The 57,671-nt window shown below is 72.4% G+C and carries 48 protein-coding genes (2 of these 48 only partly in view); 32 read left to right on the top strand and 16 right to left on the bottom strand.

What is annotated here, in order from left to right; genetic code table 11:
- The 3 genes in view from H7344_RS07180 to H7344_RS07170 are tightly spaced (each overlapping or abutting the next) and all read right to left on the bottom strand, a layout consistent with a single transcriptional unit that may run on beyond the window.
- Positions 1-293 carry the 5' portion of an enoyl-CoA hydratase/isomerase family protein gene (locus H7344_RS07180; RefSeq protein ID WP_186345329.1) on the bottom strand. It extends 472 nt beyond the left edge of the window, so 293 of the gene's 765 nt are visible here — the first part of the coding sequence; the start codon lies at positions 291-293; the stop codon falls past the left edge of the window.
- A complete protein-coding gene (locus H7344_RS07175) occupies positions 293-1,306 on the bottom strand; it encodes an NADPH:quinone oxidoreductase family protein (RefSeq protein WP_186345328.1) in 1,014 nt (337 codons plus the stop codon). Before H7344_RS07175 ends, H7344_RS07180 begins: the two co-directional genes overlap by 1 nt.
- Positions 1,303-2,955: an AMP-binding protein gene (locus tag H7344_RS07170; protein ID WP_186345327.1), complete on the bottom strand. Its 1,653-nt coding sequence runs from the start codon at positions 2,953-2,955 to the stop codon at positions 1,303-1,305. The genes H7344_RS07175 and H7344_RS07170 overlap by 4 nt, the downstream gene beginning before the upstream one ends.
- Before the next feature lie 78 nt (positions 2,956-3,033).
- On the opposite strand from H7344_RS07170, the gene H7344_RS07165 reads away from it, so the two are divergent.
- Genes H7344_RS07165 through H7344_RS07130 form a run of 8 tightly spaced genes read left to right on the top strand, consistent with a single transcriptional unit; the run spans position 3,034 to position 11,997 of the window.
- Entirely contained in the window at positions 3,034-4,563 is a 1,530-nt protein-coding gene (locus H7344_RS07165) for a class I adenylate-forming enzyme family protein (RefSeq protein WP_186345326.1), read from the top strand.
- Positions 4,560-5,678 carry a CaiB/BaiF CoA transferase family protein gene (locus tag H7344_RS07160; protein WP_186345325.1) on the top strand — a complete coding sequence of 373 codons (1,119 nt, stop codon included), beginning with the start codon at positions 4,560-4,562 and terminating at the stop codon, positions 5,676-5,678. The genes H7344_RS07165 and H7344_RS07160 overlap by 4 nt, the downstream gene beginning before the upstream one ends.
- Positions 5,666-6,550, top strand: coding sequence for an enoyl-CoA hydratase/isomerase family protein (locus tag H7344_RS07155; RefSeq protein WP_186345324.1), 885 nt, complete (start codon positions 5,666-5,668; stop codon positions 6,548-6,550). Before H7344_RS07160 ends, H7344_RS07155 begins: the two co-directional genes overlap by 13 nt.
- A complete protein-coding gene (locus tag H7344_RS07150) occupies positions 6,547-7,593 on the top strand; it encodes an LLM class flavin-dependent oxidoreductase (RefSeq protein WP_186345323.1) in 1,047 nt (348 codons plus the stop codon). The genes H7344_RS07155 and H7344_RS07150 overlap by 4 nt, the downstream gene beginning before the upstream one ends.
- A 59-nt stretch (positions 7,594-7,652) precedes the next feature.
- Positions 7,653-8,831, top strand: coding sequence for an acyl-CoA dehydrogenase family protein (locus H7344_RS07145; protein ID WP_186345322.1), 1,179 nt, complete (start codon positions 7,653-7,655; stop codon positions 8,829-8,831).
- Positions 8,832-8,856: 25 nt separating this feature from the next.
- Positions 8,857-9,981, top strand: a complete 1,125-nt coding sequence (locus H7344_RS07140) for an acyl-CoA dehydrogenase family protein (RefSeq protein ID WP_186345321.1) — start codon at positions 8,857-8,859, stop codon at positions 9,979-9,981.
- A 15-nt stretch (positions 9,982-9,996) separates the two neighbouring features.
- A complete protein-coding gene (locus H7344_RS07135) occupies positions 9,997-10,926 on the top strand; it encodes an enoyl-CoA hydratase-related protein (RefSeq protein ID WP_186345320.1) in 930 nt (309 codons plus the stop codon).
- 57 nt (positions 10,927-10,983) lie between these two features.
- The gene (locus H7344_RS07130) at positions 10,984-11,997 is read left to right on the top strand and encodes an LLM class flavin-dependent oxidoreductase (RefSeq protein ID WP_186345319.1); all 1,014 of its coding nucleotides are present in this window, start codon (positions 10,984-10,986) and stop codon (positions 11,995-11,997) included.
- Positions 11,998-12,207: 210 nt separating this feature from the next.
- Here H7344_RS07130 and H7344_RS07125 read toward each other — a convergent pair whose 3' ends face one another.
- Both H7344_RS07125 and H7344_RS07120 read right to left on the bottom strand, forming a co-directional pair.
- Entirely contained in the window at positions 12,208-14,145 is a 1,938-nt protein-coding gene (locus H7344_RS07125; protein ID WP_186345318.1) for an oxidoreductase, read from the bottom strand.
- Entirely contained in the window at positions 14,142-14,774 is a 633-nt protein-coding gene (locus tag H7344_RS07120; protein ID WP_186345317.1) for a TetR/AcrR family transcriptional regulator, read from the bottom strand. Before H7344_RS07120 ends, H7344_RS07125 begins: the two co-directional genes overlap by 4 nt.
- Positions 14,775-14,901: 127 nt before the next feature.
- On the opposite strand from H7344_RS07120, the gene H7344_RS07115 reads away from it, so the two are divergent.
- Entirely contained in the window at positions 14,902-17,016 is a 2,115-nt protein-coding gene (locus H7344_RS07115) for an acyl-CoA dehydrogenase (RefSeq protein WP_186345316.1), read from the top strand.
- Positions 17,017-17,025: 9 nt separating this feature from the next.
- A complete protein-coding gene (locus tag H7344_RS07110; protein ID WP_186345315.1) occupies positions 17,026-18,147 on the top strand; it encodes an NAD(P)H-dependent flavin oxidoreductase in 1,122 nt (373 codons plus the stop codon).
- 49 nt (positions 18,148-18,196) lie between these two features.
- On the opposite strand, the gene dctP (H7344_RS07105) is transcribed toward H7344_RS07110, so the two are convergent.
- Complete coding sequence (gene dctP / locus H7344_RS07105; RefSeq protein ID WP_222130342.1) at positions 18,197-19,441, bottom strand: TRAP transporter substrate-binding protein DctP; 1,245 nt, start codon at positions 19,439-19,441, stop codon at positions 18,197-18,199.
- Between the two features lie 188 nt (positions 19,442-19,629).
- Between dctP (H7344_RS07105) and H7344_RS21100 the strand changes: the two genes are divergently transcribed.
- Positions 19,630-20,802: a cytochrome P450 gene (locus H7344_RS21100; RefSeq protein WP_222130341.1), complete on the top strand. Its 1,173-nt coding sequence runs from the start codon at positions 19,630-19,632 to the stop codon at positions 20,800-20,802.
- 27 nt (positions 20,803-20,829) lie between these two features.
- Here the strand turns inward: H7344_RS21100 and H7344_RS07095 are convergent, their stop codons facing one another.
- Together H7344_RS07095 and H7344_RS07090 are read right to left on the bottom strand one after the other, a co-directional pair.
- On the bottom strand, positions 20,830-21,312 hold the full coding sequence (locus H7344_RS07095) for a nuclear transport factor 2 family protein (RefSeq protein ID WP_186345312.1): 483 nt from the start codon (positions 21,310-21,312) through the stop codon (positions 20,830-20,832).
- Entirely contained in the window at positions 21,309-22,547 is a 1,239-nt protein-coding gene (locus H7344_RS07090; RefSeq protein WP_222130340.1) for an NAD(P)/FAD-dependent oxidoreductase, read from the bottom strand. Before H7344_RS07090 ends, H7344_RS07095 begins: the two co-directional genes overlap by 4 nt.
- Before the next feature lie 166 nt (positions 22,548-22,713).
- On the opposite strand from H7344_RS07090, the gene H7344_RS07085 reads away from it, so the two are divergent.
- From H7344_RS07085 to H7344_RS07025, 13 genes are all read left to right on the top strand, one after another.
- Positions 22,714-24,156: an aldehyde dehydrogenase gene (locus tag H7344_RS07085; RefSeq protein WP_186345310.1), complete on the top strand. Its 1,443-nt coding sequence runs from the start codon at positions 22,714-22,716 to the stop codon at positions 24,154-24,156.
- 1 nt (position 24,157) lies between these two features.
- Positions 24,158-26,293, top strand: coding sequence for an acetate--CoA ligase family protein (locus tag H7344_RS07080; protein ID WP_186345309.1), 2,136 nt, complete (start codon positions 24,158-24,160; stop codon positions 26,291-26,293).
- A gap of 102 nt (positions 26,294-26,395) precedes the next feature.
- The gene (gene dctP, locus H7344_RS07075) at positions 26,396-27,688 is read left to right on the top strand and encodes a TRAP transporter substrate-binding protein DctP (RefSeq protein WP_186345308.1); all 1,293 of its coding nucleotides are present in this window, start codon (positions 26,396-26,398) and stop codon (positions 27,686-27,688) included.
- 74 nt (positions 27,689-27,762) lie between these two features.
- Positions 27,763-28,383, top strand: coding sequence for a TRAP transporter small permease (locus H7344_RS07070; protein WP_186345307.1), 621 nt, complete (start codon positions 27,763-27,765; stop codon positions 28,381-28,383).
- On the top strand, positions 28,380-29,948 hold the full coding sequence (locus H7344_RS07065) for a TRAP transporter large permease (RefSeq protein WP_186345306.1): 1,569 nt from the start codon (positions 28,380-28,382) through the stop codon (positions 29,946-29,948). Before H7344_RS07070 ends, H7344_RS07065 begins: the two co-directional genes overlap by 4 nt.
- 43 nt (positions 29,949-29,991) lie before the next feature.
- Entirely contained in the window at positions 29,992-31,233 is a 1,242-nt protein-coding gene (locus H7344_RS07060; protein WP_186345305.1) for a cytochrome P450, read from the top strand.
- A gap of 1 nt (position 31,234) precedes the next feature.
- Entirely contained in the window at positions 31,235-31,444 is a 210-nt protein-coding gene (locus H7344_RS07055) for a ferredoxin (protein ID WP_186345304.1), read from the top strand.
- A 74-nt stretch (positions 31,445-31,518) separates the two neighbouring features.
- Positions 31,519-34,083: a CaiB/BaiF CoA-transferase family protein gene (locus H7344_RS07050; RefSeq protein ID WP_186345303.1), complete on the top strand. Its 2,565-nt coding sequence runs from the start codon at positions 31,519-31,521 to the stop codon at positions 34,081-34,083.
- Complete coding sequence (locus H7344_RS07045) at positions 34,080-34,706, top strand: FAS1-like dehydratase domain-containing protein (protein WP_186345302.1); 627 nt, start codon at positions 34,080-34,082, stop codon at positions 34,704-34,706. The genes H7344_RS07050 and H7344_RS07045 overlap by 4 nt, the downstream gene beginning before the upstream one ends.
- Positions 34,703-35,140, top strand: coding sequence for a hotdog family protein (locus H7344_RS07040; RefSeq protein ID WP_186345301.1), 438 nt, complete (start codon positions 34,703-34,705; stop codon positions 35,138-35,140). Before H7344_RS07045 ends, H7344_RS07040 begins: the two co-directional genes overlap by 4 nt.
- Positions 35,140-36,324: a thiolase C-terminal domain-containing protein gene (locus H7344_RS07035; protein ID WP_186345300.1), complete on the top strand. Its 1,185-nt coding sequence runs from the start codon at positions 35,140-35,142 to the stop codon at positions 36,322-36,324. The genes H7344_RS07040 and H7344_RS07035 overlap by 1 nt, the downstream gene beginning before the upstream one ends.
- Positions 36,325-36,334: 10 nt before the next feature.
- Entirely contained in the window at positions 36,335-36,736 is a 402-nt protein-coding gene (locus H7344_RS21095) for a Zn-ribbon domain-containing OB-fold protein (RefSeq protein ID WP_186345299.1), read from the top strand.
- Between the two features lie 67 nt (positions 36,737-36,803).
- Positions 36,804-38,123, top strand: a complete 1,320-nt coding sequence (locus H7344_RS07025; protein WP_186345298.1) for an MFS transporter — start codon at positions 36,804-36,806, stop codon at positions 38,121-38,123.
- Positions 38,124-38,729: 606 nt separating this feature from the next.
- Here the strand turns inward: H7344_RS07025 and H7344_RS07020 are convergent.
- Positions 38,730-39,809 (bottom strand): Zn-dependent alcohol dehydrogenase, encoded by a 1,080-nt coding sequence (locus H7344_RS07020; RefSeq protein ID WP_186345297.1) that lies wholly within the window; start codon positions 39,807-39,809, stop codon positions 38,730-38,732.
- A gap of 194 nt (positions 39,810-40,003) precedes the next feature.
- Here H7344_RS07020 and H7344_RS07015 point away from each other — a divergent pair, with 194 nt between their 5' ends.
- From H7344_RS07015 to dctP (H7344_RS06980), 8 genes are all read left to right on the top strand, one after another.
- Entirely contained in the window at positions 40,004-41,659 is a 1,656-nt protein-coding gene (locus H7344_RS07015) for an AMP-binding protein (protein ID WP_186345296.1), read from the top strand.
- A gap of 51 nt (positions 41,660-41,710) precedes the next feature.
- Positions 41,711-42,598: an HpcH/HpaI aldolase/citrate lyase family protein gene (locus H7344_RS07010; RefSeq protein WP_186345295.1), complete on the top strand. Its 888-nt coding sequence runs from the start codon at positions 41,711-41,713 to the stop codon at positions 42,596-42,598.
- A gap of 103 nt (positions 42,599-42,701) precedes the next feature.
- Positions 42,702-43,868, top strand: coding sequence for an acyl-CoA dehydrogenase family protein (locus H7344_RS07005; RefSeq protein ID WP_222130339.1), 1,167 nt, complete (start codon positions 42,702-42,704; stop codon positions 43,866-43,868).
- Positions 43,868-44,353: a MaoC family dehydratase gene (locus H7344_RS07000; protein WP_186345293.1), complete on the top strand. Its 486-nt coding sequence runs from the start codon at positions 43,868-43,870 to the stop codon at positions 44,351-44,353. The genes H7344_RS07005 and H7344_RS07000 overlap by 1 nt, the downstream gene beginning before the upstream one ends.
- Positions 44,350-46,320, top strand: coding sequence for an oxidoreductase (locus H7344_RS06995; RefSeq protein WP_186345292.1), 1,971 nt, complete (start codon positions 44,350-44,352; stop codon positions 46,318-46,320). Before H7344_RS07000 ends, H7344_RS06995 begins: the two co-directional genes overlap by 4 nt.
- A 19-nt stretch (positions 46,321-46,339) precedes the next feature.
- Positions 46,340-47,395, top strand: coding sequence for an NAD(P)-dependent alcohol dehydrogenase (locus tag H7344_RS06990; protein WP_186345291.1), 1,056 nt, complete (start codon positions 46,340-46,342; stop codon positions 47,393-47,395).
- Positions 47,392-48,168, top strand: a complete 777-nt coding sequence (locus H7344_RS06985) for an SDR family NAD(P)-dependent oxidoreductase (protein ID WP_186345290.1) — start codon at positions 47,392-47,394, stop codon at positions 48,166-48,168. Before H7344_RS06990 ends, H7344_RS06985 begins: the two co-directional genes overlap by 4 nt.
- Before the next feature lie 77 nt (positions 48,169-48,245).
- A complete protein-coding gene (gene dctP / locus H7344_RS06980) occupies positions 48,246-49,529 on the top strand; it encodes a TRAP transporter substrate-binding protein DctP (protein ID WP_186345289.1) in 1,284 nt (427 codons plus the stop codon).
- A gap of 737 nt (positions 49,530-50,266) precedes the next feature.
- On the opposite strand, the gene H7344_RS06975 is transcribed toward dctP (H7344_RS06980), so the two are convergent.
- The 7 genes from H7344_RS06975 to H7344_RS06945 form a co-directional block, all read right to left on the bottom strand.
- Positions 50,267-51,253, bottom strand: a complete 987-nt coding sequence (locus H7344_RS06975) for a zinc-binding dehydrogenase (protein ID WP_222130338.1) — start codon at positions 51,251-51,253, stop codon at positions 50,267-50,269.
- A 15-nt stretch (positions 51,254-51,268) separates the two neighbouring features.
- Entirely contained in the window at positions 51,269-52,213 is a 945-nt protein-coding gene (locus H7344_RS06970) for a zinc-binding dehydrogenase (protein WP_186345288.1), read from the bottom strand.
- Positions 52,210-53,679 (bottom strand): DUF1254 domain-containing protein, encoded by a 1,470-nt coding sequence (locus H7344_RS06965; RefSeq protein ID WP_186345287.1) that lies wholly within the window; start codon positions 53,677-53,679, stop codon positions 52,210-52,212. The genes H7344_RS06970 and H7344_RS06965 overlap by 4 nt, the downstream gene beginning before the upstream one ends.
- The gene (locus H7344_RS06960) at positions 53,676-54,929 is read right to left on the bottom strand and encodes a DUF1254 domain-containing protein (protein WP_186345286.1); all 1,254 of its coding nucleotides are present in this window, start codon (positions 54,927-54,929) and stop codon (positions 53,676-53,678) included. Before H7344_RS06960 ends, H7344_RS06965 begins: the two co-directional genes overlap by 4 nt.
- 80 nt (positions 54,930-55,009) lie before the next feature.
- Complete coding sequence (locus tag H7344_RS06955) at positions 55,010-55,777, bottom strand: crotonase/enoyl-CoA hydratase family protein (RefSeq protein WP_186345285.1); 768 nt, start codon at positions 55,775-55,777, stop codon at positions 55,010-55,012.
- 86 nt (positions 55,778-55,863) lie between these two features.
- Entirely contained in the window at positions 55,864-56,622 is a 759-nt protein-coding gene (locus H7344_RS06950; protein ID WP_186345284.1) for an SDR family NAD(P)-dependent oxidoreductase, read from the bottom strand.
- Positions 56,623-56,671: 49 nt separating this feature from the next.
- Positions 56,672-57,671, bottom strand: the 3' portion of a protein-coding gene (locus H7344_RS06945) for a thiolase family protein (protein ID WP_186345283.1). It continues 227 nt past the right edge of the window; 1,000 of the gene's 1,227 nt are visible here — the last part of the coding sequence; its start codon lies beyond the right edge, outside the window — the gene reads right to left on this strand; its stop codon occupies positions 56,672-56,674.

Genomic DNA, 57,671 nt, shown 5'->3' with positions numbered 1-57,671 from the left:
ACCGCGGCGATCACCGGTCGCGGGCACTGGCGTACGGCGTCGAAGAGGCGCAGCGAGCCCCGGTAGAGGCCGCGCATGTCGGTCATCGAAGGAGTGCCGAGCATGTTGAGCGCGCCGCCGGCGCAGAAGCCGCCGGGGGCGCCGGTGATCACGACCGCCCGGGAGGAGGTGCTCGCCTCGATCGCCTCCACCGCGGCCGCCGACATCTCGGGATCGAATGCGTTGCGTCGCTCCGGTGCGTCGAAGGTGATCCAGGTGGCGTCGCCACGCTGCTCGACGTGGACCTGTCCCATCAGCTGTTCCTCTCGTCGGCCGGCCCGAGGGCCAGCGTGATCTTCCCAAGTCCCCGGCGCGAGTCCAGCTCGCGCAGGGCGTCGCCCGCCTCGGCCAGCGCGAAGCTGCGGCCGTCGACGGGACGGATGAAGCCGGCGGCGTGCCACTCCATCAGGTCGGCCCACTGCCGCGCGGGGTAGTCGGGCTCGTCCTCGATCAGCCTGCCCCAGGCGACGCCGCGCAGGTCGACGTTCCTGAGCAGCAGTCGGTTGGCCGCGATGCTCGGGATCGTCCCCGAGGCGAAGCCCAGGACCAGCACGCGTCCCTCCTTGGAGAGGCAGCGGACCGAGTCCAGGAGCGCGTCGCCGCCGACGGTGTCGGCGACCACGTCGACGCCGCCCGGCCCGAGCAGCTCGTGGGCGGCGGCGAGCCAGCCCGCGGTCGGCACGGTGTCGTCGGCGCCGCACTCCCGCGCCAGGTCGGCCTTCTCCCGGGTCGAGGTCACGGCGACCACGCGGGCGCCGAGGGCCTTGCCGGCCTGCACCAGCGCCGTCCCGAGGCCGCCGGCCGCGCCGTGCACGAGGAGCACGTCGCCTGAGGTCAGCCCGCCGCGCCGGGTCAGCGCGAGGTGGGCGGTGAGGTAGTTCATCGGCAGCCCGGCACCGCTGCGCAGCGAGACCTCGTCCGGCAGAGGGAAGACCAGGCCTGGGGCGGCGACCACGACCTCGGCCCAGCCGCCCACCCGCACGAACGCCGCGACCCGGTCGCCGGCGCGCACGTGCGCGCCGGCCGGGGCCGCGCGGACCACGCCCGCGACCTCGACGCCGGGGCTGAACGGCACCGGGGGCTTGCGCTGGTACTCCCCGCGGCTCATCAGCAGGTCGGGGAAGGCGACGCCCGCGTGGTGGACCTCGATCAGCACGCCGTCCCCGGCCTCGAGGTCGGGCCTCTCGACGAGGCGCAGCCCATCGGGCCCGGTGAGCTCGACGACCTGGACGGCGCGGTGGGTACGACGCTGGCCGGCACCGCTCACGCGGTCACCGTCGCGGCCTCGCGGTCGCGGACGCCGGGCGCGGTCGCGGCCTCCTCGCGCAGCACGTTGCGCCGGATCTTCTCCGACGGGGTGAGGGGCAGCTCCTCGCGGAACCAGACGTAGCGGGGGATTGCGAACTCCGGCACCCGGCCGCGGCAGAACTCCCAGACCTCCTCGGCGGTGACATCGCCGTCGGGGACGATCACGGCCATCACCTCGTCCTCGCCGGCCTGCTGGTCGGCCGGGACGCCGATCACGCCGCACTCTGAGATGGCGGGGTGGGCGAGCAGCGCCTGCTCGACCTCGTAGGAGCTGATGTTCTCGCCGCGGCGGCGGATCGCGTCCTTGATCCGGTCGACGAAGTAGTACCACCCGTCCTCGTCGACCTTGACCGCGTCACCGGTGTGGAACCACAGGTTGCGCCAGACCTCGGTGGTCTTGTCGGGCATGTTGAAGTAGCCCAGCGAGCTGATCCACGGGTGCCTGGGCCGCACGCAGAACTCGCCGACCTCGCCGACGGGCACCTCCACGTCGGTCTCCGGGTCGACGACCACGACGTCGTACCACTTCGAGGCGTTGAGCCCGGCTGCGCCGGCCGGGCGGTCCTCGCCGTACGGCGACAGGATCGGGGTGGTCGTCTCGGTGGTGCCGTAGACCTCCACGAACGCGTCGATCCCGAAGCGCGCCTTGAACTGCTCGAGGATCGCCGAGGCGGTGGGGGCGGCGAAGACGCAGCGCAGCGGCTGGTCGGCGTCGTCGGGGCGCTCGGGCTGCTTCCAGACGAAGTCCATCATCACGCCGAGGAAGTTGGTCACCGTGACGTCGTGCTCGCGCAGCTGGTCGACCCAGCGGCTGGCACTGAACCGGGAGCGGATGACGGCGCGGCCGCCGGCGATCAGCGCCGGGTAGACCGCCATGTACTGCGCGTTGCCGTGGAACAGGGGGGTGACCGAGAGCCAGGTGTCGTCCTCGGTGAACCGGGTCAGGCACCGGGTGATCTCGGAGAAGAAGTTCATCTGGGCGTTGGGCATCGAGACGCCCTTGGAGAGCCCGGTGGTGCCCGAGGTGAAGAAGACCGCGGTGAGGTCACGGGCGTCGGGCTCAGGGCCGTCGAGCCGCTCGGAGGTGGGCAGCGCGTCCCACGGCTCGGCGCGCCAGCCGGCGGCGCGGAGCCGCTCGACCGCGCTGGCGACGTCGCCGACGCTGTCGATCACCCAGAAGCCCTCGACGTCGGTGAGGGAGTCGCGCAACGCCACGAAGCGGTCGGCGAACTCGTCGTCGAGGATGACCCAGCGGGCGTCGACCAGCTGGACCTGGTGGCGCAGGAACTCGCCCTCGTACGCCGTGTTGACAGGCGCCTCGACCAGGTCGCCCACCGCGGTGGCGAACCAGGAGACGACGAAGGCCGAGGAGTTGCGGGCCATGATCACGACCCGGTCGCCCGGCGTCGCGCCGGCCTGGCGGAGCCCGCCGGCGGTGCGGTCGGCGAGGTCCTCGACCTGCGCGAAGGTGAGCTCCCGCTCCTCCTCGGGGGCGATCAGGAAGACCTCGTCACCACGCTTCCGGGCCTGGTGCCGGATGACGTGAGCCCCGGTCCAGCGCGTCCAGTCAGGGTCGGTGGGCTCGAGGTCGTCGTAGGTCCGGGGCATGCGCGGCGGTGCCTCCCTGTTCGCTGGGGTCGTTTCCCGCCAACCATAGCCAAAATCATTGATTATGAATAGGATTGATTGCGAGCAAACGTCCGCCAGGGCGTCGTCGAGCAGCGGAGGTGTGTCGTGGAGGGTGTCGACTCCTGGGTCCGGAAGTGGGCCACGATCAACGCGGGCGGAGCGGCGGTCTCCCACCGCGACGAGCGGCTCACCTGGGCCGACCTGGACCGGCGCGTCGACGTGCTCGCCGACCGGCTTCGCGGCCTCGGCGTCGCCCCGGGTGACCGGGTCGGCTGCCTGATGAACAACTGCGTGCAGTTCGTCGAGACGCTGCACGCGGTCTCGCGGATCGGCGGGATCTTCGTCCCGGTCAACGTCCGATACGCCCCGCCCGAGCTGGCGTTCGCCGCCGAGCACGTTGGCATGAGCATCCTGGTCACCGAGGCGCACTTCGACTCGCTCGTCGAGCGCTCAGGGGTCGACCTGCCGACCCTGCACAAGGAGGAGTGGCCGGCCGACGACGGCACAGCGGCGTGCATCGAGCCGGCGGCCCGCTGGACCGACGACGGCTTCCTGCTCTTCACCTCGGGCACCACCGGCACTCCGCGCGCGGTGCAGCACGCCCACGAGGCGTTCCTGTGGGGCTCGATGGACGCCATCCTGATCCACGCCTACAGCAACGAGGACCGGCTCGTGACCCCGCTGCCCCTCTGCTACACGGGCGGCATGAACGTGGCCACCAGCGCGGCCCACTCCGGCGCCGAGCTGGTGCTGGCGGAGTCCGCGGACCCCGGCCACCTGCTGGAGCTGATCACCAGCCGCCGCGCCACTCTCTTCCATGGCGTGCCGACCATGTGCCAGCGGCTCGCCGACCACCCCGACTGGCCCGCCGCCGACCTCACGTCGCTGCGGCTCGCCCGCACCGGCGGCGCCCCGGTGCCGGCCGCGCTGATGGAGGCGTACGCCGCCCGCGACGTCGCCCTGACCCAGGGCTACGGGCTGAGCGAGTCGGGCGGGACAGGCCTCACCCTCGCGCCGCAGGAGTCGCACGAGTTCGGCAAGGCCGGCCGGCCGTCGTTCTACCTGGAGGCCAAGGTCGTCCACCCCGAGACCGGCGAGGACCTGCCCGCCGGCGAGGTGGGTGAGATCCTGCTCCGCGGGCGCCAGCTGATGCGCGGCTACTGGAACGAGCCCGAGGCGACCGCCAAGGCGATCCGCGACGGCTGGCTGTGGACGGGCGACCTCGGGGCGGTCGACGAGAAGGGGCTCTTCTCGATCACCGGCCGCTCCAAGGAGCTGATCGTCACCGGCGGACTCAACGTGTATCCCGCCGAGGTCGAGCACGTGCTGATCGCGGCCGAGGGCGTGCTCGAGGCCGCCGTCATCGGAGCTCCCTCGGAGAAGTGGGGCGAGGAGGTGGTCGCGGTCGTGGTCATCGAGGACGGAGCGGCGCTCGAGGAGGCCGGGCTCATCGCCTTCTGTCGCGAACGGCTCGCGGACTACAAGTGCCCCAAGCGCGTGGTGCTCAGCCGCGAGAACCTGACCCGCACCGCCTCGGGCAAGATCATCAAGCGCGAGGCCGCCAAGCGCCTCGAGCCCGTCGCATGACCGCGCCCGCCCAGGGGGAAGGGCCGCTCGCCGGGCTGCGGGTCGTGGAGCTGGGGGGGATCGGCCCCGGCCCGCACGCCGCGATGGTGCTCGCCGACCTCGGTGCCGAGGTGGTCCGGGTCGATCGGCCGACCGACGAGGCCGGGGCTGCCCGCGGCCGTCGCGACCAGCTCCTCCGCAACCGTCACTCGGTGACCGCCGACCTCAAGGACGCCGGCGACCTCGCGCGGGTCCAGGATCTCGTCGCCCGGGCCGACGTGCTGCTGGAGGGGTTCCGTCCCGGCGTCACGGAGCGGCTAGGCCTGGGTCCCGAGGAGATGCTCGCGCGCAACCCGCGGCTGGTCTACGGCCGGATGACCGGCTGGGGCCAGAGCGGCCCGTTCGCCGACGCCGTGGGCCACGATCTGAACTACATCGGCGTCACCGGGGCGCTCGGGGCCATCGCCCGGTCCGGCCAGCCGCCGACCGTCCCGCTCAACCTCGTGGGGGACTACGGCGGCGGCTCCATGCTGCTGCTCGTGGGCGTGCTCGCCGCCCTGTGGGAGCGCGAGCGCTCCGGGCGCGGCCAGGTGGTCGACGCGGCCATGGTTGACGGCGCCTCCCTGCTGGTCCAGGCCTTCTGGAGTCTCCGCGGGCGCGGCGAGTGGCGGGCCACCCCCGCGAGCAACGTGGTCGACGGCGGCGCCCCCTTCTACGACGTGTACCGCTGCGCCGACCGCCTCGACGTCGCCGTCGGCGCGCTGGAGCCGCAGTTCTACGCCGCGCTCCTGGCCGGGCTGGGGATCGAGTCCGACGAGCTGCCCTCGCAGTACGACCGGGACGGCTGGCCGGCGACCAAGGGCCGGTTCGCTGAGCTCTTTCGTTCCCGTCCGCGCGCGGAGTGGCTGGAGGTGTTCGACGGCACCGATGCCTGCGTGACGCCTGTGCTCGGCTTCGACGAGGCCAAGCAGCACCCGCATCTGGTGGAGCGGGGCACGTTTGTCGAGGTCGACGGCGTGGTCCAGGCCGCGCCGGCGCCGCGGTTCTCCCGGACGCCGGCGAGCACCCCCCGCCCGCCGCGGCCGACCGGTGCGGACAACGCGCGTGTGCTCGAGGAAGGGACGTGGTGGACGTGACCGTCCAGGAGCCGTCGGCGCAGGACGCGAGAGGCGAGCGCCCGTCGCTGCACGAGTGGGCACGCCCCTGGGAGACGCTCGGCGTCTCGGTCGCGGCGGGCGTCGCCGAGGTGCGCCTGGCGCGCGCCGACCGGCTCAACGCGCTGGACTCACGGACGCGCGCCGAGCTGGCCTCGCTCTGGCCGGGGCTGGCCGCCGACCCGTCCGTGCGGGTCGTGATCATGACGGGGGAGGGCCGGGCCTTCTCGGCGGGCGCTGACTTCACAGAGCTCGCCCGGGCCGACCGTGTCCCCGGCGACGGCGCGCGCGACGCGCGCCGCGCGTCGGGCGACTACCTGCCGAGCCCGGTGCTCGAGGTGCCGGTGTTGGTGGCGGTCAACGGCCTCTGCCTCGGCGGGGCGCTGCGCTTCGTCGCCGATGCGGACGTGGTGCTCGCTGCGGAGGACGCGTGGTTCTCCGACCCGCACGTGTCGCTCGGCCAGACGAGCGGCCCGTGCGCGCTTCAGCTCGCCGCGCGCGCCGGATCGGCCGCGGTGGCGCCGCTGGTGCTGGCCGGGGCGGCGTACCGGATGGACGCCCGGCAGGCCCAGGCCGTCGGGTTGGTCAGCGAGGTCGTGCCCGGCGAGCGGCTGCTCGAGCGCGCGCACGACCTGGCCCGCATGATCGCGGCGCAGTCGCCCACCGCCGTCCGCCGCACGCTGGCGCTGCTGCGGCGGCGTACCCGCGCCCAGGTAGAGGACCTGGTGCCCGACGCCTGGGCCGCGATCGACGAGATGTGGGACCACCCCGACGTCGCCGAGGCGTCGGCCGCCCGCGCCGAGGGTCGGTCGCCGATGTGGGCCGACCCCGTCCCCGCCGAGGAGGAAGCATGAGCACGCAGCGCGACCGGGAGATCTCCTTCGGCTTCGGGATGGTGACCGCCCAGCACGACCCCCGCGACCCACGCACCGACGCCGACCTCTACGCCGACGTCCTCGACCTGTGCGTCCTCGCCGAGGAGCTCGGGTTCGACTCCGCCTGGCTCTCGGAGCACCACTTCGTCGACGACGGCTACATGCCCAGCCTGCTCCCGGTCGCCGCGGCGATCGCCGCACGCACCACCACGCTCACGGTCGCCACCGGGATCCTGGTCGCGCCGCTGCACGACCCGGTGCGGCTCGCCGAGGACGCCGCGACGGTGGACCTGCTCTCCCGCGGGCGGCTGCTGCTCGGGATCGGCGCCGGCTACCGCGACGAGGAGTTCGCCGGGCTCGGCCGGAGCAAGGAGGGCCTGGGTGCTGCCATGGACCACACCCTCGCGGTGCTCCGCGGCGCCTGGGGTGGCGGCACCGTCCAGGGAGGCCCGGACGCCGCGCCCGTCTCCGTCCACCCGAAGCCGTTCCGGCCAGGGGGACCGCCCATCTGGATAGGCGCGCGCACCAGGGCCGGCATCCGGCGCACTGCCCGCGCCGCCGACGGCCTGCTCGCCGCGCGCGTCGGTCCCGAGGAGATGGCCGCCCAGGTGTCGACGTTCGTCGACGAGGTGAAGGCGCAGGGGCGCGACCTGTCCGAGGTCAGCGTCGGTGTGCACTGCCCGGTGCTGGCCTGGCCCGGCGACGGCGCCTGGGACGTGGTGGAGCGCCACCTCCACTACTCCGAGTGGAAGTACAAGGACATGGCAGAGCCGTTCGGTGGCCGCGCCGCCGGCCCCGGGGCTCCACCCGAGCCGACCGCCCAGGTCCGCGCCCGGCTGCGCCAGGGCGCCCTGGTAGGGACACCTGAGGAGGTCGCGGCCGGGGTCTCCGCGTACGCCGACGCAGCGCAGGGGTTGGACTTCCACTTCATCCCGCGCCTGTACTGGCCGGGGATGGATCCCGGCGTGCAGCGGGAGGCGATGCGGGTCTTCGCCCACGACGTGATGCCGGCTGTCCATTGACCTCGGATCCAAGTTGGATAATGATAAGCATGAATTGACTCCGGCAGGGAGGACCTGAGGTGCACATCTCGTACACGCCCGCGCAGGAGGAGTTCCGACGCGAGATCCGGGACTACTTCCGTGCGTTCATCACCCCCGAGGTGCGGGCCGCCTTCGACAACTACGAGGACGCCCAGGACTCGGCGTACCGCGACGTGATCCAGCGGCTCGGGCAGGACGGCTGGCTTACGGTCTCGTGGCCCGAGGAGTACGGCGGCCGTGGGCTGTCGCAGGTGGAGAGCTACATCTTCTTCGAGGAGACCCAGCACCTCGGCGTCCCGATGCCGTGGCTGACGCTCAACACCGTGGGGCCCACCCTGATGGCCTTCGGCAGCGACGAGCAGCGCGCCTCCTACCTGCCGAGGATCGCCGCCGGGGAGATCCACTTCTCCGTCGGCTACTCCGAGCCCGGCGCCGGCAGCGACCTCGCCTCGCTCAAGACCCGCGCCGTGCGGGACGGCGACGAGTACGTGATCAACGGTCAGAAGATGTGGACCAGCCTGATCCACCACGCCGACTACGTCTGGCTCGCCACGCGCACCGACCCTGAGGCCTCCAAGCACGCCGGCATCTCGATCATCATCGTGCCGACCGACAGCCCGGGCTTCAGCTGGACCCCGATCCACACCCTGCGCGGCGGCTTCACGAGCGCCGGCTACTACCAGGACGTCCGCGTCCCCGTGACCAACCGAGTGGGGGAGGAGAACGAGGGCTGGCGCCTGATGACCTCCCAGCTCAACGCCGAGCGGGTCGCGATCTCGCCCGTCGGTGCCGTCTCCCGCAAGCTCGAGGCCGTCCGCGAGTGGGCCGCCGGGGTCAAGACCGCTGAGGGGCGGCGCCTCCTCGACGAGGAGTGGGTGCAGCTCAACCTCGCCCGCGTCCACGCCAAGCTCGAGTACCTCCAGCTGATGAACTGGAAAGTCGCTTGGGAGACCGACGGCCACGACGTGCGGCCGGCCGACGCCAGCGCGGTCAAGGTCTTCGGCACCGAGTTCTACGTCGAGGCCTTCCGGCTGCTCATGGAGGTCATGGAGTCCGACGCGCTGTTGGTCAACGGCTCTCCGGGCGCCGAGCTGCGCGAGTCGCTGGAGTCGGCGATGCGCTGGGCCGTCCTGATGACGTTCGGCGGCGGCACCAACGAGGTGCAGCGGGAGATCATCGCGCGCACCGGCCTGTCCCTGCCCAAGCAGCGGCGCTGAGCGCGGACCAGAAGGAGAGAGAGCGATGGACTTCACCCTCAGCCCCGTCACCGAGGCGCTGCGCGACCTGGCCACCGAGATCCTTGAGGACCGGTCGACCCCCGACCGCCTGGGTGCGCTCGCCCGCGAGGGGCGGTGGTGGGACCTCGACACGCACGCCCGGTTGGTCGATGCCGGCGTCGTCGGCGCGGTCGTGCCCGAGGAGCTCGGCGGCGCCGGGCTCGGCTACCTCGACCTGCACCACGTGCTCCTCGCCGTCGGCGCCACCGTCGCGCAGGTGCCGCTGTGGGAGGACGTCGTGCTCGGCGCCCTGCCCCTGGTCCGGCACGGCAGCCCCGAGCAGCAGCAGCGCCTGCTTCCCGACCTGGTCGCCGGGCGCACGCACCTCACCGCCGCGCTGCTCGAGCCGGGCTCGGCCGACCCGCTGCGCCCTGAAACGACCGCCCGTGCGACCGGGGACGGCTGGGAGGTCAGCGGCACCAAGACCCAGGTCACGCTCGCCCCCGAGGCGACCCGGGTGCTCGTCGCGGCCCGCGTCGCCGAGGGACCCGGCACCGTGCTCCTGCTCGTCGACCCGACCGGCTCCGGGGTCAGCCTCGAGACCCAGGAGACGGTCGCCGGGCGGCCCACCAGTCGGATGACGCTCGAGACGGTCGCCGTCGGCGCCGACGACGTGCTCGGTACGGCCGGCAGCGACTCGCCGCTGGAGGACGTCGTCCTGCACGCCTCCGCGGGCCTCGCCTCGATCGCCGCAGGGGTGGCCGGACGCGCGCTGCGTCTCGCGGCGTCGTACACGTCGGGGCGGGATCAGTTCGGCCAGCCGCTCGCCACCTTCCAGGCCGTGCGCCAGCGGCTCGCCGACGCCTACATCGACGTCGAGGCCATGCGACTCACCTCGCTCCAGGCCGCCTGGCGACTCGACGCCGACCTCGACGCCCAGGACGCCGTCCAGGTGGCGAAGTTCTGGGCCGGCGACGCCGGGCACCGGGTCGTGCACACTGCCCAGCACGTGCACGGCGGGATGGGCATCGACCTCGACTACGAGCTGCACCGCTGCTACCGGATGGCCAAGTGGGTCGAGTTCACCCTCGGCGCGGGCAACCAGCAGCTGCGGCACATCGGCCGCCGGCTCGCCGAGCAGACCGCCTGAGGAGGAGAACAACCCATGACCACCACCCAGGGCGCGCCCCGGGACGCGAACGGCGGCGACGCCGGGACGGCGTACGAGACCGTCGAGGTCGACGTCGACGGCGCGGTCGCCACCATCACGCTCAACCGTCCCGACCGGATCAACGCGCTCAGCCCGCAGCTGCGCGCCGACCTCGAGGCGGCACTCGCCGACCTCAAGCCCGGCGACGCGGTGCGGGTGATCCGGATCCGCGGCGCCGGCCGCGGTTTCTGCTCCGGCTACGACATGGACAGCGGCTCGTCGATCTACAAGATGGCCCCCGGGACCGGCGAGCAGGCCGAGCCGCCCGCCCCCGGCACCCGGTCGATGGTGGAGCTCGGTGAGTCCTCCGTGGTCCTGGACCGCGAGCGGATCCGGGAAGGCATCGAGCGGTGGCTGGCGATGATGAGCTACCGCAAGCCGATCGTCTCCCAGGTGCACGGCTACTGCCTCGCCGGCGGTCTCGACCTGATCGGCGTCACCGACGTCGTCTACGCCGCCGAGGACGCGAAGTTCGGCCACCCCGCCGGTCGCGGCCTCGGCATCCCACCGACCCTGGGGCTGCTGCCGCAGAAGATCGGACTGGCCCGCGCCAAGGAGTTCTTCTTCACCGGCGACACCGTCGACGGCGTCGAGGCCGAGCGGCTGGGCATCGTCAACAAGGTCTTTCCCGCCGACCACCTGGACGACGCCACGATGGCACTGTGCCGGCGGATGGCCCAGGTGCCGCTCGACGCGCTCACCCTGCACAAGAGCGTGATCAACCGATGGGGCGAGATCATGGGGATGCGCCTCGGCGCCCTGGAGGGCGCCGAGTTCGACGCCCTCTTCCACGTCACCCCCGCCAGCGTGGAGTTCGGGAAGATCTCGGGCTCCCAGGGCCTGCGCGAGGCGCTCGCCTGGCGCGACGGCCCCTTCCGCAGCTGACCACGCGCGGGCCCGCCGGGTCCGCGCCCCCGCCGTACCGCCACCCCCGGAGGAACCATGGCCCTCAAGTTCGGCCTCGCCCTGCAGAACGACTTCCCGTCGGAGGTCTCGCCCGCGTCGAGGATGGGAGAGCTGCGCGAGCAGGTCCGTGCCGCCAGCGCCTCTGGCATCTCCTCGGTCTGGGTGCTCAACCACTACCTGGGCAACATGCAGACCTTCCAGCCCGTACCGATCCTGGCCGCGCTCGCCGAGCACGCCGGTGACATGCAGCTCGGCACCAACATGTTCATCCTGCCGCTGCACCACCCGGTCGACGTGGCCGAGCAGTTCGCCTCGCTCGACCAGATCAGCAACGGCCACGCCGTCGCTGGCTTCGGGATGGGCTACCGCAGCAACGAGTACGACTCGTTCGGCATCCCCATGGACGACCGGGTCGCCCGCTACGAGGAGGGCGTCGAGCTGATCCGCCGCCTGTGGTCGGGCGAGGAGGTCGACTTCGAGGGCCAGCACTTCACCGTCAAGGGCGAGAGCATCGGCATCCCACCGGTCCGGGCCGGCGGCCCCCCGATCTGGGTCGGCGCGGGCGTGCACAAGGCCGGCGCCCGCCGCGCCGCCAAGCTCGGCGACGCCTGGATCGTGCCCCCGCACGCCGAGCCCGAGAAGCTGCGCACGATCCTCGCCTTCTACCAGGAGGAGCGGGAGCGGCTCGGCCGCGGCCGCGCCCAGGAAGTCGTCGTCCGCCGCGAGCTGGTGCTCGACCCTGATGCCGAGAAGGCACGCGAGGTCGGCCTGACCGCCCGCGGCGCCAACACGGCGGCGTACTCGGCGTTCGAGGCCCCCGACAAGACCGACAGCTACCGCCACCTCAAGGGCAAGGACGGTCTCGAGGACGTCGCCGACAAGTCCTACCTTTTCACCGACCCCGCGACCGCGGTCACCGCGCTCAAGGAGCTGGAGGAGATCGGCATCACCAAGGTGATCCTGCGGATGCAGTGGTACACCCTCGAGACCGACCGCATGCTCGCCACCCTCGAGCAGTTCAAGAACGAGGTGCTCCCCCACTTCCAGTGAGGGCGCCCTGACGCGCCAGGACCCGCGGCCTACCCGGCCCGGGGGTCCTCGCGCGTGTGTCGCGGGTGCGCCTTCGTGGTGGTGGGGACGGCGTTTGGCGTGCCGGTGTGGCGCAGGTGCGTGATTGCGGTCGCAGGGGCCGTCGATCGCTACCGGAGGGGTTCGTGCAGCCGTGGAGCCAATTGGTGACCCCTGGCTGCACGAAGGTGCTCACCAGGTGCCGACGAGCTCGTAGGCCTGGCGGGTCGCCCAGACGAGGCGGCGGGGGGCGTAGGCGTCGCCGAGGACGTGGGACTCCACGCCGGCGGTGAGGAGCTCGTCGTGCAGGTCGGCCACGGGGGTGCCGGAGCAGGAGAGGACGACGGAGTCGATCCCCTCGAGGGTGCGCACCTTGTGGGAGTAGACGTGCCGGACGTCGACCCGGCCTTCCTCGATCCGGCTGACCTGTTCGTTGGCGCGCAGCTCGACCCCGTGGTCGTCGAGGCGGCCCAGCGCCGAGCCGAGCAGGTAGCGGCTGACCAGGGGGGCGGGGGTCGACGTGCCGTGGACCAGGGTGACCCGGTGGCCGCGCTCGCCGAGGAAGTCGGCGACAGCCAGAGGGGCCAGGTGGTCGTCGTGGGCGACGACGAGGACATGCTCGCCGAGCTCCGGGCCCCCGAGGAGGACGTCGACGCCCTGGTGCACGTGCGGCAGCTCTCCGCCGGGGATCCCCGGGGAGCGTGGGGTGGCGCCGGTGGCGACGACGACGGTGTCGGCCCCGTGCTCGCGGACCGCCTCGGCGGTGCCGCGCCGGCCGCGCTCGACCTTCACCCCGACCCGGTCCAGCCGCCGCTCCTGGTAGGCCAGGTAGGCGGCGTAGTCGTCGTACTTCGGCGCACGGGTGGCGACGGCGAGCTGGCCGCCGAGGTGCTCCTGGGCCTCCCAGAGCTCGACCTCGTGGCCGCGCTCGGCGGCCAGGGCGGCGGTCTCCAGGCCGGCGGGCCCGCCGCCGACGACGAGGACGCGACGTCGCCGGGTGACGGGGTCGGGCAGCTGAGTCTCGCGGCCCGCGGTCGGGTTGACCGCGCAGGAGAAGGTGAGCTTCTCCATCAGCAGTCGGCTGATGCACTCGTTGCCGCCGACGCAGGGGCGGATCTCGTCCTCGCGGCCCTCCCGGGCCTTGCGCAGCAGCTCGCCGTCGGCGAGGTGGGCGCGGGCCATCCCGACCAGGTCGGCGTGGCCGGCGGCCAGCACCTGCTCGGCGACCTCGGGCGAGGTCACCCGGCCGGTGTAGACGACCGGCAGCGAGACGGCCTTCTTCACCTCGCCGGCGAGGTGGGCGAAGTCCAAGGCTTTGTGGTGGTGGGACTGGATGTAGCTGGGGTTGCCCCACGGGCTGCCGATCGCGCAGCTGAGGTAGTCGACCACGCCGCTGGCCTCGAGCGCGCGGGCGATCTCGACGCCGCCGGCGACGTCGTACCCGCCGGGCTCCTCCTCGCGCAGGTTGAGGCGTACGCCGACCACCTTGCCGGGGCCGACCGCCTCGCGGACCGCGCGGAGCACCCGCAGCGGGAAACGAAGCCGGTTTTCCAGGGAGCCGCCGTACTCGTCGGTGCGCTGGTTGGTGAGCGGGGAGAGGAAGTACTCCAGCATGTCGTCGTGGTTGAGGTGGATCTCCACCCCGTCAGCGCCGGCGGCGCGGACCTGCTCGGCGCCGTGCCGGTACTCCGCGACGAACCAGTCGATCTCGTCGCGGGTCAGGGGGTGCGGCACGAGGTTGATCACCGGGCCGCTGACCACGGGCGAGGCGCCCTGCGGCATGCCGCCCTGGAGGATCATCTGGACCGTCATCACGGTGCCGTCGGCGTGCAGGGCCTCGGACAGCCGGCCCACCCGGTCGACGAACCAGGGCTGCCGGAAGTGGCCGTGCACCTGGGCGCCGACCCCGGTCGGCTCGAAGCCCGGCGGGATGATGTTGCGGACGTGCGCCGAGACGCCGTCGACCCAGCCGGCGCTGGTCCGGGCGGCCCAGTAGCCGATGTGCCGCTCCGCCTCCTCGTCGCTGCCCCAGAGGGTTGAGACCACGTGGCCGTGCGGCGGCAGGACCACGCGGTTCTTGACCTCGAGCGGGCCGAGGCGGAACGGGGTGAAGAGGTGCTCGTAGGTCATGCGGGGCTCTCCTGTCGGGTGGCGGAGCTGCTGGCCGCACGGGCGGCGGCCAGGACGAAGTCGACGAGGTCGTGGGCGTAGCGGGAGCGGGCGGCGGCGGCGCGGCCGCGGAGCCGCTCGGGGACGGCGACGGGCCGGAGCATCGCGGCGCCGCAGAGGGTGTCGATGACGAGGGTGACCGGGGCGTCCGCGGGAAGCTCGCCCCGCTCGACGGCGCGGCGGACGATCCGGCGGGCGGCCGCGACCTGGGCGGCGCGGACGTCGCGCCAGCGCTCGGCGATGCCGGGCGTCACCTCCGACTCGACGGTCATCCGGCGGGCGGCCAGGCCGTGCCTGCCTTCGTAGAGGTCGAGGAGCAGCTCTGCCAGCGCCAGCAAGTCGTCGCGGACCCGGCCGGTGTCGATCTCGGCGATGGGGGCGAAGGCGTGCGCGACCGCATCGGTGAGCAGCTCCTCCTTGCTGCGCCAGCGCAGGTAGACCGAGGCCTTGCCGACGCCGGCCTCCCGAGCGACCGCCTCGATGCTGAAGCCGGCCCAGCCCTGGCGGGCGAAGACGGCGAGGGCGGCAGCCTCGACCCGCCGGTCGACCTCGGGGTCGCGGGGCCGGCCGCTGCGCTCGGTGCTCGGCATCGGGTCCTCCTGCTCGGACGGTGTTGACAGCGGCGCGTGACGACGCCCACTATCTATGATCATGTACGAGACGCGTTCAGGAAGTCAACGGTCCGGGGGCAGCGGGAACGGCGCCGAGCAGGAGGCCATGCGCGACTTCGCCGCCTCGGTCGCCGGCACGTTGGGCAGCGCCGGTGCGGGGCTGTGGCCCGACGCCGTCGCGGCGCCCACCGGCGACCTCCTGAAGCTGCACGAGGCGGCCGCCGAGCAGGGCTGGTTCGAGCTCGGCCCCGAGGGTGCGCTGGCCTTCCTGGTCGCCGCGTCCCGGGAGCTCGGTCGGCGGGCGTGCCCGCTCCCGCTCGCCGACGCGTACGTCGCCACCCAGGTGCTGCCCGACGAGCTGGCCGCGCAAGTCGGCGAGGGCGGGCTGTGGGTCGTGGTCTCCGAGGTCGGTCCCGATGCGGACGGCGGGCACGGCCCCCTCGAGGGCGCCCAGCACGCCACGCACCTCCTGGTGCTCGACGCCGTGGCCGGCCGCGGCGAGCTGCGCCCGGTCACCGGCACGACCCCCGAGGAGGGGCTCGCCGTCCCGCCCTGGGTCCGGGTCGCCACCGGCGACCCGGTCGCGCAGATCGACGTCGGGCCGGCCCGGCTCCGCGCGCTGCTCGACGCCCAGCGGCTCGCGGTCGCGGCCCGGGCGGTCGCGGCCGGGGCGCGGATGCACGAGCTCGCGGTCGAGCACGCCGTCGTCCGGCACCAGTTCGGGAAGCCGATCGGCGCCTTCGGGGCCGTCCAGCAGCGGACCGCCGCGACCCAGATCGACGTGATGGCTGCGACCGCGCTGGTCGACCAGGCGGTCCAGGTGGCGCTGGCCGCCGGCGCCGGTGCGATCGAGGACGCCGAGGTCGTCGCCGACGCCGCCCTGGCCGCCGACCTGGCGGTCCGGCTGGTCGTCGACACTGCCACCCGCATCGGCTTCGGCGCCCAGCACACCCTGGGCGCGATCGGCTTCTTCGAGGAGCACGAGGCCTCCTCGCTGTTCCGCCGCGTGCACGCTGACAAGCTCCTGCTCGCCGCCGGCGCCCGCGACGGCGTGGCCCGCGCGCTGGTCCACGACGGGCGCGGCCTGCCTCGCCTCGACCTGGGCGAGCGGGCCGAGGCCTTCCGCGCGGAGGTGCACGCGCTGCTCGCCCGGCACATGACCGACGGGGTGACCGACCCCGAGGGGCTGCGCGAGGAGATGAGCCGGCTCGGCTGGTTCGCCCTCGGCTGGCCGGCGGCCGATGGCGGGCTCGGCGCGAGCACCGAGGAGCAGGTGGTCCTGCACGAGGAGCTCAAGTACGCCGGCGGCCCGGTCGACCGCGCGATGAGCGCGACGATGCTGCTGGGCCACTCGCTGCTGCGGCACGGGACGCCGGAGCAGAAGGAGGCGTTCCTGCCGCTGATTCGGGAGGGCCAGATGGCCTTCTGCCTTGGCTACTCCGAGCCCGAGGCCGGCTCCGACCTCGCCTCCCTGCGGACCCGGGCGGTCCGCGACGGCGACGAGTGGGTGATCGACGGCCAGAAGAGCTGGACCACTCGCGCGCAGACCGCCAGCCACGTCTGGCTGGCGGTGCGCACCGACCCGGACGCCAAGCCGCGGCACGCCGGGATCACGATCTTCTTGGTACCGATGGACACCCCGGGGATCGAGGTGCAACAGCACGTCGCGCTCTCCGGCGAGGTCTCGTGCACGGTCTTCTACGACGGCGTCCGGGTCCCCGATTCGGCCCGGGTCGGGGAGGTCGGCGGCGGGTGGCGGGTGATCACCGACGCGCTGGCCGCCGAGCGGGTCGTGATGGGCGGGGTAGCCGCGACCATGCGCCGCAACCTGGACGCGCTGCTCGCGGTGCTGCGCCGAGCCCCCGAGCGGGTGGCCGGGGCCGATCTGGCCCGGCTCTCCTCGCTGGCCGCCCGGCTCCAGGCTGCGCGGGTGCTCGTCGTCCGGGCGACCCGCGCGATGGAAGGGACCGAGGCCCGGACTGTCGGGCCCGTCGCCGCCGTGCTCAGCGGGGAGCTTGCCGAGGAGCTGGCCGAGGCCGCGATCGAGCTGCTCGGCCCGGCCGGCGCGCTGGCCCCCGGGACCCCGGACTCGCCTCAGCCAGCCGGTGCGGTCAGCTTCGACGCCGCCCTGCGGGTGGCGCCGATGTACGTGATCGGCGGCGGCACCAACGACATCCAGCGCGGCATCATCGCCCGGGCGCTGGGCCTGCCCCGCGAGTAGGAGGAGAGCATGCGCACCGCCTTCACCGAGATGGTCGGCGTCCGGCACCCCCTGGTCGGCTTCAGCCGCTCCCCCGGGGTGGTCGCGGCGGTGAGCCGGGCCGGTGGCCTAGGGGTCTTCGCCGCGTCGCCGTACCGGCCCGAGGAGCTGGACGCCCAGCTCGCCTGGATCGAGGAGCAGGCCGGCGGTCGCCCGTACGGCGTGGACCTGCTGGTCCCGCCCGCCACCGAGGGCGGTGCCGACCTGCTGGCCACGCTGCGGGCGCAGATCCCGGAGCGGCACGTGCGGTTCGTGCAGGAGCTGCTCGCGCGCTACGGGATCGAGGCGCCCGACCCGACGCGGGGCAATGGCGCCTCCGACGACACCGTCCGCGGGCTCTCGCCCGAGGGCGTGCACGAGATCCTCGACGTGACCTTCGCCCACCGGGTGGCGCTGGTCGCCAACGGCCTCGGCACGCCCCCGCGCTCCATGCTCGACGGCGGCCGGGCGCACGGCGTCCCCGTCGCCTCACTGGTCGGCGCGGGCAAGCACGCCCGCGCCCAGCTCGACCTCGGCGTCGACGTGCTCGTCGCCCAGGGCACCGAGGCGGGCGGTCACACCGGCACGATCGCGACGATGGTGCTGACTCCCGAGGTCGTGGACCTGGCCGGCGGTGTCCCAGTCCTGGCCGCCGGCGGGATCGCCGACGGCCGGCAGATGGCCGCGGCGCTCGCGCTGGGGGCGAGCGGCGCATGGTGCGGCTCGGTCTGGCTCAACAGCCACGAGGACGTCACCACCCCGGTCGTCAAGCAGAAGCTCGTCGAGGCGACCAGCGCCGACACGGTGCGGTCGCGCTCTCGCACCGGCAAGCCGGCGCGCCAGCTGCGCAGCGCCTGGCACGACGCCTGGGACGGCCAGGAGGCGCCCGAACCGCTGCCGATGCAGCAGCAGCTGCTCCTGGCCAAGGACGCGTGGGCCGAGATCGACCGCGCGGCGGAAACCGGCAGCCCGGGCGCCCGGGAGCTGGAGTCGTTCTTCGTCGGCCAGGTCGTCGGGGCGTTCGGCGAGCTGCGCTCGGCCGAACGGATCACCGAGGAGATCGTGGCCGGCTGCGAGCGCCGCCTGGCGGAGCTGGCCCGGCTCCTGGGGTGAGCCCCCTTGGAGCCGGGCCGACCGCCGCCGGTCAGCTCGGTCAGCTCGGTCAGGACGGGCGATGCGGGAGCAGGATCTCCTCGAAGAAGGCCGCGGCGTACTTCTCCGCGTCGACCTTGTCGGCGGAGTACCAGCTGCCGAACTCGTTGTAGTCGACCTCGTCGGTGTAGCCGAGGTCGGCGACCAGGTCGCGCCACGTGTCAGCGGCCGCCCGGGCGTCCACGACGAAACCCTCGCCGTCGCTGACCTTGCCGGCGCCCGCGAGCTCGGCGAGCAGCTTCTCGTTGGTCTCCTCCAGCGCCGCGCGGGCGTCGTCGGAGAGCGGCGAGAACGTGCCGCCCGCCTTGGCCACCGTGTCGGAGGCCAGCGCGGTGCTCTCCCAGATCTTGTCGGCGACGTTGCCCTTGACGAAGACGTCCAGTCGGTCCCAGAGCAGCTGCCGGGCGACCAGCGGCAGCTCGTCCCAGGTGCTCCGGCTCATCGCCATCGCGCCGGGGGAGAGGGCCAGGCCGACCTCGGGGTCGAGGGTGACGTGCGGGGCGGCGTCGATGATCCCGGCGAGGGCGGCGACGTTCATGCTTGTCATCGAGCAGTCGATGACGCCTCGCTCGAGGCTCTCGAAGAGCTCGGTGTACTGGACCGAGACCGGGCTCGCACCGAGGCCGGACGCCTGCACCCCGACCGACGCGCCGCCCGCGCTGACCTGCGCCCCCTTGATCTCCGCCAGGTCGCTCCGGGGCTCGGAGCAGAGCAGCGCATTGGAGCCCGAGGTGTAGAAGGGCAGCATCATCTTCATGTCGTGGTCCTCGAACTCGGCGAGGACCTCGGGGGTGTCGAAGGCGAGCTGGTTGGGCCACGCGTTCTGCTGGAGGGTGCCGGTCACGGGGGCGTGGTCGGAGAGGACGGAGACCTCCATCAGCGCGGCGTTCACCGGGTACTCCGAGGGCTCGTAGATCGGTAGCACGAGGCCGAGGTCGAGCCGCCCGTCGCGGAGCGCGTCATCGATCTCCTCGGGTGGCGCGATGGCGTTGGAGTAGGCGGTATCGAAGGTGATCTTGCCGCCGGACCACTCCTCGACGGCGTCGAGGTAGAGCTCCATGTAGGAGCCGGTGACGGACCCCTTGGGCGCGGGCGTCTGGGTGTTGAGGACGATCGGCTCGACGTCGGCGAAGGCCTCGGCGTACTCCTCCTGCGACGCTCCGTGCTCCACCTCCTCGCCGCTGTCGGCGGCGCTGCCCGACTCCGAGGCGCAGGCGGCCAGGCCCAGCGCGGGAAGCAGGGCGAGGGCGGTCACCCAGGTATGTCGTGGGCGGTGTGAGGTCATGCGGAGCCTCGATCTCTGGTGGGGCATTCTGCGGCGGATGTGCGCAGATCGTGACGGATAACACGTTGTACCATTGTCATCATTAGCAGGCAATGGTGTACTGCCGCTTCCGTCCATGACGAAAGAAGGCGCCGATGACGCACCCGAGCGGCTGTCCCGTGAGCCATACGAACTACATGCAGGCACGTCCCGCCCTCGAGCACTACGCGCTGCTCGACCGCGAGCGGGAGGAGGGGCCGTTGCTGATCAACGACGCCATGCCGTGGGAGTTCACGATGGTCACGCGGTACGACGAGGTGCGCGCCGCACTGCAGTCCACAGGCTTCTCCTGCGAGGTCACGAACGCGATGAACGTGCCGCGGCAGATCGACATCATCCCGAACATGCTCGACGGCGAGGAGCACATCAAGGTCCGGAAGGTGATCAATCCGTTCTTCTCGCCCGCGGCGGTGAAGCGGATGGAGCCTTTCGCTCTGGAGCGGGTGACCGCGCTGCTCGACGAGCTGCAGCCCGCCGGCTCGTGCGACCTGGTCGCCGACTTCGCGATCCGCTACCCGACCGAGATCTTCCTCGAGCAGATGGGCCTCCCGCTCACCGATGCCGACTTCTTCCTGCCGTGGGTGGAGACGGTCTTCGGCGGCCTGATCGGCACGGAGAAGGAGGCGGCGGCCGCGGCGAGCGCCAAGATCGAGGAATACTTCGACGCAACGGTCGAGGACCGCCGCGCCCACCCCAAGGACCCCGAGCTGGACCTGGTCTCCCGGCTGATCGAGGCGCGGATCGATGAGGAGCCCATCCCGCATCAGGACATCCTCACCATCTGCAAGACGGTGATGCTGGCCGGCCTGGACACCACCCGCAGCGCGCTCGGCTACATCTACCGCCACCTCGCCCTGAACCCGCAGCACCGGCAGCGGATCGTGGACGAGCCGACGGTCATCCCGAAGGCGGTGGAGGAGTGCCTGCGGATGTACCCGTTAGTTTTTCAGGTCGGTCGGCTCGCCGCCAAGGACGTCGACATCAACGGCCACCGGCTCGACCAGGGCACCATCACTTGGCTCGGCATCGGCTCGGCCAACCGGGACCCGCGCAAGTTCGAGGACCCGGAGTCGTACAACCCCGACCGGCCCGGCGTGAACCAGCACCTGGCCTTCGGCCTCGGCCCGCACCGGTGCCTCGGCATGCACCTGGCGCGCCTCGAGCTCGTCCTCGTGCTGCGCGAGTGGCACAAGCGGATCCCGGAGTACCGGCTGCGCGAGGGCGTCGAGCTCATGGAGCGCGGCGGCCAGCTGTCCCTGACTACTCTGCCGCTGGAATGGGAGATGGCCTGACTGACCGCCGGCGTCGGCTGGCCCCGCTCAGCCGCGGGACCAGCCGACGTCGAGGTCGGTGAAGACGTGGGGGGTGATCCGCTTGCGCTGGAACCGCGCGCTGCCACCGACGACCCGCACCTGGTCGGTGTAGGTGCCCCAGCCCAGGGCCGACCGGGCGTCCTCGCGACTGGTGAAGACGAAGTACGACGCCACCTCGACCAGGCCCGGCTGCAGGTGGCGGGTGCGCAGGTTGACCAGGAAGTGCCGCTTGTCGCCGTCGTCGGGGGTGAGGCGGGACCGGTAGAAGTCGGCAATCGCCGCCCGCCCCTCGAACGAGCCCGCCGGCACCTCGAGGACGCCGTCCTCGGTGAAGAGCGCGGCGACCGCCTCGGGCGTCGGGTCGTCGAGGGTCTCGGCGTAGGCGTGCAGGTGGTTGCGGGCGGTCTCGGCGTCCTCCAGCCGCCGGAGCCGTTCGAGCGCATCGGCGAGGAGCTGGTCGGTGGAGCTGGTGCTGGCCGTGCCGGTCATGCGCTCACCTTCTTCTTCGGGGTCCACGGGGCGGCCGCGAGCAGGTCGGCGAGGGCGGTGCCGTCGGCGACCGCCTTGCGGCAGCGGGCGAGCGGCGCCGGCATGCTCATGGCGAAGGCGGCGCGGACGCGGCCCTCTCGGCTGCACACCGCGAGGAAGGAGTGCTCCGCGACGTCGCCGGCCACCACGTCGATCCGGTCCTCGGGGGAGGGGAGGCCCAGCCCCTGGATCTTCACGTCGTACTGGTCGGACCAGAAGTAGGGGACCTCGGTCAGCGGCTTGCGCTCCTCGGGAGCGGCGAGCACGTTGTGCGCGACCACCGCGGCGGTGTCGCCCGCCGAGGTCCAGTGTTCCAGGCGCAGCGGGGTCGTCGCGCCGGGGTGAAGCATCACGGCAGCATCACCCACCACGTGCACGCCCGGCACGGCGGTGGCGCCGTACTGGTTGCAGAGCACCCCGTCGGCTCGTCGGACGCCGGAGCCGGCGAGCCAGGTGGTCTCGGCGACCGAACCGATCGCCACCACGACCACGTCGGTCTCGACGACGGTGCCGTCGCCGAGCACCACGCGCTCGGCGCGGTGGTCGCCGCCAAGCCGCTCGACCGCGACGCCCAGCCGCACGTCGACGCCGTGGTCGCGGTGCAGCTGGGCGACGCCGGCCCCGAGCTCTGCGCCGAGCACCCGCTCGAGGGGCGCGGCCTGCGCCTCGACCAGGGTGACCTCAAGGCCGAGTGCGCGGCCGCCGGCGGCGACCTCGCCGCCGAGCACGCCGGCGCCCACCACGGTCAGGTGCCGGGCGGCGCGCAAGTCGGCCCGCAGTGCCAGGCAGTCCTCGAAGGTCCGCAGCGTGTGGACGTTGGGGTGGTGCTCCCACGCAGGGACGCGCCGGGCCCGGGAGCCGGTGGCGACGACGAGCTGGTCGTAGCTGATCCGGCTGCCGTCCCCCAGCACCACGGACCGCTCGCCGGGGACCAGTGCCTCGGCGCGGACGCCGAGCCGGAGGTCGAGATCGAGCTCGGCGTACTTCTCCGCCGCACGCAGGGCGGGCGGGGCCGCGGGCTCCTCGTCCTGGATCAGGAGCGCCTTGGAGAGCGGCGGGCGGTCGTACGCCGCGTGCGCCTCCTCGCCGACGAGGGTCAGGGGGCCGGTGTGGCCGAGCCGGCGGAGCCGCTCGGCGGTGCGCAGGCCGCTGAGGCCCGCGCCGACGATGACGACGTGGTGTCCCGGTGTCGGCACGGAGGCCGAGGCCGCTGTCCCGCGCGGCGTCGCTGGTGATGTCATGAGAGGTGCCCTCCGCTGGTGGACCTTGTGCTCGGTGTCACATGCTCATAAGATATGTTTCATTATCATGAAAAGCAACCGAGCTTTCACGCCTCGACCACAAGGGAGTCCTCAGGTGTCGATGACCGAACGCCCCGAGCTGTTCATCGGGGGGCGCTGGCAGCAGCCTCGCAGCGGCGAGACGATCGAGGTCCGCAACCCCGCCACCGGTGCGCGGGTCGGTGAGGCCGCCCTCGGCGGCAACGCCGACATCGACGCGGCCGTCGAGGCCGCGCGCGCCTCGTTCGACTCCGGGGCCTGGGCCGACGCCGCTCCCGAGGAGCGGTCCGAGGTGATGCACCGCGCAGCCGACCTGCTGGAGAAGCGCGCCACCGAGCTCGCCGTCAGTATCACCTCGGAGCTGGGCTGCCCGCTGTGGTTCAGCGAGATGGCGCACGTGCCGAACCCGATCCGGCACACCCGCTACTACGCCGAGATGGCCAGGTCGTTCGAGTACGACGAGTACCGCACCGACGGCACCAACCGCAGCCTGGTCACTCAGGAGCCGGTCGGAGTGGTCGGCGCGATCACGCCGTGGAACGGCCCGCTGAGCACGCCGTCACTCAAGCTCGCCCCGTCCCTCGCCGCGGGCTGCTCCGTGGTCCTCAAGCCCCCGCCGGAGACGCCGCTCACGGCGTACGCGTTCGCCGACGCCTTTGCCGAGGCGGGGCTGCCCGAGGGCGTGCTGAGCATCGTCCCCGGCGGCCGGGAGGCCGGCGCCCACCTGGTCGACCACCCCGAGGTGGACAAGGTCGCGTTCACCGGCAGCTCCGCCGCCGGCAAGGCCATCATGGCCGCGGCGGCGTCGCGCGTCGCCCGGGTCACCCTTGAGCTGGGTGGCAAGTCGGCTGCCATCGTGCTGCCCGACGCCGACCTCGACGAGGTCGTGCCGAAGCTGCTGCCGATGGCGATGATGGTCAACGGCCAGGCCTGCATCGCGCAGACCCGCGTCCTGGTCCACCGCTCGATCGAGAAGCAGCTGGTCGAGGCGCTGGCCGCCGCCGTGGCGGCGCAGAAGGTCGGGGACCCGATGGACCCTTCCACCAAGATCGGCCCGATGGTCAGCGAGCGGCAGCGCGAACGCGTCGCCGGCTACATCGAGCTCGGCGAGCAGGAGGGTGCCACCGTCGCCACCGGCGGCGCGCTCACCCTTCCTCCGGAGCTCCAGGGTGGCTGGTTCGTCATGCCCACGGTCCTGGCCGACGTCCAGAACTCCATGCGGGTGGCCCAGGAGGAGATCTTCGGCCCTGTCATGGCCGTCATCGCCTACGACTCCGTCGACGAGGCCGTCGCGATCGCCAACGACTCCGTCTACGGCCTCTCGGGTTCCGTCTGGGGTCCCGACGTGGACGAGGCGGTCGCGGTCGCGCGCCGCGTGCGCACCGGCATGGTCAGCATCAACGGCGTGCCGCAGGCCTACGGGTCGCCGTTCGGCGGCTACAAGCAGTCGGGTGTCGGCCGGGAGATGGGCCCCGAGGGGTTCCGCGCCTTCTTGGAGACCAAGTCCATCGCGGTGGGTCTCTGAGATGGTGAGCCGCGAGGGGCTCGACGCGCTGCTGTCGCCCCGCTCCTTCGCCCTGATCGGGGCCAGCGACAAGTCGACCTTCTCGCTGCTCCTCCACGGCAACCTGGACGCCGCCGGCCACCGGGAGCGGACCTACCTGGTCAACTCCCGCAGCCCCGAGGTGCACGGGCGCGCCACCTACCCGTCGTGCGTCGCGATCGGGCAGCCTGTCGACCTGGCTTTCGTCATGGTGCCAGCGGCGCGAGCCGCCGACGCGATCCGGGACGCGGCCGCCGCCGGCGCCCGCGCGGTCATGGTGCTCAGCTCCGGCTACGCCGAGACCGGTCCCGAGGGGCGCGCCCGTCAGGACGAGCTGGTCGCGCTCGCCGAGAGCCTCGAGGTCGCGATGATGGGGCCCAACGTGCTGGGCCTGGTCAACGTCACGGCCGGCATCCCGGCGATGACGCTCTCCGACCCTCCGACCGAGCCCGGGGGAGTAGCCCTGATCTCCCAAAGCGGCGCCAGCTGCGGGGCGATGAAGGACTTTGCCTCTATGGCTGGGGTCGACCTCTCGCACGTGATCACCGTCGGCAACGAGGCGATGGTGACCGTCGCCCACCTGCTCGACCACCTGGTCGACGACGACTCCGTGCGCGCGGTCGCGATCTTCATGGAGGCGATCCGCGAGCCCGAGCTGTTCGCGCACGCGGCCCGGCGGGCCGCCCGCCTGGGCAAGGCGATCGTCGTGCTCAAGGCGGGGCGCAGCGAGCTGGCCGCCCGCGCGGCGGCCTCCCACACCGGCGCCCTGGTGGGCGACGACCGGGTGATTGACGCCGTCTTCGCCGACCTCGGCGTGATCCGCGTCGACACCATCGAGGACATGCTGGTCACCGCGGGGGTGGCGGCGACCACCGGTCGGATCGAGCGCCCAGGCATGGGCGTGGTCTCCATCTCGGGCGGGGCCTGCGACATCATCGCGGACCTCGCCGAGGCGGCGGCCGCCGAGATCCCCGAGCTCTCGGCGGCCACGACCGCCGCGGTGGCGAAGAAGATGCCGGCGTTCGGCCACGCCCACAACCCGCTCGACGTCACGGGCGCCGCGATCGTCGACGTCGATCTGTGGGAGCACGCGATCGAGGCGGTCGGCAACGACGAGTCGGTCGGCTGCGTCGTGGTGGTCAACTCGTTGCCCTGGCGCGAGGACGGCCGCCCGTTCTACGGCCAGAAGTACGTCGACGCGATCGGCCGCGGGATGAAGGCCTCGGCCGCCCCGGCGCTCTACGTCACCCAGGTGATGCAGCCGATCGGCCGCGAGACTCGTGAGGTGCTGCGCGCCGGGAACGTGCCACACGTGGTGCCCGGGATGCGGGCCGCGGTCGAGGCGATCCAACGCGTCGTGCTCTGGTCCGCCAACGTCGCGCGCGCCGGCCGCGAGCCGGAGCCCGTGGAGCCGCTCGAGGTGCGCCGCGGCCGATACTCCGAGGTGGACGCCCGCGCGCTGCTCGAGCAGGCCGGGGTACCGGTCGTGCCGGCAGCCCACGTCCACTCGGCTGCCGAGGCCGCGGAGGCCGCCGCCCGCTTCGACGGGCCGGTGGCGATGAAGATCGTCTCGGCCGACATCGCCCACAAGAGCGACATCGGGGGCGTGCGCTTGGGCGTCGCCGTCGACGCCGCAGCGGTCGTCTACGACGAGGTGGTGGCCGCGTGCGCCGCGGCGGAGCCCGGGGCCGCGCTCGACGGCGTGCTGGTCTCGCCGATGCGCCCGCCCGCGACGGAGATGCTGGTCGGGGTCACCCGATCGGAGGAGTGGGGCCTCGTCCTGGCGGTGGCGCTGGGCGGCGTCCTCGTGGAGGTGCTCGACGACGCCGCGCTCGCCCCGCTGCCGGTGGACGAGGCGCGGGTGCGCGAGCTGCTGACCGGTCTGAGGGGCGCCGCGGTGCTCCAGGGTGTCCGGGGCCGGCCCGCGGCCGACCTGGACCGGCTGTGCCAGGTGGTGGTCGCCGTGGGCCGCCTCGCCGAGCGCCTGGGCGACGACCTGGACTCGCTCGAGGTCAACCCGCTGCGTGTCCACGGCTCAGAGGTCGAGGCCCTCGACGGGCTGGTGGTCTGGTGCAAAGAAAGAGCCATTGATGCGCATGGACTCTTGACCTCAACCTGAATCTAGGCGAATCATATGCAGGGCGGTGACACACGTCACCTGAGCAATCGAGTCGGGGACCGTTTCGGGACGGCGAGCCGCACGAACGAAGGAAGAACAACCATGGCAGCACAGCGCAGGATCGCCCGGCCGGGTGTCGCGGCCGCGGCCCTCGGCCTCGTCAGCGCCCTCGCCCTCGCCGGATGTGCCGAGGACTCGGGCAGCGGGAGCTCGTCCGGCGGCTCCGGCGAGGGCGTCGAGATTGGCGCCTCGATGGAGGAGTACCAGGAGGCCTTCGCCGACGTCGACCCGATCACGCTCAACACCCAGAGCCCCGGCCCCAAGGGCAGCGCCACGGGTGCCCCGATCGAGAAGTGGGTCGCCGCCGTGGAGGAGTGGTCCGACGGCAAGATCACCTTCGAGGTCGCGTTCTCCAACGCGGTCGCCGAGCCCACCGAGATCGACGACGCGCTCAACGACGGCCGCCTCGACGTGGCCTCGACGCTCCCGATCTACGAGCCCAGCGAGTACCCGGCCAACGTGGCCCTGATCGAGACCGGCTTTATCTCCGACCAGACGGTGATCGCCGGCGCCCTCCAGTCGAACGCCTGGCCCAACGAGGTCGCGTTCCAGAACGAGGAGATCATGCAGGAGTTCGACGACCACGGGATCGTCCCGCTGGTGCCGATCTTCAACTCGGGCTCGCAGATGCTGCTGTGCAGCGAACCCCGGACCAGCCTTGCCGACATCGAGGGCAAGGCGGTCTCGACCTCCGGCACGGCCCAGACCGCGCAGATCAAGGCGCTAGGCGGCTCGCCCGCGACCGTCGCCTACACCGAGGTCTACGAGTCGGTCGAGCGAGGCGTCGTCGACTGCGCCAACGCGACCCTGACCGTCGGCGTCCTCGGCGGCTTCGTCCCCGCGGCCCCGCACGCGACCGTCAACAACGAGACCGGCTTCGCGCTCGCCCCGGGCGGCTGGTCCTTCAGCAAGGACACCTGGGAGTCGCTCCCGCTGGTCGCCCAGCAGTTGATGTGGGACAAGCTGGACGTCTACATCGGCAGCAACATCGAGGACAAGATCTGGCCCAATACGGCCGAGGCGGCCAAGCTGGTGCGTGAGAATGACGGCTCGTTCAACGACTTCGACGCCGACGCGCTCGAGGCCCTCGAGGGCGCCAACGCCAAGCTCCTGGACCAGGTCCGCAACGGCGACGGCGTCGAGGACGCCGAGGGCCTGGTCGACGCGGCCGAGGAGTCCGCGGCGACGTGGTTCGACGAGGTCGAGGCCCTCGACATCCCGGCCGAGGTCGGCTACGAGGACTTCGACCAGAACTTCAAGAGCGGTGACCTCGACATGTCGGTCTACACCGACCTCGTGATGGAGAAGATCTGGTCGGAGCGCCGCCCGTCCTGATCAGCCCTCCCGGCTGCGGTCCGTCCCGAGCGGGCCGCAGCCGGTCCCTTCCCCTTCCACCCCCGGAGGAAGACATGGCCGAGAGCGCCACGCAGTCCAAGCTCCTCGATCGCGGCCTCCAGCTCCTCATCGAGGTGCCGGCCGTCCTTATCACCTTCGTGATGATGGCCCACGTCACGGCGAACGCCGTGATGCGGACCTGGTTCGACAGCCCGATCGACAACACCCTCGAGATGGTCGAGTACTGGTACCTGCCGCTCGTGGCGTTCCTCGGCTTCATCGCGGCCCAGCACCGCGGCCAGCACATCGCTGCGGACCTGGTCTTCCAGATCCTCCCGACCGTCACCAAGCGGTTCGTGCTGGCCTTCGTCTTCCTGCTCTGCGGCGTCGTGGTCGCCGGGTTCGCCTGGTTCGGCTGGGGCGAGGCGGTGCACGCCAAGGAGATCGGCAAGACCGCGGGCGTGAGTGACCTCGTCGCCTGGCCCGCATACTTCCTGGTCCCGCTCGCCTTCGGCAGCCTCACCGTCCAGTTCCTGGTGGCGGCTTGGAAGGCAATCCGGCACCCGGAGGAGGACCACTTCGTCGCCGACGTCGGCGATGCGGCCGTCCTCGACGCGCTCGCCCACGACGGGCCGGTGGCCCACGACGAGGCCGTCCGTCTCGGCCACACGCACACGGCAGGAGGGGGCCGATGAACCCCGGACCGACCAACCCCGTCGACACGCGCCCCGGCGACGACACCGTGGGAGATCCCTTCGTGCAGACCCAGACCGCGGACGCCCCGCCGCCCGCCGCCCCGACGCCGGTGGCGGAGGTCGAGGGCGCGCCGGTCAACCACCGGCGCTCGTGGATCACCTTCGCCATCACCGTGGTGGTGCTGGCCGGGTCGACCACGGCCATGTTCATGCCGCTCGTCCCCGAGGCGATCGGCGTGGCCGCCATCGTCCTGATGCTCGGCCTGATCTTCCTGCGGATGCCGATCGCGATCGCGATGCTGGTCCCCGCCCTGCTGGGCATGTACGCGATGCGCGGCGAGCGCCTGGTCGAGAGCACCATGACCACCCTCGCCTACGGCCAGATCGCGAACTGGACCCTCAGCGTCGTCCCGATGTTCATCCTCATGGGCTTGCTGCTGTGGAAGGCGGGTCTCACCGAGAGCCTCTACAAGGCCGGCCGGTACTGGCTCGGCTGGCTCCCCGGCGGCCTCGCCGTCGGCACCAACCTGGCGGGCTCCGGCCTCGCCGCGGTGAGCGGCTCCTCGGTCGGCACCACCTACGCGCTGGCCAGGATCGGCATCCCCGAGATGCTCAAGGCGGGCTACGACAAGCGCCTCGCCGTCGGTGCCGTGATCGTCGCCGGCCTGCCGGGCCAGCTGATCCCGCCGAGCATCATGCTCGTCATCTACGCCGGCATCGCCGAGGTGCCGGTCGGGCCCCAGCTGCTGGCCGGCGTGTTCCCCGGCCTCCTGGTCGCCGTCCTCTTCACGATCATGATCGTGATCTTCGCCCGCAAGTGGGCGGCCGTGGAGACCGAGCACACCCGCGCCGAGCGCGAGAAGGGCGTCACCTGGGGCATGCGGTTCCAGTCGGCCGCCGCCACCTGGCCGGTGCCGCTGATCATGGGCCTGATCATCTGGGGGATGTTCTCCGGCGTCTTCACCGCCACCGAGGCTGGCGCCGTCGCGGCGCTGTTCTCCCTCTTCATCACGGTGATCTGGCAGAAGCGCAACGCCATGCGGGCGATCATCGACGCCTCCGTCGCCACGGTCAGCAGCGTCGGCGCGATCTTCCTCATGCTGGTCGGCGTCGAGGCGCTGTCGCGGATGTTCACCCTCACCGGGATCAGCAGCGGCTTCGCCGAGCTGGTCGAGGCGATGGACCTCGGCCGGGTCTCGTTCCTGCTGATGATGATGGTCGTCTACATCGTGCTCGGCACCTTCATGGAGCCGCTGCCGATGATGGTCCTCACCATCCCGATCCTGATCCCGACGCTGGCGTCGCTCGACATCTCGCTGCTCTGGTACGGCGTCTTCGCGGTCTTCATGGGCGAGCTTGCGGTGGTCACGCCGCCGGTCGGCATCCTCGCCTTCATCATCCACACGATCACGAAGGAGCCCGAGGTCAATCAGGGCCAGAAGATCACCCTCAACGACGTCTTCATGGCCTGCTGGTGGTTCATGCCGATGGCCATCATCACCACGGTGATCCTGATCCTCTTCCCAGAGATCGCCACCTGGCTGCCGAGCCTCGGCGACAACTAGCCCCGTCGTCCCCCGTCCCCTCCTCGTCAAAAGAGAGATCCCCATGACCGAGACGCAGACCGAGGCCACGTCGGCCGAGGGCGCGGAGCTGACCCACCGCGGCTGCCCCGTCGTCCACACCGACTACACCCAGGAGACCGAGATCTTCGGTCACTACGCCCTTCTGGACCCGGACCGCGAGAAGGCCCGGTTCCTCTTCAACGACACGACGGACCGCGGCTTCTTCATGCTCCAGCGGTACGACGACGTCCGCGAAGGGTTCCAGCAGCACGTGACCTGGACCACCGACGTCCGCTCAGCCCTGCGGCCCGGCTCGTCCAACGAGCGCCTGCTCCCGCAGGACCTCAACGGCCAGGAGCACGTCAAGCTGCGCCGCATCCTCAACCAGTTCTTCGCCCCCGCGGCGGTGCGCCGGATGGAGCAGATGGCGACCGAGCGGTGCATCGAGCTGATCGAGGAGCTGAAGCCCGAGGGCTCGATCGACTTCGTCGCCGAGTTCGCGATCCGCTACCCGACGGACCTGTTCCTCGCGCTGCTCGGCCTGCCGGTCAGCGACGGCGACTTCTTCCTGGAGTGGTCGGAGGACTACTTCAACGCCCTCCTCGCCGGCCGCCCGGCCGAGGCGACGGAGTCGAAGAAGAAGATCATGGACTACTTCGACCAGGCGGTGAACGATCGTCGGGAGAACCCGCTCGACCCCGACCTCGACATGGTCACCCGCCTGGTCACCGCGCGGATCGACGACCAGCCGATCCCGCAGGAGGACATCACCACCATCTGCCTCACGCTGATGCTGGCGGGTCTCGACACCACCCGGTCGGCGCTGGGCTACATCTTCGCCCACCTGGCGACCCACCCCGAGGACCGCCGGGCGATCACCGAGGACCCGAGCCTGGTGCCCAACGCGGTCGAGGAGTTCCTCCGGACGTTCCCCCTGGTGATCCAGGCCGGCCGCGAGGTCCAGGAGCCGGGCGAGTTCCACGGGCTGGAGCTGGAGAAGGGCGACGTGGTCTGGCTGGGCGTGGCCCAGGCCAACCGCGACCCGCGCAAGTTCCCCGAGCCCGACGAGGTCAAGCTGGACCGGGCGGGCGCCAACCAGCACCTGGCCTTCGGCGGCGGCCCGCACCGCTGCCTCGGCATGCACCTGGCCCGCCTCGAGCTCAAGGTGGTCATGGAGGAGTGGCACAAGCGGATCCCGGAGTACCAGATCCCCGACGGCACCGAGCTGCGCGAGCGCGGCGGCCAGCTCACGATGACCAGCCTGCCGCTGGAGTGGGACGTCTGACATGCACATCGCCATCGACGAAGCCAAGTGCATGGGCCACGGACGCTGCTACGGCGTCGCCCCGACCCTGCTGCACGACGACGAGGAGGGGTTCGTCGCCGAGCGCGGACAGTGCTGGAAGGTGCCCGACGAGCTGTTGGGCGAGGCCCAGGACGCCGCCGACGCGTGCCCCGAGGGCGCCATCGAGCTCCTCGAGCAGGCGCCGGCCTGACGACCCGGACGGGCCGGCCCGGGACCCCGCAGCGCGGTCCGGAGCCGGCCTGACCACGTCACCGGACGGACGACATGATCGAACACCTCAAGGTCCTCGACCTCACCGACGAGCGCGGACTGCTCTGCGGCCGGCTGCTGGCCGACCTCGGCGCCGACGTGGTCCAGGTCGAGCCCCTAGGCGGGTCGGCCGCCCGCCAGGCCACGCCGCTCGTGCGGCCCGCCGACCCGGGCGAGGCCAATGAGGTCTCCCTGGCCTGGGAGACCTTCGGCGCAAACCGGCGCGGCGTCGCCCTGGACCTCGACACCGCGCCGGGACAGGAGCGGTTCCGGGCGCTGGCGCGCGCCGCCGACGTCGTCGTCACCTCGATGCCGCCCGACTGGCTGACCGCCCGCGGGCTCGAGCCGGCCACGCTGCGCGCCCAGGACCCGACCCTGGTCTGCGTGACGGTCACCGGGTTCGGCTGGGACGGCCCGAAGTCTTCGTACGCCGACACCGACCTCGTCGTCTGGGCCGCGGGTGGACCGCTCGAGCCGCACCGCGACGGCGACCGCCCGCCGCTGCGGATCAGCGTGCCTCAGGCCTACCTGCACGCCGGCGCGGACGCCGCGGCTGGCGCGCTCACCGCCGTCCTGGCGCGCGCCCGCACCGGGGCCGGCCAGGTGGTCGACGTCTCCGCGCAGGTCTCCGCGGCCGCGGCCACGCTGGCTCGGGTGCTGGCCACCGCGGTCGGCGACGCGAACCCCGAGTGGCAGAAGCAGCCCGTCGGCCGGACCGACCAGTCGGGCAGCGGCGCCGCCACCCCCAACTCGCTGAAGAAGTGGCACTGCGCCGACGGCATCGTCGAGCTCCACCTCTCCATGGGCCCCGCTGCCGGCGCGTTCACCAACCGGCTCTTCGCCTGGATCGGTGACGAGGGCGAAGGCGTCCTCCCGGCCGACGTCGCGACCTGGGACTGGCGCACCGTCCCCGACCGGTTCACCGCCGGCGAGCTCACCACCGACGACCTCGAGCGGGCCCGGGCCGCCGTCCGCGCCTTCCTGCTCACCCGGACCAAGGAGGAGGTCGTCGCGGCCTCCCTGGAGCGGCGGCTGCTGGCGATGGCGATCTACGACAGCGCCGACGTGCTGGCGAGCCGGCACCTGGCCGAGCGCGGCTTCTGGGCCGAGCTCGAGGTGGCCGGCGTCGGGGTCCGGGTCCCGGGCGTCCTCGCCCAGGTCACCGGCGGCCCGGCCCCGTCGCTGCGCCGCCCCGCGCCCCGGTTCGGCGAGCACACCGACGAGGTGCTCGCGGAGTGGCTCCCGCTGGCCCGCCCCGCCGAGGACGCCGCCGAGGACCCCCGCGCCGCCGCCACGAGCACGGCCGCCACGGGCACGGCCGCCACGGGCACGGCCGTGGCCGGCGACCTCGGCCACGACCGCCAGGACGCGCTCGCCGGCCTCAAGGTCCTCGACCTCTCCTGGGTCGTCGCCGGCCCGCTGATCGGCCGCCAGCTCGCCGACTTCGGCGCCGAGGTCGTCCGGGTCGAATCCGGCACGCGCGTCGAGACCGCCCGGCTGATGCAGCCGTTCCACCGGGGCGAGCAGCACCGCGAGGGCTCCGCGCTCTTCGGCAACTGCAACGCCGGCAAGTGGGGCGTGACCCTGGACCTGAAGTCGCCGGAGGGGCAGCGGGTCGCCCGCGACCTCGTGGCCTGGGCCGACGTGGTGGTCGAGTCGTTCTCGCCCGGCCAGCTCGCCAAGTGGGGGCTGGACCCGGCCACGCTGCGTGCCGAGCGGCCCGACCTGGTGGTCCTCAGCACCTCGATCGCCGGCCAGTCGGGCCCGTGGTCCCGGCTCGCCGGCTACGGCAACGTCGGCTCGTCCCTCAGCGGCTTCCAGCACCTCGTGGGCTGGCCCGACCGGCTGCCGCTGGGCCCGTTCGGCCCCTACACCGACTACGTCGGCCCCCGGCTGGCGCTGCCCGCCCTGCTGGCCGCGCTCGAGCGGCGCCGGCTCACCGGCGAGGGCTGCTACGTCGACCTGAGCCAGGTGGAGGCCGGGGTCTTCTTCCTCTCCCCGCAGGTCGCGCACGCGGCGTACGACGGCACGGTCGCCGGGCGCCGGGGCAACGCCGACGTGGCGATGGCCCCGCATGGGGTGCACGCCTGTCGGCCCGAGGACGGCCGCGACCGGTTCGTCGCCGTGGCCGTCCGCGACGAGCAGGACTGGTGCGCTCTGGCCGCCGTCATAGAGCGGCCCGACCTGGCGGCGCGGCCCGAGCTGCTCACCACGGCCGGGCGGCTCGCCGCCAACGAGGAGCTGGAGGGCGCGGTCTCCGCGTGGACGGCGGACCGGTCGGCGGGCGAGGTGGAGCACCTGCTCCAGGCGGCCGGTGTGCCCGCGCACGGGGCGAGCTCTAGCGCCGACTTCCTCACCGACCCCCAGCTGACCTACCGCGGCCACCTCGTCCAGCTGCCCAGCGAGCGGCACGGGACGACCTACGTCGAGGGGCCGCGCTGGCAGCTCTCGGCGACGCCCGGGGGGCCGCGCCGCGCGGCGCCCTGGTTGGGCCAGCACAACGACCACGTGCTGCGGACGCTGCTCGGCTACGACGCCGAGCGGGTCGCGGCCCTGACGCAGGAGGGGGTGCTGGCATGAGCCACAGCACGAGCACGAGCGCAGCCACCGACACGGGCTGGCAGGAGGAGTGGCAGCCGGTGGTCGACGCGGTCGGCCGCGACTTCCTCGACGGCGTGATCACCTGGGGCGGCGACCCGGTCGAGCCGGGGGCGATCCGGCGCTACTTGGAGCCGCTGGAGCTGGACTGCGCGCTGCACACCGACCGGGAGGCGGCCCGGGCGGCGGGCTTCGACGACGTGACCATGCCCTACACCGGCGTGATGCCATGGACGCTACCGGCCGCCTGGGAGCCGGGGCAGGTGCTCTTCGACTCCTACGACCGGGACGCGCAGCCCGTGCGCAGCGCGATCAACGACGCCGGGCTCGGGATCGGGCCCCGCACCACCGGCTTCTTCGGCACCGACGTTGAGATCGACTTCCTGCGCCCGGTGGTCGCCGGCGAGCGGCTCGGCCGGCGCGGCAAGCGGCTGCTCTCCTGCAAGCCGAAGGAGACCTCCGTCGGTCGCGGCGCGTTCCTGACCTTCGAGAGCGAGGTCGTCAGCGACCGCGGGCCGGCCGCGTCAGGGTACCCCGAGGTGGTCGGCCGGATCCGGATCGGCACCTACGCCTACGTCCCGCACGCGAAAGACGGGGAGAGATGACGCGCTACTTCGAGGACGTCACGATCGGCGAGGCGCTGCCGTCGGTGGCCTACCCGCTCACGGTCTACCGGCTGGTGATGGCCGCCGGAACCAACCGCGACTTCAACTCGATCCATCACAACTCCGAGTACGCGCGCGGCACCGGCGCGGAGGAGATGTACGCCAACACCTCGTTCCTCATGGGGACGTGGGAGCGCTGCGTGCGGGACTGGATCGGGACCGAGGGCACGATCCGCGCGCTGCGCGGCTTCCGGATGAAGGCGTTCAACTACGTCGGCGACACCACGACGGTGCACGCCGAGGTCGCCACGACCCGGGTCGAGGACGGCCTGGGCGTGGTCGAGGTCGCGATCCGGTGCGAGAACTCCCAGGGCGTCACGGTGGGGCCCGGTGTGGTCGAGGTGACGCTGCCGCGTCGCGAGGAGGAGAGCTGATGGGTGTGGTCACGCACGAGGCGTCCGGGGGCACCGCGATCGCGGGCCTCGGGATCACCGAGATGGGCAAGGTCTACGGGCGCACGGCGACCGACTTCGCGGTCGAGGCGATCACGCTCGCCGCGGCCGACGCCGGCCTGGCGCTCTCCGAGATCGACGGGCTGCTGGTCAACCCGGGGGTCAAGAACGACACCGACCTCCGGCTCCAGTCCACGCTCCAGATGCGCGACGCCCGGCTGCTGGCGACCATGCAGGGGTTCGGCTCCTCGGCCGGCCAGATGGTGCAGTACGCGTCGATGGCGATCGCCAACGGCATGGCCGACGTCGTCGCCTGCGTCTATGCCGACGCGCCGCTGACGGAGGGCAAGCGCGCGGGGGCGTCGTACGGCGGCCAGAAACGCGCGATGGAGGGCGTCCAGTCGCTCCAGTTCGCCGCCGGCCTCCAGGCCGCCCCGGAGCGGTACGCCGTCGCCGCGCGCCGCCACATGGAGGCTTACGGCACGACGTCGGAGCAGCTCGGCGCCGTCGCCGTCGCCGCCCGCCAGTGGGCGTCGATGAACCCGGACGCCCAGATGCGGGAGCCGATCACCCTCGCCGACCACCAGGAGTCGCGGATGATCGCCGACCCGCTGCGGCTGCTCGACTGCTGCCTGGTCAGCAACGGCGCGGTCGCGATCATCGTCACCAGCTCCGACCGGGCCGAGGCGCTGCGCCAACCCCCGGTGCACGTCTGGGGCTGGGGCCAGGCGCACCCGGGCTACGTCAACCGGCGGGACAGCGAGTTCGGGCTGGTCACCGGGGCCGCGCCCTCGGGCGCCGACGCGCTCGCGATGGCGGGGGTGAAGGTCGACGAGATCGACGTCCGCGAGCTCTACGACTGCTTCACCTACACCACGCTCGTCACCCTCGAGGACTACGGCTTCTGCGCCAAGGGCGAGGGCGGCGAGTTCGTCGCCAGCGGCGCGATCGCGCCCGGCGGCAGCCACCCCACCAACACCGGCGGCGGCGAGCTCTCGTCGTTCTACATGTGGGGGATGACCCCGCTCTCGGAGGCGGTGATCCAGGCGCGCGGCCAGGGCGGCGAGCGCCAGGTGGACAAGCACGACCTCGTCATGGTCAGCGGGAACGGCGGAGTCCTGGACTTCCACTCCACGCTGGTCGTCAGCCCGCACCGGAAGAGCTGAGGAGAAACCCGTGCCGCACTCGCTCAAGGCCGTCGTCCGCGACGGCCACTCGACCACCTTCTTCGAGGCCGCCGCCGAGGGCCGGCTGCTCCTGCGCTTCTCCCCGAGCAGCGGGGAGTGGTCGGAGCCGGCCGCCCGGGTCTGCTCGGTCACCCAGGCCGCGGACCTGGAGTGGCGCGAGGCCTCCGGGGTCGGGAGCCTCGTCTCCTGGACCGTGAAGCCGGGCCGCGCCACCGAGGACCGGCCGGCGGTGCCGACCGTGGTCGGCCTCGTCGAGCTGGAGGAGGGGCCCTGGCTGCCGCTGCAGCTGCCCGACGTCGACCCCGCCGACCTCGCGGTCGGGCGCGCGGTCCGCGTCGAGTGGGTCCAGCCTGAGGGGAGCGAGCATCTCCCGGTCGCCGTCCTCGCCTGACTCAGAGCTGACCGGCGCCTCGGCGCCGGTCGCCCCGGCCCGCGCGTCCGGAGCCCGAGCCACTCCCATGCCTGGGCAGCCGCCCCTGCGGGTCGCGGTGTGGGCCGGGGTGATGCTTGGGATGATCAGCCTCGCCAGCGCCTCGGTGGCGGTGATCCTGCCCGACGTCGTCGACGGCTTCGGCCTGGCCGCCGGCTCGGCCTCGTGGATGATCAGCCTCTACGTGCTGTCGCTCTCGGTCTGCACGGCGCTGTACGGCCGGCTCGCCGACCTCTTCGGCATCCGCAAGCCGCTCGCGGTGGGCGTCTCCCTGCTGGCGGCCGGGTCGGTGCTGGCCGCGCTCGCCCCGACGTACGGCGTGCTCCTGGTCGCCCGGGCGGTCCAGGGGGTGGGCGCGGCGAGCATGCCGTCGCTGCTCAACGCCGCGGTCGAGCGCTCCTACGGGGGCTCGCTGCGCGGCCGGGCGCTGGCCGCGGTCGCGGGCATCGCGATCGGGGTGGGGAGCATCGGCCCGCTGGTCGGCGGCAGCGTCGCCAACCTCGTCGGCTGGCGGGTGGCGCTCGCCCTGCCGCTGGTCGGGCTGGTGGCGATGGTCCCGGTCTGGCGCTGGCTGCCGACCGAGGGGTCGGGCGCGCGGATCGACCTCGTGGGCGCGCTCCAGGTCGTCGTCGCGGCCGCGGGGGTGGTGCTCCTGCTCCAGTCGCCCGGTGCGTCCTGGCCCGCCCACTGGGTGGGCGCAGGCCTGGTGGTCGTCGGCGTCCCGCTGCTGCTGCGGCACGTGCGCCGGGTGCCCGGCGGCTTCCTGCCCCGCGCGGTGCTGGACGACGGCCGGATGCTGGGGCTCGCGGTCGGCGGGGCCGTGGTCCCCGGCGCCTGGTTCGCGCTGATGCTAGTGCTGCCCCTGACCCTGGACGCGCTGGCCTGGGAGCCCTGGCAGGTCGGCGCCGCGATGGCGCCCGGCGCGCTCGCCGGACTGATCGCCTCCAGGGCCACCCCCGCGGTGCTGGCCCGGCTCGGGGGTCCGGACAGCCTGCTGCTCACCGGCATCGGCACCGCGCTGCTCCTGCTGCTCTGCTGGGTGGGGGTGAGCGCCGACCACCGCGTCCTCACCCCGGTGCTGCTGGTGGTCACCAACTTCGGCGTCACGGGCCTCGCGGCGCTCGCCCAGTCGACGCTGATGGGCGAGGTGGGGCACCGGTTCGGGCTCGACGTCCGCGGCGCGGCCATGGGCGTGATGATGCTCGTCTTCATGCTCGGCGCGGCCTTCGGCTCCGCCGCCCTCGGCGGCCTGAGCATCGCCCTCGGGATGGCGCCCGCCGTGGCCGTGCTCGCGTGCGTCTGCCTCGTCGGGCCGGCGCTCGTGCTGATCGCACGACGGCCGGCCTGACCCAGGCGCCCGGTCCGAACGGGCGCGGCTCGAGCTAGCGGATGGAGCAGTACCCCGTGGCAGTCGAGGAGTGGCCGGATGGCACGGTGCCCCTCGAGGTGGGCTGAACGAGCGCGATCACGCCGGCTGGAGGTTCGACGACGCTGTCGTGGACGGCCGCCTCGGCCTGGGCGTGGCGCTTCCGGTCTACGAGCCGTCGGAGTACCCCCGGAACATTGCACTTGGCGACGCCCGATCATCGCGCGGCAGACACCGCTGATCAGTGGCGTGGCCGGCCCCGCTGGATGGTCGACGTCGTCCACGGGGTCACCCGCCATGGTCGAGGAGACCGAGGCGATCGGGTCCTACGTCCTCGCGCCAGCGTTTCAACCATCGGGCGCTCGATGGTCGTCCGCCCGAAGTAGCGGACGGGCCTGACCGACTTCGCGGGTCGGGAGATCCAGGCGATGGGGGGCACGCCGCTTCAGCGCATAGATGGAGGAAGGCGAACGTCTCACGAGTCAGAAGGGCACGACCGTTCGGCAGGACGAAAGGGCCCGGCCCGCCGAGATGCCAGGCGGGGCGGGCCTCCTCCTCTCGGAGTGTTCTCTGTCGGAGCGGCCGGGACTAGAAGGTGACGATCGTCCGCGCGGAGGTGGAGGAGTCGATCTGCTCCAGCGCGTCGCCGACATCGGCGAGGGAGACCGTGCTGCCCATCAGCGGGTCGAGGTCGAGCCGACCCGAGAGGTACATCTCGGCGTAGAGCGGGGCATCGACGCGCAGCTGGGTGCCGCCGAGGCGGGAGCCCTGGAGGCGCTTCTCCTGGAGCATCGCCGAGGCGGGCAGCGACAGGGTGTCGCCCGGGTGGGGGAGGCCGACCACGGTGGCGGTGCCGCGGGTGCGGAGCATGCCGAAGGCCTGCTCGATCGTGGCCGGGATGCCGACGACCTCGATGCAGTGGTCCACGCCGCCGGTCAGCTCCAGGACGGCCTGGACCGGGTCGGTGGTGCTCGCGTCGACCATGTCGGTGGCGCCGAACTGCTTGGCGATCTCCAGCTTGGAGGCCATCCGGTCGATGCCAATGATCCGCGACGCGCCGGCGAGCGCCGCGCCCTGGACGGCGCTGAGGCCCACGCCGCCGCAGCCGATCACGGCGACGGTGTCGCCGAACCGGACCTGCGCGGAGTGGCGGACCGCGCCGAGGCCGGTGATCACCGCGCAGCCGAGGAGGGCGGCCTTGTCCAGCGGCATCTCCTTCGGGATCCGCGCGACGGCGGTCACCTGGACCATCATCTCCTCGGCGAAGCTGCCCACGCCGACGAACTGGCCGACGCCACTGCCGTCGAGGGTGAGCCGGTCGCCGAGGCCCGGCGCGCGGACACGGCCCTGGTCGGCGCAGTGCTGCGGGTGGCCCTTGCTGCACCACTCGCACAGGCCGCAGGAGGCGGCGGGGGCGACGACGACGTGGTCGCCGGGGCGGACGCTCGTGACCTGGCTGCCGACCTCGAGCACCTCGCCCGCGGCCTCGTGGCCGAGGATGGCGGGGATCGGCATGGAGGGGATGCCCCCGGTCTGGCCGTGGCGGTCGGAGTGGCAGACGCCGGTGGCGGCTGTCCGGATACGGACCTCCTGGGGGAGGATGTCCCCGACGGTGACGTCCGCGATCTCGGGACGTCCGTCGAACTCGGTCAGCACTGCAGCCTTCATGTCCCGGGGGCTCCTGTCTTCGTGGCGGTGCGGGTCGAGGGTCCGGCCCGGGGACCGGGACCCGCCCTTGACCGGCTTCGACCCCCAGCCTATATTGCTGATCATCAAAAGCATAGATCGAAGGAGCACCTTCGGTAAGTGCCGCGGCCGATCCGTTCGGCGGCCGTTCGAGCTCAGCAGCAAGGGACAGAACCGTGAGCTTCCGCTACTACCGCGACCTCAAGCCGACCTTCTCGGCCCGCAGCCAGTGGGCCCTGCCCACCGTGCTCCGGCACCATGCCGCCGAGCGTCCCGACTCAGTGTGGCTCGATGCCCCGGAGGAGGAAGCCACATGGACGTACGCCGAGATGCTGGCCTCCGCCGAGCGCGTAGGCCGCAACTTCCTCACCCAGGGCGCCAGCGTCGGCGACCGGGTGGTCCTCGTCGCGGCCAACTCGTCGCGCTTCGTCCGGACCTGGATCGGGACCGCTGTGGCCGGCCTGGTCGAGGTGCCGATCAACACGGCGTACGAACACGACTTCCTGGCGCACCAGGTGCGCACCGTTGAGGCCCGCCTCGCCGTCATCGACGACGTCTTCGCCGAGCGGTTCGTCGCGATCAAGGAGGCCGCGAAGGACATCACCAAGTTCTGGGTGATCGACACCGGCCAGCAGGACAAGGCGATCGAGGTGCTCCGCGAGGCCGGCTGGGAGGCCGCCCCCTGGGACGAGCTCGAGGCCGACCTGCCCGCCGGCACCAGCGTCGAGCTGCCCGACGTGCAGCCGCAGGACCTCGCCTCGGTGCTCTTCACCTCCGGCACCACCGGCCCGTCCAAGGGCGTGGCGATGCCGCACGCGCAAATGTACTTCTTCGCCGACGAGTGCGTCTCGCTCGTCCGGCTGACCGCCGACGACGCGTGGATGACGGTGACCCCGCTCTTCCACGGCAACGCCCAGTTCATGGCGGCGTACCCGACGCTGGTCGCGGGGGCCCGGTGCGTGCTCCGCAGCCGGTTCTCCGCGAGCCGGTGGATCGACCAGATCCGCGAGAGCCGGGTGACGGTCACCAACTTCATCGGCGTGATGATGGACTTCATCTGGAAGCAGGACCGCCGCGACGACGACGCGGACAACCCGCTGCGGGTCGTCTTCGCCGCGCCGACCGCCGCCACCCTCGTGCAGCCGATGAAGGAGCGCTACGGGATCGACGCGTTCGTCGAGGTCTTCGGCCTCACCGAGACCTCCGCGCCGATCATCTCGCCGTACGGCGAGGACCGCCCCGCGGGTGCCGCCGGCCTTGCGGCTGACGAGTGGTTCGAGGTGGCGCTCGTCGACCCGGCCACCGACGAGCCCGTCGCCGTGGGCGAGATCGGCGAGCTGGTGATCCGGCCGAAGGTGCCGTTCATCTGCTCGATGGGCTACTACAACATGCCCGACAAGACGGTCGAGGCATGGCGCAACCTGTGGTTCCACACCGGCGACGCGCTGCGCCGCGACGAGGACGGCTGGTTCTACTTCGTCGACCGGTTCAAGGACGCGCTGCGCCGCCGAGGGGAGAACATCTCCTCCTACGAGATCGAGACCTCGATCCTCTCCCACCCGGCCGTGGTCGAGACCGCGGTGATCGCCGTCCCGGCGTCCACCGAAGCCGGCGAGGACGAGGTGATGGCCTACGTGATCACCCAGAGCGACGTCACCGCGGAGGAGCTGTGGGAGCACTGCGACGGGCGGATCCCGTCGTTCGCGGTCCCGCGCTACCTGAGGTTCGTCGACGAGCTGCCCAAGACGCCGTCGCAGCGGGTGCAGAAGGCCAAGCTGCGCGAGCTCGGCGTCACCGAGGACACCCGGGACCGCACGCCCGACAACCGCTGAGCCGACCGCCCGAGCTGCCCCGCCTGAGCCGACCCGCCTGAGGAGCCTCCTGTGCACCCCTACCGCTCGATCCTGTTCGTCCCGGCGCACAAGCCCGAGTGGGCGCGCAAGGCGCTGGCCTCCGGGGCCGACTGCATCGTGGTCGACCTCGAGGACTCTGTCCCGGTCGACCTCAAGGAGTCGGCCCGCGACACGGCGCGCAAGACGCTCGCCGAGCTGCGCGCGGAGTCCGAGCACGTGGGGCTCTTCGTCCGGCCCAACGCGCTGGACACCAAGATGTCGGGCGCCGATCTCGAGGCCGTGGTCTGCCCCGAGCTGACCGGCCTCTTCACCCCGAAGATCCGCAACGCCACCGACGTGGTCCGGTGGGAGACGCTGATCGACTGGTTCGAGGCGCGCAACGGCGCCGAGGGCTTGGAGATGATCGTCCCGGTCGAGATGGTCGACGCGATCACCAACGCGTTCGAGATAGCTTCCGCGTCGCCGCGGGTCGGGGCGATGATCGGGCCAACGTCGGAGCACGCCGACATCGCCCGGGCGGTCGGCTACCGGCAGTCCCGCGAGGGCAGCGAGACGCTCTACCTGCGCAGCCGGATCCTGCTCGCCTGCCGGCAGTACGGGCTGCACGCCCTCACCGGCCTGTGGGAGGACCTCGGCGACCTCGAGGGGCTGCGCGCGTTCGCCGATTACGGCCTCCAGCTCGGCTTCCGCGGCCAGGTGCTGATCCACCCCTCGCACGTGCCGGTGGTGCACGAGGTCTACACCCCCTCCGACGAGGAGGTCGCCTACTACGAGGACCTCGTCGCGACCATGGACAGGGCCGTGGCCGAGGGCCACGGCGCGGTCCGCTTCCGCGGTACCCACGTCGACATCGCGCACGCCGAGAAGGCGCGCGACTGGCTCGCCCACGCCCGGCTGGTCCGCGGCGAGATGCGCTGACCCGAAGACCGACAGACACAGGACAGACACAGGACAGACACAGTCCCGCGCCTCGCGGCCGGCGTACGCCGCCCCTGACGCACCTGCAACCGAGGAGATCATGGTGAATCACGAGGTGGACCCCGTCCACGAGGACATCCGCCAGGCCGTGCGCACCTTGTGCTCGAAGTTCCCCGACGAGTACTGGGCCGAGCGCGACGACAAGCACGAGTTCCCCTGGGACTTCTTCAACGCCGTCGTCGAGGGCGGCTGGCTCGGCCTGACGATCCCCGAGGAGTACGGCGGGGGAGGCCTCGGCGTGACCGAGGCGGCCATCGTCGAGCGCGAGATCGCGGCCTCCGGCGCCGGAATGGGCGGCTGCTCGGCCGTGCACATCGGGATCTTCGGCTTCGAGCCGATCCTGCACCACGGCAGCGAGGAGCTGAAGAAGCGCTTCCTGCCCCGCGTCTCCTCCGGCGACCTGCAGATCTCCTTCGCAGTGACCGAGCCCGACGCCGGCACCGACACCACCAACCTCTCCACCTTTGCCCGCAAGGTCGACGGCGGCTGGCTGGTCTCGGGCAAGAAGGTGTGGATCTCCAACGCCCAGCAGGCCGAGCGGATGCTGCTCCTGGCCCGCACCACCCCCAAGGACGAGTGCGCCAGGAAGACCGACGGCCTGACCGTCTTCTTCGCCCCCATGGACCGGGAGAAGGTCACGATCCGGCCGATCCCGAAGATGGGCCGCAACTCGGTCGACAGCAACGAGCTCTTCATCGACGACCTCTTCGTCCCCGACGAGGACGTCGTCGGCGAGGTCGGCAAGGGGTTCAAGGTCATCCTCACCGGCCTCAACGCCGAGCGGGTCGTCGCAGCCAACGCGATGCTCGGGATCGGCGAAGCCGCCCTGCGCCGCGGCGTCCAGTACGCCAAGGACCGGGTCGTGTTCGGCCGCCCGATCGGACAGAACCAGGGGCTGGCCTTCCAGCTCGCCGAGGCGAAGATCCGGATCGAGGCCGCCGACGCGGTGCTACGGGACGCGACCTGGAAGGTCGACCACCAGCTGCCGTGCGGCGCCGAGGCCAACTACGCCAAGTGGCTGTGCGCGGAGGCGGGTTTCTACGCCGCCGACGTCGCGCTGCAGGTGCACGGCGGGATGGGCTACAGCAAGGAGTTCCACGTCGAGCGCTACTTCCGCGAGGCCCGTCTCATGCGGATCGCGCCGATCAGCCAGGAGATGGTCCTCAACTACGTCGCCGAGCACGTGCTCGGCCTTCCCAGGAGCTACTGATGCGAGGTCTCTACTTCGAGGAGTTCGAGGTCGGCACGGTCTACCGGCACACGTTCCGGCGGACCGTCACCGAGATGGACAACGTGATGTTCACGTCGCTCACGATGAACGTCGCGCCGATCCACCTCGACGCCGAGTACGCCAAGACGACGGTGCACGGCAAGCCGCTGCTCAACAGCCTCTTCACGCTCGCGCTGATCGGTGCCTTCCACGTGCCCGAGCTGACCATGGGCACCACCCTGGGCAACCTCGGCTACGAGGAGGTCCGCTTCCCGGCGCCGGTCTTCCACGGCGACACCCTGCGCGGCGAGACCACGATCGTGGACAAGCGCGAGTCCAAGAGCCGCGACGACTCCGGCGTGGTCTGGTTCGAGCACCGCGGCTACAACCAGGACGACGTGCTCATCATGTCGTGCAAGCGCGTCGGCCTGATGATGAAGCGCCCGGCGGACGGCTCGGTCTTCGGCGAGGAGCGGCAGGCATGAGCGAGCGCTACCCCTCCCTCTTCACCCCGATCGACCTGGGGCCGATGCGGCTGCGCAACCGGATCATGGTCCCGCCGCATGGCTCGGGCATCGGCAACCTCTGGGGTACCGAGGGGCAGGCCGAGACCCACATGGCCTACTGGGAGTCCCGCGTGCAGGACGGCGCCGCGTGGATCGACGGCGTCCGCGGCCGCGTGCGCAACAACATCATCCCCGGCTTCGAGACCGGCGGCTACGGCGCCGAGACGCTGGGCAACTACCGCCAGCCCAACTACGTCGAGCGCGTCTCCCGGCTGGCCGGCCGGCTGCACGACGCCGGGGGCGTGGTGACCAGCCAGCTGACGGTGATCGGCGGCGTCCCCCAGGCGCCGAGCAACAAGCTCAGCTCGCCGCTCTCCAGCGCGCGTCCCCACGTGATGACCGTCGAGGACATCCAGTGGTACGTCGAGGAGTACCGGTTCTGCGGCGAGCAGGCCCGCAGAGCCGGGCTCGACGGCATCGAGCTGCACCTCAACCACGACGACATGCTCGAGTGGTTCCTCTCCCCGCTGACCAACCAGCGCGACGACCGGTACGGCGGCTCCCTGGAGAACCGCGCCCGGTTCGCCGTCGAGTCGCTCCAGGCGGTCCGGGACGCGATCGGCGGGGACCTGGCGCTCGGCGTCCGGTTCAACATGCGCGAGGAGGTGCCCGGCGGCTACGACGTCGAGGCGGGCCTCGAGATCGCGCAGCACCTGGAGAAGACCGGCCTGGTCGACTTCCTGCACGCCGTCATCGGCTCCCCGTGGGGCGACCCGAGCTACATCCAGCCGCAGTTCTACGAGCCGGCCCAGTGGTCCGACCTCGCCGGTCAGGTTCGCGATGCGGTCTCGTTGCCGGTGGTCTACGCCGGCCGCGTCACCTCGCTGGACGTCGCCGAGCAGGTGGTGGCCGCCGGCCACGCCGACGTCGTCGGCATGGCACGCGCCTACCTGGCCGAGCGCGACCTGATCACGAAGTCCCGCAGCGGCCTGACGCTCGAGGTCCGCCCCTGCATCGGCGGCAACGACTGCATCAGCCGGCAGTACAACGAGGGTCTGCCCTTCGGCTGCGCGGTCAACCCGCACGTGGCCACCGAGCACAAGGGCCGTTGGGGCGAGGGCTGGGGCGTCGCCGCCTCCGCGAAGTCCCTGCTCGTCGTCGGCGGCGGCCCGGCCGGGATGGAGCTCGCCGCGCTCGCCGCCGAGAGCGGCCACCGGGTCGAGCTGTGGGAGGCCTCCGAGCAGCTGGGCGGCGCCCTGCGCACCGCGGCGCTGAGCCCGAGCTACGAAAAGTACGGCGAGTACCTCGACTGGCAGGCCGGCCGCCTGGAGCGCGCCGGCGTGACGGTCCGGCTGGGCCGCCGGGCCACCGCCGACGACGTCGCCGCCCACGGCGCGGACGTCGTCGCGGTCGCCACCGGCGCCACCCCGCACACCCCCGACATCGCGGGAGGCGACCTGCCCCACGTGGTGCAGACCGCCGACGTGCTCAAGGGCGCCCCGGTCGGGCACCGCGTGCTCGTCGTCGCGCAGGACGACCACCTGCCGCCGCTGAGCGTGGCCGACGCGCTCAGCGAGCAGGGCAAGGAGGTGACGCTGGTCTACGGCTCCGGCCAGCCGGCGCAGTTCCTGGGCCGCTACATCCTGGGCGGGGTCATGGCGCGGCTGCGCCGCCGCGGCGTGACGTTCCGCCACCTCGAGGAGGTCGTGGAGATCGCGACCGACGCGGTCACCGTGCGCGACGTCTACAGCTGGGAGAGCAGCAGGCTCGAGGGCTACGACACCGTCGTCCTGGCGTGCGGCGCCGAGTCCGACTCGACGCTGTACGACGACCTCCGCGGCCGGGTCGCGGACCTGCACGTCCTCGGCGACGCCTACGCCCCCCGCCGCCTCTCCTTCGCCACCCGCCAGGCGGCGGCGCTGGCGGAGGTGCTGGTCGAGGCCTGAGCCGAGGACGGGGAAGAGCGTGCGCGCCTGGGAGTACGACGGGCAGAAGGTGACCCTGGTCGAGCGGCCGGCCCCCGTCCCCGGACCGGGTCAGGTTGTGCTCGACGTGACCGCGGCCGGCCTCTGCCACTCCGACCTCACGCTCACGGGCCGTCCGGCCGAGAGCCACCCGTTCCCCCTGCCGCTGGTGCTGGGGCACGAGGTGGCCGGGACGGTCCGCGAGCTGGGGGAGGGCATCACCGGGCTCGCCGTCGGCGACCCGGTGGTCGTCCACGGCCCCTGGGGCTGCGGCGAGTGCCGGCGCTGCTGGGCGGGGGAGGAGAACCTCTGCCCGCGAGCCGCGCGGGAGCGGATCTTCCCGGTCGGGCTCGGCGCCGACGGCGGCCTGGCCGAGCAACTGCTCGTGCCGAGCGCCCGTCACCTGGTCCGGGCCGACGGGATCGACCCCGTGCAGGCGGCGCCGCTCACCGACGCGGGACTCACCGCCTTCAACGCGGTCCGGCTGTGCCGGCCCGCGATGGCCGAGGGGAGCACCGTGCTGGTGCTGGGCGTCGGCGGGCTGGGCCACCTGGCCCTCCAGCTGGTCAAGCACCTCACCCCGGCGCGGGTGGTCGCGGTCGACGTCTCGCCGGCCGCCCGCGACCTCGCCGCCCGGCTGGGTGCCGACGTCGTGCTCGACCCCACGGCGGCCCCGGTCGCCGAGGAGGTCCGGGCGCTGACCGGCGGGGACGGCGCCGACGTCGTCATGGACTTCGTCGCTTCCGAGCTGACGCTCTCCGACGCCGTGGTCTGCCTGGCCCCGGGTGGTGAGCTCTGCGTGGTCGGGGTCGGCGCGGCGACCGTGCCGGTGGCGGTGAAGACGATGCCGCTGGGCTCCACGGTCCGCACGCCCTACTGGGGGCCGCGCGGCGACCTCGAGGAGGTGCTCGCGCTCTCCCGCCAGGGGGCGCTCGAGGTGCACACGACCGAGTTCCCGCTGGCCGAGGCGGACCGCGCGTACGAGCTGATGCGCACCGGTGGCCTGGTCGGCCGCGCGGTCGTCCGCCCCGTCGTCCGACCGGGGGAGGGCGCGTGAGCGCCTTCGCCGCCGACGCCCTGGCCGGCAAGGTCATCCTGGTCACCGGCGGGGCCGGCGCGATCGGGGCGGCGTGCGTCGAGTCCGCCGAGCGGGCGGGCGCGGTCGTCGTGGCCGCCGACCTGCCGTCGGCGACCCCGCGCCCCGGCCGCGAGGTGCTGCCCCTGGACGTCACCTTCACCGCGTCGGTCGACGCGCTCGTGGCGCGGGTGCTCGAGGAGCACGGCCGCCTGGACGGCGCGGTCAACGTCGCCGGGGTCGGCGGGCCGAGCGCCCGGCTGCACGAGTACGCCGACGTGGACTGGTCCCGGGTGCTCGGGGTCAACCTGGACGGGCTCTTCCGCTGCCTGCGCGCGGAGGTCCGCGCGATGCTGGCCCACCCTGCTGGTCCCGTCGCCGGCAGGGGTCGCTCGGTCGTCAACATCTCGTCGGTGACGGGTCACGTCGGCCACCCCGGCGCGGCGGCGTACTCCGCCAGCAAGCACGCGGTGGAGGGCCTGACCAGGTCGGCGGCGCTGGAGTACGCCGGCGACGGGATCCGGGTGAACTCCGTCGTGCCGGGCTTCATCGGCACCGAGCTGCTGCACAGCCGCCGCACCGAGGCGGAGGTTGCGGCGCTGGCGTCGCTGCACGCGGTCGACCGACTCGGCACGGCCGAGGAGGTCGCGGCCGTGGTGACGTTCCTGCTCTCCGACGCGGCGGCGTTCGTCACCGGGTCGAGCCAGGCGGTGGACGGCGGATTCCTGGCCGGTCGGCTGCCACCGAGCGGTTGATCCAATCCCTTATAACAATTAGACTGATGCCCCTGAGGCCCTCGTCCCCGGGCTATTCCCTTGCAGGAGGCACGCACGTGAAGAACCGACCCAACCGCCTCGTCCGCGGCGCACTCGCCGCCGCGGCGCTCTCCCTGGCTGTGACCGCCTGCGCTGAGGACTCCGGCTCCTCCGGCGCGACGAACGCCGGCGGCGAGAGCATCGAGTACGGCGCCGAGAAGAGTGAGTACGTCGACGCGCTGGCCGACATGGACCCCGTCGAGCTCGTCATCCAGTCGACCGGCCCGAAGGACTCCGCGACCGGCCGCCGGTTCGAGGACTATGCCGAGGCCGTCGACGAGTGGTCGGGCGGCAAGATCACCTTCGAGTTCATCTACTCCAACGGCGCCGCCGGCCCCACCGAGACCCACGAGGCGATCGCCGACGGCCGGATCGACATCGGCTCGGTCATGCCGTCGCTGATCCCCGACGAGTTCCCGGTGACCAACAACCTGTGGAACCTCAGCCACCTGGGCCGGCAGACGCCGGTCGACTCGATGCTCCAGTGGCACGGCATCATCTTCGAGCTCGCGACGCTGACCGACGAGATCGACGCCGAGTACGAGGACCACGGCATGAAGCTGCTGCTCCCCGGCTTCGGCTCGGGCGCCTACATGCCCTACTGCGGCGAGGAGTCGACCTCGCTCGACGACCTGAAGAACAAGGGCATCGCCAGCCAGAGCCGCCACCAGAACGCGCAGGCCGAGGCCCTCGGCATGAAGCCGTCGTCCATCGCCTACACCGAGATGTTCGAGAGCCTCGAGCGCGGCGTCATCGACTGCGCGATCACCACCGTGACCGGTGCGGCGCTGGGCGGCTACATCGAGTCGGTGCCCTACCCGACGTTCGACCCCGAGGTCGGCTTCAACAGCCCCGGCGGCTCGATCGCGATGAGCATCGACAAGTGGAACGACCTGCCCCTGCCGGCGCAGCAGCTCATGATCGACCGGCTCGACGTGCTGATGCAGGCCAACTTCGAGGGTGCCTGGGACAACGCCGCCGCGGCGGTCCAGCAGGTCCTCGACGCGGGCGGCACGTTCTCCAACTTCGACGAGGACGCGAAGGCGGCCTTGGTCGAGACGAACCAGGAGCTCGAGGCCGAGGTCGCGAACAGCGACGCGCTCGGCGACGGCGAGGCGTTCCTCGAGGCTGCCAGGGAGGCGGAGGCCCGTTGGGCCGAGACCGTCGCCGGCCTCGACATCAAGGGCCTGGACACCTCCTACGAGGAGTTCCCGGAGTGGCACGACAACGGCGTGCCGGATCTCCAGCCCTACTTCGACGTTCTCTGGGAAGACGTCGTGGCGGACCGCCGCCCCTCCTGACCGACGCCGCCTCTCCCTTGGGCTGCTGAACTCACCGGCGCCGAACCTCACAAGGGTTCGGCGCCGGTCCCTTTCCATCCGACGCGTTCTCCTGGAAGGTGACCCCCAGGAGGTACACGAAGCTGGGCAGCACCGGGCTAGAGGGCTCGGCCCTCACCGTGGGGTGCATGAACGGGGGGACCCGGCCCGCGGGGGACGCCCGTCGGTCCTGGGCGAGGACGCAGCCCGGCCGATCATCCGGGCCGCGCGTGGAGGCCGGGATCACCGTCTTCGACACGGCCAACGTCTAACCCGCGCGCCCAGGTCGCTCTCTCTCGGCTGGCGACCACGCCGGTCGTCACCTCGCCCGTCGTCGGGTGACCAAGCCGTACCACCTCACCGACGCCCTGGCGTCCCTGGACATCAACCTGACCGACGACGAGATCTCCGAGCGGGAGAGCGGGTACGAATCGCACGTCATCGCCGGCCACCGCTGATGCGGGTTCCTCACCGGAGGCTCATCCGACGGGTGCGGCGTCGCCCTCCTGCGTGTGCGCCCGGAGGTCCCTGGCGTCCACTTCCCGCACCAGCGCTAGAACGGCCCGCCTGCATCTGGTCGAGCCGGAAGCTGACCCGTCTGGTCGAACAGCTCGGGCCGGGTCACATAGGCGAGTTGTCGGATCCCCTCCCGCATCGGTGCGTTGTGCCTGGGACGGGAGGCTGTCGCGTGCGATTCCATGTCCCGCCCGACCGGCGCGTCAGCGCATGACCGCGACGTACCGCCCGACGGCCTCGCCGCGGTGCAGCCGGTCGAGGGCGGCCGGGATGTCACCGAAGGTGATCGACGTCAGCTCGGGGGAGAGGTCACGGGAGGTGAACATGTCGTAGACGTCGGCGATGTCCTGGACGGTCCCGCCGCGTGAGCCCATGAGGGTCACCTGCTTGAGGATCAAGGTGTTGGTCGAGATCGTGGACTCCAGCACACCCATGCCGACCTGGACGACGCGGCCGAACGGCTTGACGGTCTCGATCGCGTCGGCCGTGGTGGAGCCGAAGCCGGCGAAGTCGACGATCAGGTCGAGCTCCTGGTCGACGAACTCGGTGATCGACTTCGCCACCCCGCTAGCGCCGAGATCCTCGGCCAGCGGCCACAGCGACTCCTTGACCTCCGCGACATAGACCTCGGCGCCCTTGAGCACCGCGATCCGCGCGCCGATCTGGCCAAGTCCGCCGAGGCCGATGACGCCGACCCTCTGCCCGGCTTGGACCTCGCCGCGCACGACCACGGCGCGGTACGGCGCCCGGCCGGCGTCCGTGCCCATCGCGGCCAGCTCGAACGAGAGCCCCGCGGGCATCCGGACGAGGTCGGCAGGGTGGGCGATGCACTTGGAGGAGTAGCCGCCATCGCGGCCCAGGCCCGGGCGGGTGGTGCCGGCGGGGGAGACCCCGACCCGGTCGCCGACGGCCCAGCCGGTCACGCCGTCGCCGACCTCGCTGATCGTGCCGGCCAGCTCGTGGCCCAGGGTCAGCGGCGGCTCGGCGATCTCCGCCGCCCAGATCGGGTCGTGCAGGATCCCCACGTCGGTGTGGCACAGCCCGGCCGCGTGGATGTCGACGACCACCTGGCCGGGGCCGGCGGTCGGCTCCGGCACGTCAGCGAGCACGAGCGGTTCGCCGGTGCCCTGGAACCGCCAGGCCTTCATCAGGGTCTCTCCTCGGTTGATGGGGATGTCGATCAGGAGCACGGTGCTACGGGAGGGTCAGGCGGGGACCGCGACCAGACGGCCGGTCACGTCGCCGCGGTGCAGGCGGTCGAGCCCGTCGGGGATGTCGTCGTAGCCGATCGTCGTCAGCTGCGGCGCGAGGCTGCCCTCGGCCATCAGCCGGTAGACCTCGGCCAGCTCCTCGATCGTGCCGCCGCGGGAGCCGACCAGGGTCACGCGCTTGAGGATCAGGTCCCACGTCGAGACCATCGCCTCCAGGCGACCCATCCCGACCTGGACCACCCTCCCGCCCAACTTCACCGCCTGCACGGCCTTGCTGGTGGTCTCGCCGAAGCCGGCGAAGTCGACGATAACCTCGGGCTCGAGCGCGGCGAGCTCCGCGACATCGGCGACGACCGAGGTGGCGCCCAGCTCCTCGGCCAGGGGCCACACCTCCCGCTTCACCTCGGCCACGTGCACCTCGGCGCCGGCGAGCGCGGCGACCCGCACACCGACCTGGCCGAGGCCGCCGACGCCCACGATCGCCACGCGCTGACCGGCGGTCACTCCGCCGGTCGACATCACCGCGGAGTACGCCGTCAGCCCGGCGTCGGTGCCGACCGAGGCCAGCTCGAACGAGAGCGCGTCGGGCATCGCGACCAGGTCGGCCGGGTGGGCGACGCAGAACGGCGCGTAGCCGCCGTCCCGGCCGATGCCGGGCCGGGTGGTGCCGTTGGGGGAGACCCCGACCCGGTCGCCGACCGCCCAGCCGGTGACGCCCTCGCCGACCTCGCGGATTGTGCCGGCGACCTCGTGGCCGAGCGCTAGCGGCAGCGGGCCGACCGGTTCGCTCCACATCGGGTCGTGCAGGATCCCGACGTCGGTGTGGCACAGGCCGGCCGCGCCGACCTCGAGCACCACCTCGCCGGCACCGGCCGTCGGCTCGGGCACCTCCGCTCGCACCAGCGGCTCACCGACTCCTGTGAAGTGCCAGACCTTCATCGCGTCTCTTCGTCCGAGCTCGTAGGGATGTCGAGGGGCAGCACCGGGGGCGGCGTCCAGCTGCCGTCGAGGACCGCCTCGCCCCCGAGGTAGGCGCGCAGCACCAGGTAGAACCGCCCGGGCGGCACGGGCAGGACGTTCGGCCCCGCGTCGGCGCCCGCGCGGCTGGTCAGCCGCAGCTCGACCGACCCGTCGTCGCCGACGAGCAGGCCGCGCGAGTGGTCGTTGACCGAGTACCGCTCCGCCGGGTTGGCGACCAGCTCACGGGTTCCGACGTCGTACGCCGAGACCGACCAGAACGCGTCGACCGGGGGCGGCGGGTCCAGCCGCAGCAGGTAGTCGCGACCGCCGTCCAGCGGCTCTCCGGACCCGTCCACGAAGGTCGTGTAGGGCCCGCTCTCCTCGCGGATGGTGGCGCCGAGCCCCTGGTAGTTCGTCGCGGCGCGGTGCAGGTAGTTGAAGCCGTAGGTCCCCGAGCGCAGGGTTCGCCAGCCGGCGTCCCCGGCGGGGATCCCGCGGCGGGTCAGCACCGAGCGGACCAGCGCCAACGCGTCGTCGTACCCCTGCCGCAGCGCCTCGCGCCGCGACCAACTCCAACCGTCGCAGTCGAACGCCGTCCGCCCACCGACGCCGATCGCGGCGAACCGGTGGACCAGCGCGTCCTCCTGCGCCGGGTGCGGGGAGTGCCGCAGGCAGTGGTCGAGGACGGCGAGGAACTCCTCGGCGCCGAGCTCCTCCGCCGGCGCTGACAGGACCGGCCAGAGGACCTGGTCGTCAGCGTCCCCCTCGCCGGCATCGGGGGCGACGTCGGGGGAGGCGGCCACCGGGGTGAGCGTGACCAGCCGCTGAAACACCCGGCCGATCGGCAGGTCGTCGGCGTCGCGGACGAAGACCCGCAGCAGCAGCCATAGGTACGGCGTCGCAACCCGCAGCACCCGGGTGCCCTCCGGCACCTCGCCCTCCCAGTCAGTAGTGGCGAGCCAGACCCGGCCGCCGTCGGCGCCGAGCGTGCGGGTGCTGAGGTTGACCGCGTTGCTGAAGAGGTCGAGGAAGTGTGCGGTGTAGTAGCGCGCGCCCATCGCCGGCACGTCGAGCGCGACCGGCCCGCCGGTCAGGTCGACCCAGGCGCTGGAGTAGAGGGTGTCGGCGTTCGGCGTCTTGAATCCCGTGTACGCCGGCCCGGCGGGTGCATCCTCGTGGCGCAGCACGTTGAACCCGACGTACGACGGGTGGTCGGGGTCGAGCGCCAGGTGCAGCAGGTGCTCGTACTGGAGCACCACCGGCAGCCCGTAGACCACCGCGTCGCGCACCAGCGACCGGGTCAGCGCGTCCAGCTCGGAGCCGTCGGCGGGGAGAACGTCGTCGACCACCGGTGCCTGGAGCAGGCCGACGTCGCCGAGTGCGTAGCTGGGCTGCGGCGGGTCGGGGTAGCCGCCGACCGCGGACGGCCACGTCGAGACGCTCATGCCAGCCTCTCGATCGGCGCGGGCAACCAGGAGCGGTCGAGCACCTCGGGGCGCGGGGCGAAGAGCCGGAGCATCAGGTAGAACGGCCCGTCGGGCGCGGGCAGCCAGCTGCCCTCCTGCGGCGCGTGCGCGAGCAGCAGGGTGGCCGAGCCGTCGTCGGCGACGACGCCGGGCGTGCGGTCGCCGAGCGTGTAGACCTCCCGCTCGTTCGGCACCAGGAAGCCGTCGGCGGTGTACATGGTGACCGACCAGAACGCCTCCACCGGCGGGAGAACGGGAAAGTGGATCCGGTAGGTGTGCCGCCCGTGCAGCTGCTCGCCGTCGGCGTCGCTCTTGCCGAGCGGGTAGAGCCCCTCCTCCGGCACGGTCACGAAGATCTGGTCCCGGGCCACGCCGGCGCGCAGCAGCGGGTCGTCGCCGAACCGGGGCCCGGCGTAGTTGACCGTCCAGCCGCCCACCTGGGTGCCGAGCTCGCGGGCCTTGGCGGCGACCTGTTCCTGGCCGTCGAGCAGGCCGGCGGCCACCTCCTCGCGGGCGGCCTCCGACAGCGCCGACTCGTCCAGCTCGTCGGCGGTGAACCCCAGCGGGGCGAGCGCGGCCCAGTGTGCCTGCTCGGCGTCTGTGAGGTGCTCCTCGGTGACCACCGCGGCGAGCTCGTGCAGGAACGCCAGCCGCGGGTCGGAGCCGGCCGGCGGGTCCAGCGGGCGCTGCGGGGGCGCCGGGTTCGGTCCGTCCTGGCCGGTGAGGTACGTCGACAGCGGCCGCAGCCGGATGCCGTCCTGGATCTCGTGCACCTTCTTGTGGTCGTTGACGCTGATGGGGTCGACGAGGATCCGGCCGGGCAGGTTCACGTACCGGGTTGGGGTGCGGACGACGAGCATCCCGGCCGGCACCTCGCCCTCGTACCGCGACGAGCACAGGAAGACCGGCGGCATCGTCTCGCCGTGGGTGCGCGAGCCGAACGCGACGTCGCTGGAGCTGTCGGCGTGCCCGACCTGGAACGAGTAGTAGCGGTCCTCGACCCGCGGCACCTCGAGCACGAACGGCTCCTCGGCGAGGTCGAGCCAGGCGGAGGTGTAGAGGGTGTCGCTGTTGACCCCGACGCCGACGCGGTAGCGCGGGTCGGAGGTGCGGCGCTGGCGCCCGATGTTGTTGAGCGCGGCGCCCGGGGAGGTCTCGACCCTCGGGGCGAACGGGTCGTCGGGGAGGGTACGGCGCACCCGCAGGCGCGCCGCCTCCACCCACGGCATGCCCCAGACCCACGCCCGGGCGGCTAGCGCGCGGACCCCGGACGCCGTACCGGTGTCCGGCGCCGTGCCGGGGGCCATCGTCAGCGTCCGGTCCAAACGGGGTCGCGCTTCTCGACGAAGGCCTGCGCGCCCTCCTTGGCGTCCTGGGACGTCCGCACCGGGTTGACGAACTCCTCCTGGCGGTCGAACCGCTCCTCGAGGGTCCAGTCGACCGACTGCACCATGACCTGCTTGGAGGCGGCGAGCGCCAGCGGCGCGTTGGCGGCAATCTCCTCGGCCAGCTCCAGCGCGACCGCGAGCGCCTCGCCGGGGTCGGCGAGCCGGTTGACCAAGTGGACGTCGGCGGCCTCGGTGGCCGGCCACATCCGGCCGGTCAGGACCAGGTCCATCGCGAGGTGGTACGGGATCCGCTGGGGCAGCTTCATTAGGCCGCCGGCGGCCGCGGTGAGGCCGCGCTTGACCTCGGGCAGCCCGAACTTTGCCGCCTTGGAGGCGACCACCAGGTCGCAGGAGAGGACGATCTCGAAGCCGCCCGCCAGGGCGTAGCCCTCGACCGCCGCGATCAGCGGCTTGGCCGACGGTCGCTTCACGATGCCGGCGAACCCACGGCCCTCGACGATCGGCCGCTCGCCCCGGGCGAACCCCTTGAGGTCCATCCCGGCGCAGAAGGTCTCGTTGGCGCCGGTGATGATGCCCAGGCTCAGGTCGTCGCGGCTGTCCAGCATCTCCAGGGCGTCGGCGATCTGGTGGGCCATCGCCATCGACATGGCGTTGCGCGCCTCGGGGCGGTCCATCGTGAGGACCAGGACTCGGCCGTGCTCGGTGACCTTGAGGTCCGGTTCGGTCATCTCTTCGACTCCTGTCGGGCGTGCGGGGCAGGGCGTGGGGAAGGGCGTGCGGGGGCGGCTCACGTCAGTCCGTCGTCGGGACGGCGTCAGCGCGGAGACATCCGGATCGCGCCGTCGAGACGGATGGTCTCGCCGTTCAGGTAGGGGTTCTCCACGACCTGCTGCGCGAGCATGGCGAACTCGTCGGGCTGGCCCAGACGGGCGGGGTTCGGCACCTGGGCGCCGAGGCCGTCGCGGATCTCCTGGGAGAACCGGGCGAGGATCGGGGTGTCGAACACGCCCGGGGCGATGGTGTTGACGCGGATGTTCTTCGTCGCCAGGTCGCGGGCTGCGACCAGGGTCATGCCCACCACGCCGGCCTTGGCCGAGGCGTAGGGGATCTGGCCGATCTGGCCCTCCCACGCGGCGACCGAGGCGGTCAGCACGCAGACGCCGCGCTCGCCCTCGAGGACCTCGTTCTTCGCCATCCGGGCGGCGGACAGGCGCAGCACGTTGAAGGTGCCGACCAGGTTGATGTCGATCAGCTGCTGGTAGAGCGCGAGGTCGCCGGGGGAGCCGTCCTTGTTGACCAAGCGGACCGTGCCGCCCTTGCCGGCGCAGTGCACGAGCGCCCGCAGCGGCCCGCGGGCCTCCGCGGAGTCCAGTGCCGCGTCGACGGCCGCCGGGTCGGTCACGTCGCCGTGGGCGAAGGTGCCGCCGATCCCGGCGGCGAACTCCTCGCCGAGCTCCTCGTTGAGGTCCAGGACCACCACATGGGCGCCGGCCTTGGCGAGCCGTCGCGAGGTGGCCGCGCCGAGACCGGAGGCACCTCCGGTCACGAGCGCCGAGGCAGAGGTCAGGTCCATGTGGTGCTCCTGGGAGAAGGGGGTGCGTCGGGACGGGGGCCGGCGGGCGTCAGAGGCGTTCGAGGATGGTGGCGTTGGCCATGCCGCCGGCCTCGCACATCAGCTGCAGGCCGTAGCGCTGCTCGTTGTCCTCCAGCGCGTGGAGCATGGTGGTCATCAGGCGGGCGCCGGAGGCCCCCAGCGGGTGGCCGAGGGCGATCGCGCCGCCGCGGGGGTTGACCTTGGCCAGGTCGACGTCGAAGTCCTCGAGCCAGGCCAGCGGCACAGGCGCGAAGGCCTCGTTGACCTCGACGTGGTCGATCTCGTCGAGGGTCAGGCCCGAGCGGGCGAGGATCTTGCGGGTCGCAGGGATCGGCCCGGTCAGCATGAGGAGCGGGTCGCTGCCGACGACCGACATCGAGTGCACCCGGGCACGGGGACGCAGGCCGAGCTCCTCGGCCTTCTCCCGCGCCATGATGAGCAGAGCGCTGGCGCCGTCGGTGATCTGCGAGGAGTTGCCCGCCGTGGTCGACCAGCGCACCTGCGGGAAGCGCTCCGAGAGCTCGGGGGTCTCGAAGACGGCCCTGAGGCCGCCCAGCTTCTCGGGAGTGGTGCCGCGGCGGATCGTCTCGTCGGCCTTGACCACCCCGTGAGGAGTGGTGATCGGCACGATCTCGCGCTCGAAGGCGCCGGAGTCCTGCGCCGCGGCCGCGCGCTCGTGGGAGCGCGCGGCGTACTCGTCGAGCTGCTCGCGGGTGAAGCCCCACTCCGCGGTCACCAGCTCTGAGGCCACGCCCTGCGAGACGAGCCCGGGGGCGTACGCGGCGAGGATGCCATCGCCGTACGGGTCCGCGTCCATCCGCGCCGACCCCATGATCACCCGGCTCATCGACTCGATGCCGCCGGCAACGACGATGTCGACCTCGCCGGAGAGGATTCCCTGCGCGGCGAAGTGGACCGACTGCTGGCCGGAGCCACACTTGCGGTCGATCGTGGTCGCGGGCACGTGCGAGGGCAAGCCCGCGGCCAGCCACGCCATCCGGCCCGGGGTCGCCGACTGCTCACCGACC

Origin of the sequence: Nocardioides deserti (assembly GCF_014266025.1) — a bacterium.
In the GTDB taxonomy this organism is placed as follows: domain Bacteria; phylum Actinomycetota; class Actinomycetes; order Propionibacteriales; family Nocardioidaceae; genus Nocardioides; species Nocardioides deserti.
Note: the sequence above shows the minus strand (reverse complement) of the source record. Positions and strands in the feature narration are given on the sequence as shown.

What these genes read in the sequence shown, in the direction of transcription:
- H7344_RS07170 (WP_186345327.1), bottom strand. Translation starts at nt 2,955, where the DNA reads ATGCCCCGGACCTACGACGACCTCGAGCCCACCGACCCTGACTGGACG.
- H7344_RS07160 (WP_186345325.1), top strand. Translation starts at nt 4,560, where the DNA reads ATGACCGCGCCCGCCCAGGGGGAAGGGCCGCTCGCCGGGCTGCGGGTC.
- H7344_RS07150 (WP_186345323.1), top strand. Translation starts at nt 6,547, where the DNA reads ATGAGCACGCAGCGCGACCGGGAGATCTCCTTCGGCTTCGGGATGGTG.
- H7344_RS07140 (WP_186345321.1), top strand. Translation starts at nt 8,857, where the DNA reads ATGGACTTCACCCTCAGCCCCGTCACCGAGGCGCTGCGCGACCTGGCC.
- H7344_RS07135 (WP_186345320.1), top strand. Translation starts at nt 9,997, where the DNA reads ATGACCACCACCCAGGGCGCGCCCCGGGACGCGAACGGCGGCGACGCC.
- H7344_RS07130 (WP_186345319.1), top strand. Translation starts at nt 10,984, where the DNA reads ATGGCCCTCAAGTTCGGCCTCGCCCTGCAGAACGACTTCCCGTCGGAG.
- H7344_RS07125 (WP_186345318.1), bottom strand. Translation starts at nt 14,145, where the DNA reads ATGACCTACGAGCACCTCTTCACCCCGTTCCGCCTCGGCCCGCTCGAG.
- H7344_RS07120 (WP_186345317.1), bottom strand. Translation starts at nt 14,774, where the DNA reads ATGCCGAGCACCGAGCGCAGCGGCCGGCCCCGCGACCCCGAGGTCGAC.
- H7344_RS07115 (WP_186345316.1), top strand. Translation starts at nt 14,902, where the DNA reads ATGCGCGACTTCGCCGCCTCGGTCGCCGGCACGTTGGGCAGCGCCGGT.
- H7344_RS07110 (WP_186345315.1), top strand. Translation starts at nt 17,026, where the DNA reads ATGCGCACCGCCTTCACCGAGATGGTCGGCGTCCGGCACCCCCTGGTC.
- H7344_RS07095 (WP_186345312.1), bottom strand. Translation starts at nt 21,312, where the DNA reads ATGACCGGCACGGCCAGCACCAGCTCCACCGACCAGCTCCTCGCCGAT.
- H7344_RS07085 (WP_186345310.1), top strand. Translation starts at nt 22,714, where the DNA reads ATGACCGAACGCCCCGAGCTGTTCATCGGGGGGCGCTGGCAGCAGCCT.
- H7344_RS07080 (WP_186345309.1), top strand. Translation starts at nt 24,158, where the DNA reads ATGGTGAGCCGCGAGGGGCTCGACGCGCTGCTGTCGCCCCGCTCCTTC.
- dctP (WP_186345308.1), top strand. Translation starts at nt 26,396, where the DNA reads ATGGCAGCACAGCGCAGGATCGCCCGGCCGGGTGTCGCGGCCGCGGCC.
- H7344_RS07070 (WP_186345307.1), top strand. Translation starts at nt 27,763, where the DNA reads ATGGCCGAGAGCGCCACGCAGTCCAAGCTCCTCGATCGCGGCCTCCAG.
- H7344_RS07065 (WP_186345306.1), top strand. Translation starts at nt 28,380, where the DNA reads ATGAACCCCGGACCGACCAACCCCGTCGACACGCGCCCCGGCGACGAC.
- H7344_RS07060 (WP_186345305.1), top strand. Translation starts at nt 29,992, where the DNA reads ATGACCGAGACGCAGACCGAGGCCACGTCGGCCGAGGGCGCGGAGCTG.
- H7344_RS07055 (WP_186345304.1), top strand. Translation starts at nt 31,235, where the DNA reads ATGCACATCGCCATCGACGAAGCCAAGTGCATGGGCCACGGACGCTGC.
- H7344_RS07050 (WP_186345303.1), top strand. Translation starts at nt 31,519, where the DNA reads ATGATCGAACACCTCAAGGTCCTCGACCTCACCGACGAGCGCGGACTG.
- H7344_RS07045 (WP_186345302.1), top strand. Translation starts at nt 34,080, where the DNA reads ATGAGCCACAGCACGAGCACGAGCGCAGCCACCGACACGGGCTGGCAG.
- H7344_RS07040 (WP_186345301.1), top strand. Translation starts at nt 34,703, where the DNA reads ATGACGCGCTACTTCGAGGACGTCACGATCGGCGAGGCGCTGCCGTCG.
- H7344_RS07035 (WP_186345300.1), top strand. Translation starts at nt 35,140, where the DNA reads ATGGGTGTGGTCACGCACGAGGCGTCCGGGGGCACCGCGATCGCGGGC.
- H7344_RS07025 (WP_186345298.1), top strand. Translation starts at nt 36,804, where the DNA reads ATGCCTGGGCAGCCGCCCCTGCGGGTCGCGGTGTGGGCCGGGGTGATG.
- H7344_RS07020 (WP_186345297.1), bottom strand. Translation starts at nt 39,809, where the DNA reads ATGAAGGCTGCAGTGCTGACCGAGTTCGACGGACGTCCCGAGATCGCG.
- H7344_RS07000 (WP_186345293.1), top strand. Translation starts at nt 43,868, where the DNA reads ATGCGAGGTCTCTACTTCGAGGAGTTCGAGGTCGGCACGGTCTACCGG.
- H7344_RS06995 (WP_186345292.1), top strand. Translation starts at nt 44,350, where the DNA reads ATGAGCGAGCGCTACCCCTCCCTCTTCACCCCGATCGACCTGGGGCCG.
- H7344_RS06970 (WP_186345288.1), bottom strand. Translation starts at nt 52,213, where the DNA reads ATGAAGGTCTGGCACTTCACAGGAGTCGGTGAGCCGCTGGTGCGAGCG.
- H7344_RS06965 (WP_186345287.1), bottom strand. Translation starts at nt 53,679, where the DNA reads ATGAGCGTCTCGACGTGGCCGTCCGCGGTCGGCGGCTACCCCGACCCG.
- H7344_RS06960 (WP_186345286.1), bottom strand. Translation starts at nt 54,929, where the DNA reads ATGCCGTGGGTGGAGGCGGCGCGCCTGCGGGTGCGCCGTACCCTCCCC.
- H7344_RS06955 (WP_186345285.1), bottom strand. Translation starts at nt 55,777, where the DNA reads ATGACCGAACCGGACCTCAAGGTCACCGAGCACGGCCGAGTCCTGGTC.
- H7344_RS06950 (WP_186345284.1), bottom strand. Translation starts at nt 56,622, where the DNA reads ATGGACCTGACCTCTGCCTCGGCGCTCGTGACCGGAGGTGCCTCCGGT.